Source organism: Bacillota bacterium, assembly GCA_029961055.1.
GTDB lineage: Bacteria > Bacillota > Sulfobacillia > JAIMAT01 > JAIMAT01 > JAIMAT01.
Map to the genome: position 1 here is coordinate 111,755 of JASBVM010000009.1, position 56,881 is coordinate 168,635.

A 56,881-nucleotide genomic window follows, 5' to 3' on the forward strand; every position below is an offset into this window, starting at 1 on the left:
CCGAGTCAGGGTGTTGTACAGCTGCACCCCATCGCCCCCGTCTTGGCCGCGCCTGTCGAGCGCGCCGTGCCCCGACTATAGTCGGGGCCGCGCGCGGGCGTCAACGCGGGCGCGGGGCCGGTCCCGCCGGATCGAGCCCCCGGCCGGCCGTCTCCGGGCCGGGAGGCTCCAGCGCCGCCACCGCGACCGCCGCGAGCCCCCGGCCTTCGCCCGCGAAGCCGAGACCGTTCCCGCTGGCCGCCTTGACGCTCACCCGCTCCGGGTCGACACCCAGCGCTTCGCTCAACGCGCCGACAAAGGCTTCGCGGCGCCCCGCCAGGGACGGGCGGGCCGCGATCAGCGTCAGGTCCACGTTCTCGATCCGCCACCCGGCGGCGGAGAGCCAGGCCGCCACCTGCCGCAGCATGGCCAGGCTGGAGGCGCCCCGCCAGCGCGGGTCGCCGGGGGGAAACCAGCGCCCGATGTCGCCCGCCGCGGCAGCGCCCAGAAGCGCGTCGACCAGCGCATGGCAGGCCGCGTCGCCGTCGGAGTGGCCGGCCAGGCCCGGATGACCGGGGATGGTCACCCCGCAGAGGACCAGCGGGCGCGAGGCGTCCCACGGGTGGGCGTCGTACCCCCAGCCGACCCGCATCTCAGCCGCTGCCGGCGCCGTACCGGCCCGCCCCGTCGTCGGCGTGAAGGCCGGCCTCCGGCCGTCCCGTCGCCCGCTCGTCCTCCGCCGCCTCCGGCGCCCGTGACCTCCCCCGGATCCAGGCCTCCACCAGGAAGCGGTCCACCGGATAGGTCACCTTCAGGTTCCAGGGCTCGCCCGGCACCGTCGTCACAGGCCAGCCCAGCGCCTCCACCAGGGCGGCGTCGTCGCTGGCGTCCGGCCCGCCCTCGGCCGCCGAATCCCGCCCGGGGGCCGCGGCGGCCGCCGCCGGGTTCATCAGAAGGCCGTGCGCGCGCCAGAGGAGCTCCGCCCGAAAACCCTGGGGGGTCTGCGCCAGGAAGAGCGACCCGCGCGGCACCGTCTCCGCCACTCGCTCCGCGACCACGCGCTTGACCGTGTCCGAGACGGGGAGCACCGGGATGGCCGCCCCGCTCCGGAAGGCGGCCGCGGCCACGCGCTGCCAGAGTTCCGGCGAGGCCAGCGGCCTGGCCCCGTCGTGGACCAGCACCACCTCGAGCCCCTCCCCCCGACCCAGGGCCCGCAACCCTGCGCGGACCGAGTCGGAGCGCCGCGCGCCGCCGGGCACCACCGCCGCCGGTCGGAGGCCGAAGGGGCGGATCGCTTCCTCGAGGCAGCGGCGGACCTCGCCCTCGCCCACCACCACCACGTAGCGGCCGACGCCCGCCCGTTCCAGCCCCTGCAGGGTGTAGGCCAGGAGGGGCCGGCCCAGCACCGGGGCGAAGGCCTTGTTCTCGCCGGCGGCGTAGCGGAGGCCCCGGCCGGCGGCCACCACCACGGCGCCGGTCCGCCGCATCTCCTGGGTCGGGGAGCGGGCGGGAGCCATCCGCTCAGGCGCCCGCCTCGGCGGTCGAGTCCATGGTCGCCTTGGGCCGGGCGAAGATCATCCGGCCGGCCGAGGTCTGGAGCACGCTGGTCACCTCGACCGACGTGGTCTCGCCGATGAAGCGCTTGCCGCCGTCCACCACCACCATGGTGCCGTCGTCCAGGTAGCCGATCCCCTGGCCGGCTTCCTTGCCGTCGCGGAGGATGTAGATCTCCAGCAGCTCCCCCGGCAGAACCGCCGGTTTGACCGCGTTGGCCAGGTCGTTGATGTTGAGGACGTCGACGCCGTGGAGCGCCGCCACCTTGTTCAGGTTGTAATCGTTGGTCAGCACCTTGCCCTGAAGCCGCTGGGCCAGCTCGACCAGCTTGGTGTCGACCTCCGAGGCGGTCAGCTCGCCCTGCCAGATCTGGACCGGTACGTTCAGCTCCTTCTGGATCCGGTTGAGGATGTCCAGGCCGCGGCGGCCCCGGTTCCGCTTGAGCACGTCGGACGAGTCCGCGATGTGGCGGAGCTCGTCCAGGACGAACTCCGGGATGACCAGCGGCCCCTCGAGGAAGCCGCTGGCGCAGACGTCGGCGATGCGCCCGTCGATGATGGCGCTGGTGTCCACGATCTTCGGCGGTTCCGCCACCGGCCGGAGGCTCTCCGCCGGCTCGGCGGCGGGAGGCCCGGCGGTCGCGGGCGCCACCCGGCCCGCTCGCTCCTCGTGTCCGTGCCGTCCGAGGCTGCGGAAGGCCTGCTGGATCTCCGCTCCCTTCCGGAGCCCGACCAGGCCGCCCAGGTAGGCGAACAGCAGGCTGACCAGGGTGGGGGCGACCACGCCGACGAAGGGGAGGCGCGAAAGCGGGGGAAGCAAAAGCAAGCCCAGGATGAGTCCGGTAAAGATTCCCACCGCGCCGCTGCCCAGCTCCTGCAGGGTGAGGTTGGCCACCGCCGACTCCATGCGCCGCACCAGCCGCTCCACGCTTCGCCCCAGCCAGGGTCCGAGGAGGAAGCCGACGGTGCCCGCCACCAGGGCGAAGATCAGACCGAGAAAGGTCGGCCAGCTCATGGGCGTGCTCCCCGGCCATGAACCGATGCGGAAGATGTCCGACCCGACGTATCGCCCGGCGTAGAAACCGCCCGTCAGCCCCAGCAGGGCCAGGACGATACGCGCAGCCCATATCAATGCGCTCACCTCCCGGCGGATCGCGTCCCATCCGTCCTGTCACCTATTCTTGCGCAGGAAGGCCCCCCCACAAACACCGCTGCCGGCCACGGGTGCCACGGGCCGGCAGGATGAAAGGATTATGCCAGGAGGCGGTCAAGCTCGGCGTGGGCCGCTTCCTCGTCCACGCCCTCGACCAGCGCCAGCTCCGACTCGAGGATCTGCCGCGCGCTCTCCAGCATCTTCCTCTCGCCCGAGGAGAGCCCGCGGTCGCGCTCGCGCCGCGCGAGGGAGCGAACCACCTCCGCCACCGCGTAAGGGTCGCCGCTCTTGAGCTTCTCGACGTTCGCCCGGAAGCGCCGGTTCCAGTTGGTCGTGACGATCGGAGGTTCGCCCTGCTCCTGAAGGACCTCGAGCACACGCTGAAACTCCTCGCGGGAGAGGACGGCGCGAAGCCCGCACCGCTCGGCCCCGTCGGTGGGGACCATCACCTTGATGCTCCCGCCCCGGACGGAGAGGACGTAGTACTGGCGACGTTCGCCCAGCACCTCCCGTTCCTCGACGGCCTGGATGACCCCGGCGCCATGTATGGGATAGACCACCCAGTCCCCGACTTGAAACACGCCGAGATCACCTCCACCCGACCACGATTGTACCATACCTGTCCGACGGAAATCGTAGATCGCGATGGCGGGGGCGGCAGGGCCAGACAGGCGCGTCCGGCCGCGACATCGGGGAGGCGGAAGCAGCCGCAGAGCGCCCGCCCAGCGGAGAAGGTGCCGGCCCCTGCCTCCGCTTCACCCATCCCGGCCAGGCAAGCGATCTGATCTACGATTTTCGACTACGGCTGGGGCGGGGCGGGTGCGGACGGAGCGGGCGCGGACCGTCTAGGCGTGGTGCACCCAGGCGCCCGAGCCGTCGGGATGGATCTCCCGTTTCCAGATGGGCACGACCGACTTGATCTCTTCGATCAGGAAGCGCGACTCCTCGTAGGCTTCGGCCCGGTGCGGCGACGCCACCGCGATGACGACGCTGGGCTCGCCCACCTTGAGGCGTCCGAGCCGGTGGGCCAGGGCGACCCGGCTCTCCGGCCAGCGCCGCAGCGCCCGCTCCACCAGGCCGGCCAGCTCCTGGCGCGCCATGGGCTCGTACGCCTCGTAGTCGAGCGCCACCACTTCCTGGCCGTCGCTCCGGTCGCGGACGGTGCCGAGGAAGAGGACGACCGCCCCCATCCCGGGCGCCTGTACCCGGGCGGAGCACTGGGCGACGGGCAGCTCCCCGTCACCCAGCGCGTACCACCCCCCGTCGCCCACGGGTTCCAGGGCCAGAGGCTGCGCCGTCCGGAGCCGCTCCGCAGGCGGATCTCCCTCGGAGCCGCCGCTGACCGGCGGGATCAGCGCCACCTCGTCCCCGTCGGCCAAGTGCGCATCGCGCCCGGCATAGCGGCGGTTGACGGCCAGGAGGAGCGACGGGCCGAAGCGGGAGAGCGCCGGGTGCTCTTCCAGGAGCCGGTCGAGGAGCTGGCCGGCGGTGCTTCCTCCGGCCAGCTCCAGCTCCAGCTGGCGGGCGCCCACGGCCTCGGCAGCGCCCGCGAAGAGGCGGACTGAGACGCGCAAAACGCCGTGACCCCCCTCCGCGCCGGCGTCAGGCGGGCGACTCGCTGGAGACCGTCGCGCGCTTCCGCTCGAAGACCAGCTTCCCTTCGGAGTCGGCATCCACCAGCACGGTGTCGCCGTCGGAGAACTTGCCCGCGATGATCTCCTCGGAGAGCGGGTCCTCCACCAGGCGGGTGATGGCGCGGCGGAGCGGCCGGGCGCCGAACTCGGGGTTGTATCCCTCGTCGACCAGGATCTCCTTGGCCCGCTCGCTCACCTCGAGCACGAGGCCCAGCTCCTTGAGACGGCCCTCCACCTGCTTGAGCATCAGGTCGACGATCTCGCGGATGTCCTCCCGCTTGAGCGGGTGGAAGACGATGATGTCGTCGATGCGGTTGAGGAACTCCGGCCGGAAGGTCTTCCTCACCTCGTCGAGGATCCGGTCGCGCATCTGCTTGTAGCCGTACTCCTCGTCCTCGTTGGGCCGGAAGCCCAGCGCCGCCTGGCGCCGGAGGATGTCCTGGCCGACGTTGGACGTGAGGATGACCACCGTGTTGCGGAAGTCGACGTGGCGCCCCTTCGCCTCGGTCAGCCGGCCCTCCTCGAAGACCTGGAGGAGGACGTTGAAGACCTCGGGGTGCGCCTTCTCGATCTCGTCCAGAAGCACCACCGAGTACGGCCGGCGCCGGACCGCCTCCGTCAGCTGGCCACCCTCCTCGTAGCCGACGTAGCCCGGCGGGGCGCCCACCAGCCGGGAGACGGTGTGCCGCTCCTGGTACTCCGACATGTCGATGGCCACCATGGCGTCCTCGTCGCCGAAGAGCGCGTCCGCCAGCGCCTTGGCCAGCTCGGTCTTGCCGACCCCGGTCGGCCCCAGGAAGATGAACGAACCGATGGGCCGGCGCGGGTCCTTCAGGCCGGCGCGCGCCCGGCGGATGGCGCGGGCCACGGCGGAGACCGCCTCGTCCTGGCCGATGACGCGGGCGTGGAGGATCTCCTCCAGGTGGAGGAGCCGCTCCGACTCCTCCAGCGCCAGGCGCTGGACGGGAATCCCTGTCCAGCTGGAGACCACCTGGGAGACGTCGTCCTCGGTCACCAGCAGCCGTTCGGTCACCTGGTTCTGGTGCCAGACCTCGCGCCGCTTCTCGATCTCCTGCTGGAGCTTCTGCTCCTGGTCGCGCAGGTTGGCCGCCTTCTCGAACTCCTGGCTCTGGACGGCCTCCTCCTTCTCCTTCTGGATCTCGTTCAGCCGCTCTTCCATCTCTTTGAGCTCGGGCGGCTCGACGAAGGCGCGCAGCCGGACGCGGGAGGCGGCCTCGTCGATCAGGTCGATCGCCTTGTCCGGCAGGAAGCGGTCGGAGACGTACCGGTCGCTCAGCCGTGCCGCCGCGACGATGGCATCGTCGGTGATCACCACCCGGTGGTGCGCCTCATACCGGTCGCGCAACCCCTTGAGGATGGCGATGGTCTCGTCCACGGAGGGCTCCTCCACCATCACCGGCTGGAAGCGGCGCTCCAGCGCCGCGTCCTTCTCGATGTGCTTCCGGTACTCGTCGATGGTGGTGGCGCCGATGGTCTGCAGCTCACCCCTGGCCAGCGCCGGCTTCAGGATGTTGGAGGCGTCGATGGCGCCCTCCGCCGCGCCGGCGCCGATGATGGTGTGCAGCTCGTCGATGAAGAGGATGACGTTGGAGGCGCGCCGGATCTCGTCCATCACCTTCTTGAGCCGGTCCTCGAACTCGCCGCGGTACTTGGAGCCGGCGACCAGGGCGCCCATGTCCAGGGTGACCACGCGCCGCTCCTTCAGGAGCTCCGGCACGTTGCCCTCGGTGATCCGCTGCGCCAGCCCCTCGACGATGGCCGTCTTGCCCACGCCGGGTTCGCCGATCAGCACCGGGTTGTTCTTGGTCCGGCGGGAGAGGATCTGGATGACGCGCTCGATCTCCTTCTCCCGGCCGATCACCGGGTCCAGCTTCCCTTCCTCCGCCAGCTGGGTCAGATCGCGGCCGAAGTTGTCCAGCACCGGCGTGTTGGAACGGCTGGTCCGCCGGCCCGGTGCCGGCCGGGCCGCCGTCGGCGGCTGGGCCGGGGCGCTCCCGCCGAGGAGGCGGATCACCTCGCGGCGGGTCTTCTCCAGGTCGACCCCCATGTTCTCGAGGACGCGCGCGGCGACGCCCTCCCCCTCCCGGATCAGCCCCAGGAGGAGGTGCTCGGTGCCCACGTAGTTGTGGCCCAGGAGCCGGGCCTCCTCGATGGCCAGCTCCATGACCACCTTCTTGGCGCGCGGCGTGTAGCCGATCTCCCCGCCCACCGGGCCGTTGCCGCGGCCGATGATCTTCTCCACCTCCGCGCGGACCTGGTCCAGGTCGACGCCCATGTTCTGGAGCGCCCGGGCCGCCACTCCGGTCCCCTCGCGGATGAGGCCCAACAGGAGGTGCTCGGTGCCCACGTAGTTGTAACCAAGCCGGCGCGCTTCCTCCTGGGCGAGGAGGATCACCCGTTGGGCGCGCTCCGAGTATCGTCCGAACATCAGCCTTCCCCCCTCGGGGCCTGCCGCGAGGCCAGCCTTTCCCGGATCATCGCGGCTCTCCGGATATCACGCTCGGCGGGCTCCAGCAGCCGTCCCTCCCGGTACTGGACGCTCGCCGCACCGACCGCTACCATCAGCTCGTTGCAGACCTCCGGCCGCACCTGCGGGACCAGCTGCAGGTCGACCCCCAGGCGGAGCGTGGAGAGGAGCGACAGCGCCTCCTCGGAGGAGATGGCGTAGGCGTGGGTGAGCAGGCCGTAGGCCCGACCCACCTGGTCCTGCAGCTGCGTCCTCCGCTCCCGGTAGAGGAGCTCGCGCGCGCCTCGCTCGCGCTCGACCAACTGCTGCACCACCGCCTCCAGGCTTTCGATGATCTCCGACTCCGCCCGTCCCAGCGTGATCTGGTTCGAGATCTGGAAGAGGTTCCCGTAGGCCTTGCTTCCTTCGCCGTGGATACCCCGGACCACCACGCCCACGCGGGCCAGCGTGCTGACCAGCTCACCCGCCTGGTTTGAGTGTACCAGGGCGGGCAAATGCATCATCGCCGAGACCCGCATCCCGGTCCCCGTGCTGGTCGGGCAGGTGGTAAGGTACCCGAGCCGCTCGTCGTATGCAAAGTCGAGCCGCTCCGAGAGCTCGTCGTCCAGCCGGTCGGCCGCCTCCCAGGCCACCCGCAGCTGGAGCCCCGAGGCCAGGGACTGGAGGCGGAGGTGCTCTTCCTCGTTGACCATCAGGCTGAGGCTCTCGGACGGGTCGACGGCCACCGCCGCCGGCAGCTCGGTGGTCGCCAGCTGCGGGCTGATCAGGTGCTTCTCCACCAGGACCAGCCGTTCCAGCGGCTCCAGAGCCTGGAGCTCCACCAGCTCCAGGCGGCCCGAACGGGTGGGTGGGAGCGCGTTCAGTGCCGCGCGCACCTCGTCGATCACGTGCCGCGCCTGCTCCGGCGAGAGCTTCGTCGGGAAGGGGTAGGGGCGCAGATTCCGCGCCAGGCGGACGCGGCTGGAGACGACCACGTCCGCGGCCGGGCCCGAGCCGGTCAGCCAGGCACCGCCCGGGCTCCGCAAGACGCGCTCCAGCGACATCAACCCGCCCCCTTTCCCGCTGCCGTCTCCGCCTCCAGCTTTCGGATCGCGTCACGCAGCTCGGCGGCGCGCTCGTACTCCTCCGCCTGCACCGCCTCCTCCAGCTGGCGGCGCAGCCGGGCGAGCCGCTCCTGGGCGCCGCCCTGCACCGGCTGAGAGCCCGCCTCCGCGCCGGCCTGCCCGTAGCCGGCCCTGGGGCGCCGGCTCCTGGCCACCGGTCGCTTGCCGCGGTGCTGGTCGGCTCCCTGGATCTTCCTCAGGAGCGGCTCCAGCTGTGGCGCGAAAGCGGTATAGCATTCCTCGCACCCCAGGAAGCTGGTGCGCGCGAACTCCTCGTAGGTCGTGCCGCAGGACGGGCAGCGCAGCTCGCTCCCGGATGCCGCGGAGCCCGCCAGCGGGTGGAGCAATCCTCCGAGCAGGTTATGAATCGAAAAAGGCGCCTGCGAGGAGATGCCCGGCTCGCTCGCCTCCGCGCAGGCGCGGCAGAGGTGGAGCTCCGTCTTCACCCCGTTGACGATGCGCGTCACATGCACCGTGGCCGGCCGCTCGCCGCAACGTTGGCAGAGCATGCGACCACCTCCGGATGGTTGATTATAGTGCAGCCCCTTCACCCTCCACACGGCCGAGGACGCCCAGCATGGCCGCCAGGAGCCTCGCCCGGATCTGATCCCGCCAGGGCAGCTCCAGCGCCAGGACCGAGCGGTCCACCGCCACCGCCAGGAGGATCGCCTCCCGTTCGCTCAGCAGGCGCTCGGCCCGCAGGCTCTCGATCAGGCGGAGCGCCTGGTCCTGGGAGATGCGCTCGCCGACGGCAGCCGCCTCCTGCAGGAGCCGCCGGCCCGCCGCCAGCGCCGGAAGCCTGCGGATCCGGATGTACCCGCCGCCGCCCCGCCGGCTCTCCACCAGGAAGCCGCGCTCCGGCCGGAAGCGTGTCTCCAGCACGTAGTTGACCTGCGAGGGCGCGCAGCCGAACCGCTCGCTCAGCTCGATCCTCCGGATCTCCAGCGTCTCCCTCTCCCGGAGGCGCTCGAGGAGGAAGGCTTCGATCAGGTCTGCCAAGGTCCGCACGGCCATTCCTGCCTCCGCTCCCGGCTCGATCTCTGACCTTGTCTGTCTTTGATCATTATAGGAAGCCCGCCCTCTCCGAACAATGCGGGCAGGGGCACCGTCTGCGCCCCTGCCCGCCCCGTCTTCGACGCGCGACCGCTACTCCGCCGCCACCCCGCTCAGCTGCCGGCTCCGCTCGATCACCTGCTGGGCGATGTGGGAGGGCATCTCCTCGTAGCGCACGAACCGCTGCCGGAAGCGGCCCCAGCCCCGCGTCATCGAGCGCAGGTCCACGGCATAGCGGAGCATCTCGGTCTCGGGCACCTCGGCGCGGACCACCTGGTGCTCCCCGTCCCGCTCCATGCCCAGCACCCGGCCGCGCCGCCGATTGAGATCGCCGAGCACGTCCCCCAGGTACTCCTCGGGGACGACCACCGTCACCTCGTCGACGGGCTCCAGCAGGACCGGGTCGGCCTCGTGGAAGGCCTTCTTGAAGGCGAGGGAGGCGGCGATCTTGAAGGCCATCTCCGACGAGTCGACGGGGTGGTAGGAGCCGTCGTCGAGGGTGACGCGGACGTGGGTGACCGGGTAGCCGGCCAGCACCCCCTCCGCCATGGTCTCGCGGACGCCCTTCTCCACCGCGGGGATGTACTGGCGGGGGACCGCGCCGCCGAAGATCTTGTCGACGAAGTCGAACTCGGCCTCGGGAAGCGGGTCGATCTGGAGGAAGACGTGCCCGTACTGCCCGTGGCCGCCCGTCTGTTTCTTGTGCTTCCCCTCGGCGCGGGCGTGCTTCCGGATGGTCTCGCGGAAGGCGACCCTGGGCTCGACCAGCTCCACCTCCACCTGGAACTTCCGCCGGAGCCGGTCGCGGAGCACCTCCAGGTGGACGTCGCCCATGCCGGAGACCAGCACCTGGTGCGTCTCGTGGTTCCGTTCCACCCGGAGCGACGGGTCTTCCTCGAGGAGACGGGCCAGTCCGGCGCTCACCTTGTCCTCGTCGCCGCGGGCCTTGGGTTGGACGGCCATGGTGTAGACCGGCTCGGGGACCGGGAGGGGCGGCACCTGGAGCCGCGCCTCCGGCGTCGTCAGCGTGTCGCCGGTCTGGGTGACCGCCAGCTTGGCCAGCGCCACGATGCTCCCTGCCGTCGCCGACGCCACCGCCTGCTGCTCCTTGCCCTTCAGGACGAAGATCTGCGCCACCCGCTCCGCCGCCTCCCGGTTGACGTTCCAGACCTGGGAGTCGGCCCGCAGGGTGCCCTGGAAGATGCGCAGGACGGAGAGGCGGCCCACGTACGGGTCGGTCTGGGTCTTGATCACCTGGGCGCAGAGGGGCGCCCCGGGATCCCCGCTCAGCTCCGCCGTCGCACCGCCGGGCCCGGAGACGGCCAGCGCCCGGCTGCGCGCCGCCGGCTCCGGCGCCAGGCGGAGGATCTGCTCCAGCGCTTCCTCCACGCCCAGATCGGAGGTGGCGGAGAGGGCGAAGGCCGGCACGAGGTCGCCCGCCCGGACGGCGGCGACGAGACCCCGCTCCAGCTCCTCGGGGCTGAGCTCGCCCGCCTCGAGATAGCGCTCCAGCATCGCCTCGTCCTGCTCGGCGGCCAGCTCGAACAGCTGCTGCCGGTACCCGGCCGCCTGCTCGAGGAGCTCAGGGGGAGCCTCGATCTCCACGCGCCTGCCGCCGGCGCGGCCCCAGGCCTGGCCGCTGAGGACGTCCAGGACGCCGCGGAAGCCCGATTCGGCTCCCACAGGAAGGGTAAGGGGCACCAGGCGGGAGCCCGCCAGGGATCGGAGCGGCTCCAGCGCCCCGTCGAAGTGGGCTCGCTCGCGGTCCATCTTGTTGACCAGGACGAAGCGCGCCAGACCGGCCTCGCCCGCGCGGTCCCAGGCCTGCACGCCGCCCACCTGGGGGCCGGCGGAGGCGTCCACCACCAGGGCGGCGGCGTCGGCGCCGCGGAGGGCCGCCAGCGACTCGGCGGCGAAGTCGAAGTATCCGGGCGCGTCCAGGAGCGTGAGTGGCTGGTCGTGCCAGCGCAGGGTGGCGAAACCGGTGAAGAGCGAGATCTTCCGCTGGACTTCCTCCGGCTCGAAGTCCAGGGTGGCGTTGCCGTCCTCCACGCGCCCCCGCCGGCCCACCGCCCCTGCCAGCGCCAGAACGGACTCCGCCAGGGTGGTCTTGCCGGAACCGGAGTGGCCGACGAGGGCCAGGTTGCAAGGCACCGATCTGGTCATGGCTCAGCCCCCTCTGGATCGGAGGCCGAGCCCCCGGGGATCCGGGACGCCGCCCTCTCGGCTCCGACCCCGACTGCTGCTGAGTCGGTTCGGCCCCGGCACCCTGTTCCCTGCCGCCGGTCCCCTCGCAACTTCTGGCGGGAGGGCTTACGTCTTCTCCGCCAGCGCCCGCTCGGGCCGGTAGCCGGCGATCCCCCAGGTGAAGCTCTGCTTGAAAATCCTCAGCTCCAGCGAGGTGGCGGTGTCCACGATGCCATCGATGGCGGCCAGATCCTCGATCAGGAAGCGCGACAGCTCCTCGTTGGAGGCGAAGTAGGCCTCGACCAGGATGTCGAAGTCGCCCGTGGCGGCGGCCACGTACCGGACCCTGGGCATGGCGCAGAGCGCCTTGACCACGTCCTCGTGGCGGTGGGTCTCGACGTTGATCCCGATCAGGGCCGGGGTGCGGAAACCGATCTGGAAGGGGTCGGAGACCGCGGCGATGTGGATGATCCCTTCCTGGACCAGGCGCTGGAACTTCCGGCGGATGGTCCCCTCGGTGACGCCGATCCGCTTGGCCAGATCGACGAAGGACATGCGGCCGTCCTCCTGCAGGAAGAGAATCATCTCACGCTCGGTCCGGTCCAGCTCCACCATCGCTTTCGGCCTCCTCGGGCGGCCTGCGGCCGGAGGCCGCGCCCCTCCACGCTTGCGGCCACCCCGCGCCCGCCGCCGGTCTACGCTTTTCGCCTCAGTATTCTACCCGTCTTCCGGATTCCGCACGATACCCAGCACGGGCCGCAGCGGCGGCACCGGCTCCTCCGCCACCCGGACGCCGGCAGCCACGTGGCGCACGGCGTCCCGCGCGGCTTCCTCGTCGCGGGCGAGGAAGCGGACGAGCGGCTGCCCCTTCTCCACCCGCTGCCCGACCTTGGCCAGCACCACGGCGCCGACGCCATGGTCGACCGGATCGCCCTCGCGCCTCCGGCCGGCTCCCAGCGACATGACCGCCTCGCCCACGCGGCGGGCGTCCAGCCGCTCCAGCCAGCCGGAGGCGGGAGCCGCCAGCTCGGCCTCGACCGGCGCCAGCGGCAGGCGCTCCGGCTCCTCCACCACGCGCGGATCGCCGCCCTGCGCCTCGACCATGCGCGCCAATCGCTCCAGGCCGGCGCCCCGCGACCAGGTCTGGCGCACCTGGGCCAGCGCCGCCTCCTGGTCCGGCGCCCTGCCGGAGAGCAGGAGCGCCTCCGCCGCCAGCGCCTCGGTGCAGGCGCGCAGGTCCGGTTCGGCCCGCCCGGCCAACGCCTCGACGGCCTCACGCACCTCCAGGGCGTTGCCCACCGTCCGGCCCAGCGGCTGCTCCATCTGGGTCAGCACGCCGTGGACGGTCAGGCCCAGCTCCCGCCCCGTGGCCACCAGGCTCCGCGCCAGGCGGAGCGCCTCTTCCTCCCGGCTCATGAAGGCGCCGGAGCCCACCTTGACATCGATCACCACCGCGTCCGCACCGCCCGCCAGCTTCTTGGAGAGGATGCTGGCGGTGATCAGGGGGATGGAGTCGACGGTGGCGGTCACGTCGCGAAGGGCGTACATGCGGGCGTCGGCGGGCGCCAGCCGGGCGGAGTGGCCGGCGACCACCAGGCCGATGCGGCGGGCCTGCGCCAGCGCCTCCTCCGCCTCGAGGCGGGTGCGGAAGCCCGGGATGGACTCCAGCTTGTCCAGGGTACCGCCGGTGTGGCCGAGGCCGTGGCCGGAGAGCTTGACCACCGGCAGGCCCAGCGCCGCCAGGAGGGGAATGGCCACCAGCGTCACCTTGTCGCCCACGCCGCCGGTGCTGTGCTTGTCCACGTGCGGCCCGGGGAGGGAGCCGAGATCGAGGCGCTCGCCCGTGGCCGCCATCGCCTGCGTCAGCGCCGCGGTCTCCGCCGGACTCATCCCCCGCCAGAGCACCGCCATCATCCAGGCAGCCATCTGGGCGTCGCTCACCTGGCCGGCCATGTACGCCTCGATCCAGGCGCGGATGGCGCCTGCGGGATGCTCCTCGCCCCGCTTCTTCGCCTCGATGAAGTCGACGGGCCGGCTCACCGGGAACCACCCCCGCGGCCGGGGCGGGTGGCCTCCGGGTCGGATCGGGCGTCCCGGAGCCCGGGCGGTGCCAGCCGGAAGGTGCGGGGGAGCAGCTCTTCCAGTCGCAGGAGGAGAGGGGTGCCGTCGGCCCGTTCCAGGATGACGGGCAGGTCCGGGTCGGCGAACTCCGCCAGCGTCTGCCGGCAACCGCCGCAAGGCAGGCATTCCGGGCTGTCGGGGCTGACCACGGCCAGCGCCCGGATCCGCCGGGCGCCTGCGGCCACCGCCGCCGCCACCGCAGCCTGTTCGGCACAGGTGGTCAGCCGGTAGGAGGCGACCTCCACGTTGCATCCGCTGAAGAGGCGCCCCTCCTGATCGAGCAGCGCCGCCCCGACGCGGAAACGCGAGTACGGCGCCCAGGCGTGGAGGGCCACCTGGTGCGCCGCCTTCAGCAGTCGTTCCATCTCCTCGGGAGCCGGTCGCGGAGCAGGCGACGGCCCCCGGTCGGGGGTGCCAGCCTGCGAACCTGCGGACGCCATCTCGCGCTCACCTCCGGCCACCCGCCAGCCGGCGGGCGGCGGGCGCCGGGCCTTATGTTACACCGTCGGACGCCTCAGCTGGGCACGCGGTCGCGGCTGGACGGGCTGGGGGGTGAGGGGGGATCCGACCTGGCCGGGGCGGCCGCCGGCGGCGCCGGCGTCTCGAGGCGGTGGTGGACGCGGTCGACGATGGTCAGCACCGCCAGGGCATACCCGCTGGGGGCGGCCCAGGTGGAGCCGGCGTTGTAGGCGGTCAGCGCCAGGGCCACGTCGCCGCCGTTCTGCCGGATCAGCCGCGCCAGGTAGGCCGTCCCGTAGCGGACGTTGGTGACGGGGTCGAACAGGGCGGAGAGCTGCAGCTCGCCCCCGCCCATCAGGTTCCGGTGGATCCAGCGGGCGGTGGAGGGGAGGATCTGCATCAGCCCGATCTCACCGGCGGCGCCGCGCGCCTCCGGGTTGAAGCCGCTTTCGTGGCGGATCACGGCGTAGATCAGCCAGGGGTCGAGCTGGTGGCGCCGCCCCTCGCGCACGATCGTCTCGGCCACCAGCGAGACCTCTCCCGGGCCCATGGAGGTGCCGCCCGCCCGGATCGCCGCCGCCAGCTGGGAGGCCAGCCCCTCGCCGTCCTCCACCACCGGTCCGCGCCCGTTCGGGCTTTCCCCCGCCGCCGGGCCCGCCGGCTTCGCCGCCTCCCCCGGGGCCGCAGGCGCCCCGGGCGGCGGAGAGCCGAGAAGGGACGGTGCGGGCCGGGGACGTAAGTGGGGATCCTCCTCCCCGCTCACCCCGCCCAAGGTGAGGCCGGCTCCGGCGGCAGGGTCGTTCGCCGCAGCCGGAGCCGCCCTCACCTCCCGGGCTGCAGGAGCCGGTGCGACCGCGCGCGCCAGGGCTGCGCCCCCGGCCGCCGAGAGGCCCACCGTGACGACCACCCATCCAGCCACCAGACGCCGCCGTGCGGACACAAGGATAGCCTCCTTCCTCCACATCTCCGGGACGTTCAGTCCCCTGCGGCACGGGGCGAGTATGTGCAGGAAGATCAAAAGTTACTCGCCCGGAGCGAGGAGGTGGATCGTTGGAGGCCTCTCGGACCTACGCTGAGGGAGTTGCAGCAAGCTCGCGGAGCGGAGGAGTGGCAACATGCAAGGACGGCCCGGATCCGGGCCGTCCTTCTCCTGTCTCTACCTTTTTCGACAGCGCAGGGTCGCCCGATCAGGCGCCGGGGACCTGCTCCTTCGCGGGCAGCCGGTTCCCGCAGTGGTAGCAGAAGCGCCATTCCTCGGCCACCGGCGAACCGCACCAGGGGCAGTAGACACGGCTGTCCGAAACAGCCGCCGCCACTTCCGCCGCCTGTCCGCCACGGCGGCCCCGTGCAGCCCCGCGGGCGCCCGTCCGGCCCCGACCCCGGGTGGCCAGCCGCGCCACGCCGCTTCCCGGGCGACCGATCTCCATGCCCAGCCGGCCGCGGTTCCGCGTCTCGATCTGGCCCTTCTCCCGCCACTTGTTGAGCAGGTAATAGAGCTTGCTGCGCTCGACGCCCAAGCTTTCAGCCAGCTCCTGCACCGGGACGGAGAACTTGCCGCCGCCCTCGTCGCATCGCCGCAAGATTTCCTCCAGCAGCTGCTGTTCGTCCATGGATGCTCCCCCTTGCGTGGAACCTTGCGTTTACCCTGCAAAGATATTCGATCCGGGCGCTCGACGCAAAGGGAATCTTTCGAACGGAAGGGGGGAGGGTCGACCGCTTTCATTGGTCATGACGGCGCTCACGACGGTCACCCGGCCAGGCTCTGATAGAGACGCTCGTAGCTTCCCACCACCTGCTCCACACCGAACCCCTCCATCGCCCTCCGGCGCGCCGCGCGACCGATGGCACGGCGGCGTTCCGGGTCCCGGGCCAGGGCCACGATCACGTCGGCCATCCGCTCTTCCTGCTCCGGAGGGAAGAGGAAGCCGGTCTCGCCGTCCACCACCACCTCCGGCAGCCCACCCCGGTTCGAGGCGATCACCACCGCTTCCGCGGCCATCGCCTCCAGCGCCACCAGTCCGAAGCTCTCGGTCTCGGACGGCAGGAGGAGCACGTCGGCCTCCCCCAGGAGCGCGGTCACGTCGTCCTGACGCCCCAGGAAGCGGACCCGCTCCCCCACCCCCAGCGCGTCCACCGCCGCCTCGGCGCTGGCCAGCTCCGGTCCGTCGCCGACCATCAGCAGCCGCGCCGGCACAGAGGCCGCGACTCGGGCGAAGATGCGGACGACCGCCTGCACCCGCTTGACGGGGCGGAAGTTGGAGACGTGGCAGAGCACGAGCTCGCCCGGCGCGGCCCACTCCTTCACCAGCTGGCGCCGCGGCCGGCGGCGGTAGACCTCGGCGTCGACGAAGTTGGGGATGACCTGGGGTCTGGGCACGCCCAGCTGGCGGACCGTCTCGTCCGCCAGCCAGCGGGAGACGGCGGTGACCGCGTCGCTCTCCCGGATGCTGTGCGCGGTCACCTCCCGGAAGGAAGGGTCCCGTCCGATCAGGCTGATGTCGGTTCCGTGGAGCGTGGTCACCACCGGCGTCCGCAGGGGCCGCAGGATCTCCCGCGCCAGCTCCGCGGCCGCCGCGTGGGGGATCGCGTAGTGGACGTGGAAGAGGTCGATCCGTTGCCGGCGGGCCACGTCCACCAGCTTGTTGGTCAGCGCCAGCTCGTACGGCGGGTAGTCGAAGAGCGGGTAGCGGGGGACCTCGACGCGGTGGAAGCGGATCAGGCGCTCCACCTCCGTCCCGGGGCGACGAAGCCGGAAGGGCAGCTCGTAGCTGATGAAGTGGACCTCGTGACCTCGCCGCGCCAGCGCCAACCCCAGCTCGCTGGCCACCACGCCGCTCCCGCCGTACGCCGGGTAGCCGACCATGGCGATCCGCATCGCTCACGCCGCCTCCATGGCCCGCCGGAGGAGCGGCGCCAGGCGCGGGCGGAGCTCCTCGGGCGCGTACCAGACGATCGCCTGGCGCGGCACGGTGAGGGCGGCCACCGTGGGCGAGAGCTCCTCCAGGGGGACGGGACGTCCCCTCTCGTCCTCCACCCAGATGGGTGGCGAGCCCGCGCCGGCCCCCTGGTACGGCGCGTACCCGGGCCGGCCGGTGCGGTCCAGGTGCAGGTAGAACTCGGGGTCGCAGCCGGCCGCGCGCACCTCGTCGGCGGCAAGGCGATGGGCCTCCGCCACCGCTTCCTCGTCCACCTCCCGGAAGGTCCGGCGGTAGACGGGTTTGAAGAGCCGCCGCTCCAGGAGCCGCCGGCTGAGGTCGGCCAGGATCGGGTCGGGTCCCTCCCGCCAGCGCTTCAGCGCCACCCAGAGCTCCACGTCGTCCAGCTCGAGGTACTCCTCCACCCCCGCCGTGCCGAGAAGGATCGGAGCCAGCGGTGCCTCACGGGGGAGGAGACCCTGCCGGCAGAGAAGGCGGGCGCGGCGGACGACCGCCTGGAAGAGCCGCTCGGCGCCGCGCGTGGTCTTGTGGTGGTAGACCTGCTGGTACATGTAGTAGCGGGCGAAGAATACTCCTCCACGGTCCAGACGCCCTTGTGGAGGACGACCGGATGCTCCTCGTGCACGCCCCCCAGCACGTGGATCAGCTGGCCCACGTCGAAACGACCGGCGCTGGCGCCGGTGTAGAGCGAGTCCCGGACGAGGTAGTCCATGCGGTCCACGTCCAGCTGGCTGGAGATCAGGTGGTGGAGGAGGGGCTCCCGCCTTCCCTCCAGCACCGCCGCGATCCGCTCCGGCAGCTCCCGGTCCAGCGCCTCCAGCCGGCGGTGGATCTCCGTCTCGCCGAGGAGGATCCGCCGTCCCCAGCTCTCGTGGCCGAGGCCGCCGGTCGACTCGGCCTCCAGGGCATGGGAGAGCGGCCCGTGGCCCAGGTCGTGGAGGAGCGCCGCCAGCGAGCCCAGCAGCCGCTGTTCCGGCGTGAGGCCCACCCCCAGCCGGCCCAGCTGGTCGGCCACCTCCCCGAAGAGGAACATGGCCCCCAGCGCGTGTCCGAAGCGCGAGTGCTCCGCCCCGTGAAACGTCAGGAAGCTCATCCCCAGCTGGGCGATCCGGCGGAGGCGCTGCAACTCCGGCGCGTCGACCACCGGCACGATCTCCGCCGGGACGCGGATCAGGCCGTGGACCGGATCCCGCAGCACCTTGTCCCCCCGCATCGCCGTCCCCCCCAGACGACGGACGGCCGGGGCGCCCGCGCGCCCCGGCCGCCGGCTCACCTCGCCGCCCTCGCCCTCAGGCCCGGGCGGGACCCTCGAACCCCCGGACCCTCTCAGGGCAGTGCCTGCCGGATCACGCCCCACCAGTCCGGCGTCTCATAGCCGAACTTCCAGATGGCAGCACCCGCCAACCCGTATTGTCGCACCAGGCCCAGCTTGGCCGCCAGGCCGGCGTTGTCGGTGAACCAGACCTCGTGCCGGACGCCGCTGCTATCGGTGTAGAAGAACTGCGTCTCGCCCAGGTCGGGATGCGGAATGGGCTGGACGCCGTACTTCGCGATCAGGTTGCGCGCGCCTTCAATGTACCAGGCCCTGGTGGGCTGGCCCGGCGCCCAGTCGTCGGCATAGGCCGGGATGCCGAGAAGGATCTTCTGCGCCGGTGCCTGCTGGACGGCCCAGGCGAGCCCCTGCTGCATCCACGGAAGCGAGCCGACGGGTCCGGGAGCGCTGCCGGGGTAATGCTGGTCGTAGGTCATGATGATCAGGTAGTCGGCTACCTTGCCCAGCGCAGCATAGTCGAAGTCGTGACCCCAGCTGTTGGCGCTGGCTGCGTCGCGCCAGGGCAGATCGATCGTCAGGAGCAGGTTCTGGGCGTGCAGCCGCTGGGCCAGCGTCGTCGCGAACTGGGTGAAGAGATCCCGGTCGGCGTTCTGCAGGTACTCGAAGTCGATGTTGACGCCGCTGTAGCCGCGGCTGGCGACGGTCAGGATGTTCTGGATCAGCCGCTGCTGTGCGGCCGGGTCGGCCAACACCCGGTGGATGCCGGGACCGCCGAACAGGCTCACCCGGAAGAACAACGGCTTCTGGTGGTCGCGCGCCCACTGGAAGAGCGCCGGGCTGTCGCTGCCCACGAGCGTGCCGGCTCCACCCGCCGAAGTATCCACCGTGTATCCCATGGTGATCACCCAGTTGATCCGGTCGGCACCCGCGTCGAGCGAGTCCAGATCGCCGGAGGACGCCCAGCCGGTCAGGATCGTTCCCGGTGTGGGCGCCGGTTTGGGCGGCGGCTGGACGCCCAGGAGCTGGAAGCGTACGTCCATGAAGCGGACCAGCATCGTGACCGTCTCCGCCCGGGTGGTGGCGTCGAAGGGCGCGTAGAGCGCCAGCTGGCCCGGCGCCGAGGGCCTGCCGGTGATGATGTTCTTCTTCACCGCGGCGCTGGCCTCGTTCGCCCAGGCGGGGATGGCGTCGTGATCCTGAAACTCCCAGAAGTACCGCGGCTCCGGCGTGACGCCCAGCTTCTCGAGGGCCCGGCCGAAGATGACGCCCATCTCGGCGCGGTTGAGCGCCCGGTTCGGCAGGAAGTACCCGCCCGGATAGCCCTTGAGGACGCCCGCCTGGACCGCCGCGGCGACCAGTCCCCGATCCTCGGCGGGAATGCTGCTCCAGTCGACGAAGGGCGCCTTCTGCGGCGTCACCGGTTGGAGTTCCAGGGCCCGTGCCATCCAGACGGCGAAGGCCTCGCGCGTGGTCGCCGCGTCCGGACGGAACTTGCCGTCCTCCGGGACGGTGAGCACGCCGGCCGACTGGGCGGCCAGGATGTAAGCCTCGGCCCAGTGCCCCCCGATGTCGGTGAAGCTCTGGGGCGACTGGGCCGAGGCGAAACCTGCCGGCGCGCCGGCCGCGAGCAGGACGGCCAGGAGCAGAACCGCCAGGGTCCGGAAGAGACCCGGTCGGTAGAGACGAACGGTCAAACGGACGACCTCCCCGGGGCCTCAGGCTCCGAAGGAGGTCCCCCTTCCTCCGGACGCCTGGTGCGGAATGTGACAGTAAGGGAGAGTTGCCTCCACGGGCGAGGCTACCATGGCTGGAAGAGCCGCCTCAATCGGAGCGCGCGAAGCGTAACCAACTTGTAATCCCTTTCGCGATCTGTCAGGAAGGTTGCGGAAGGTTTCTGAACCGTTGCCTGGGATGGACGTTCTTCGCACCGGCGGGGGACGGCTACGTGGCCATGCCACTTCTTACCCGTTTCTCAGGTTCCCCTTGGCCGGCCGTGAGAGCCGCCGGGTACCTTTGCCCCCGAGGCTGGACCCGTGGGAGGAAAGGGTCCGGCGGGAGGCGTGAGGCGATGGCACGAGTGGGACGGACGCTGGCCGTACTGGGGGCCGTGGGCGCCTTCGTCGCCGGGGGGGCCGCCGCGCTGCGAGACGCCCCGGGGGTGGTCCAGGCCGCTCCCGGCACCGCTTCCTCGGGCATGTCGACGGCGCAGCTGAAGGCGCTCCAGGAGAGCCTGAGCCGGCAGGTGGCGGCCCAGGAGCAGACGCTCTCCTCGCTCAACGACCGGGAGCGGCAGCTGGAGCAGGCGCTGGCCGCGGCCCAGCAGCAGCTCCGGCAGGAGCAGGCGCTCCTCGCCCGGGCGCGCCAGGCCCGGCTCCAGGCCCAGCAGGCCGCGCAGGCGGCGCCGCGCGTGGACACGACGACCGGCGCCTCTTCCAGCCGCGGCGACGAGGGAGAGCGCGAGCACGACGGCATCTCCTCCTTCTTCGGGTCCGGGGAGGAAGAGGGCTCCGAGGGGTGGGGAGAATGAGCCGCCGGGCGCGGCACGCGGCGCAGCCCGGCCCGGTGACGCGGCTCGAGCTGCGCCGGAGGCGGATGGCCCGCTGGACGGCCGGATGGCTGGCGGGCGCGCTGGCGCTCTTCGGCGGAACGGTGGCCTGGGCGGCGGGCCATCCGCCGCGCCCGGCCCATCCCACCGCCGCCAGCCGCCGGGCGTCCCAGGCGGACCTTCCTCCCGAGCTCCGCCAGCTCCTCCAGCGCTCGCAGGAGCTGGACCAGCGGCTCCGCACGGCCGAGGTGCAGCTGACCGCGCTGGACCGCCGGGCCCGCGCCGCCGCGGGGCAGGCGGCCGCGCTGCCCCCGCCCCCTCCGGCGCCGAGCCTTCCGTCCATGCCGCAGGTGCAGACGACCACGGGCGCCAGTTGACCGGGCCGAGGAAGCGATCCTCATGGGCGAGTGGCACGGCCGCGCCATGGCGACCGAGATCGAGATCCGCACCGTCGAGCCGCCGGGGGCCCCTGCGGGGGTGGAACGCCTGGACGAGGCGGCGCGCCGGGCGCTGGCCCGGTTCGCCGAGGTGGAACGGGTCTGCACCCGCTTCCAGCCCGACTCGCCGCTGATGCGGTTCAACCGGGGCGGCGACGGCTGGCAGGAGGTCGACCCGCTCCTCTACCGGGTGGTCGCCCTGGCGGCGCGGGCCCGGCGACGGACCGGCGGCCGCTTCGACCCGCGCGTGCTGGAGGCGCTGGTCAGGATCGGCTACGACCGGACGCTGCCGGTCGGGCGGGGAACCCTTCGCCTCCCCGCTCCCCAGGGCCGGGCACGGCCGCTGCGAGACTCCGGCTGGCTCCAGCGCCGGCCGCGACGGCGCGCGCTCCGGCTGCGGGGGGCGCCGCTCGACCTGGGCGGGATCGGCAAGGGCTACGCGGTCCGGTTGGCCGCGCGGGAGATGGCGCCCGTCTCGGGCAACTTCCTGGTCAACGCCGGGGGCGATCTCGTCTGCCGGGGCCCCGGACCGGAAGGGGACGGGTGGCGCGTGGGGGTGGAGGATCCGCGCGGGGGCGCGGCCCCGGTGGCGGTGCTGGCGGTCCGGGACCGGGCGGTCTGCACCTCCTCCGTCCGCCGCCGGCGCTGGCTGGCCGGTGACCGGCCGGTCCACCACCTGATCGACCCGCGGACCGGCGAGCCGGCCGCCTCCGGGCTCCTGGCGGTGACGGTGGTGGGCGCGGATCCGGCCTGGTGCGAGGTCTGGTCCAAGGCGCTCTTCGTGGAGGGGGCGACGGGGGTGCGGGAGCTGGCGGAGCGCGAGCGACTGGCCGCCCTCTGGGTGACGGAGGAAGAGGAGCTGGGCTGGAGCAGCCGGATGGCGCCCTTCCTCATCTGGAGGGCCGCGGCATGAGCGCGGGACGGCAGGGCGCGGTGGAGGCCGAGCGGAACGAGGGCGGCCTCTCGATCCCGGGGTTCTTCCTCGCGCTGGGCGCGGGCTGGCTGGCCGGCTACCTGCTCGGGACGCTGGCCGCGCCCTTTTTCGGCAGCCGGACCTTTCCCTGGGTGGTGGCGCGGGCAGCCGGGATGAGCGCCTATGTGCTGCTGGAGCTGGCCGTCCTCGCCGGCCTCGCGCTCTCCCACCCGTGGCGCTGGGGCCGGCGGCGCCCGTCGCCCGACTTCCTGTACCGGACGCACTCGGTCCTCTCGCTGGCAGCGCTGGCGCTGGTGGCCACCCACGCCGTCGCCCTGGCGCTGGACCCCTTCGTCCAGGTGGGCTGGCGCGGTGCGCTCCTGCCCGGGGGCGCGGTCTACCGGACGGGTCCGGTGGCGGCCGGCGTCCTGGGCGCCTACCTGGCGCTCCTGGGCGCGGTGAGCGCCGGGCTCGGCCCGGCCATGGCCCGCCGCTGGGGCCCACACCTGGGACGGCGGCTCTGGCTCCCGCTCCACCGCGTGGTGCTCCTGGCCTGGGTGCTGGCCTGGTTCCACGGCGTCCTGGCAGGAAGCGACACCCCCGCGCTCCGCGCCTTCTACGCGGTCAGCGGCGGGCTGGTCGTCCTCCTGGCCGCCACCCGCTACCTGGCCCGCCGGCCGCAGGCGGCGGCCAGCTCGCCCCAGACGGCCAGCTGGACGGCGGAGGGGACCGTGCTCCGGGCGGATGGGTTGGGCAGGCAGGCGACGGGCAGGGGACCCCGGGAGAGCTCCAGCTGACCCGCGTCGGCCGACCAGTCCAGGGGAGCCGAGCGGGGAAGGCCCAGCACCGCGCGGGCCACGTCCTTGCCGAGGCAGGCCAGGCGTCGCGGCCGCCAGCGCTCCGCCTCCGCGCGGAGGCGGCGGCCGCCCTCGACCATCTCCGGCCAGCCCAGGTCGGCCGACCCGGGCGTCACCCGGTCGACCAGGTTGACGATGCCGATGCCGTAGCGGGGGAGCTCCCGGTCCTGTTCGGGCGCCAGCTCCACCGGCGTCCAGCCCGAGCGGGCCAGCATGCGCCAGAAACGGTTGCCCGGGCCGGCGAAGTGGTGGCCGGTCAGGCCGCTCCGCCGGCCCGGGTTGTAGCCCACCACGAGCAGGTCCAAGCCGGGGGCCAGGACCGGCGGCACCCGCCAGCCGGCGGGGCCGGCGCTCACGCGTCCGCCCCCAGCCGGCGGAGAAGCGCCGTGCCGAGCCACCCCGCGCAGGTGGCGAAGGCGGCTCCCGTCGCCGCGGAGCCGTCCTCCTGGCGGACCGTCTCGCAGGCCAGGCCGCCGTCCAGTCGCGCCTCGGCCAGCTCGCGCAGGCGGCTCTCCACCTCCCAGCCGGCCAGGAGGTCGCTCACCGCCGCCAGCAGCCAGGGGTGGTCGGCGTGGGGCGAGCGCGCCCAGGGGAAGCGGCCCCGCGGCCCGTAGGGGTTGGCCGGGGAGTGGATCCAGCGGGCCGTCGCCTGCTGGATCGGGTCGCCGGAGTCCACCGCCCCGTAATACGGGAGAAGCATCAGGCTTCCCGCCGGTTCGTCGCCCGCCAGCACCCGCCCCCGGCCGTCGAAGGCGTACGCCCACATGGGCCCGAAGGGGCCCTCCGTCACCGCCAGGCGGCGGAGCTCGGCCAGGACCGCCTCCGCCTCCTGGCGCCGGAGGAAGGCGCCGGCGCGGTCTCCCTCCAGCTCCCGCACCCGGGCCAGCGCCCGCCAGGCGGCCGCCACCAGCGCCATGTCGTAGGTGAGATAGGGCGGGTCGGCCGGGTCGTCGCTGGGGTTGAGGAAGGTGCGGTAGAGCGGTCTCCCCCGCTCCCGCGCTCGCAGGAGCCGCGCCTCCACGGCGGCGAGCCGCTCGCGCACCTCCGGCTCCCTCCAGATGCCCTCGTCGCCCGTCGCCTCCTCATAGAGGCGGGTGGCGACCGGGAAGGCGGCCAGCTGGTCCAGCTCGAAGCCCGGGTAGAGGAGGCTCCCGTCCAGGTAGAGGCTGTGCTCGCCGGCGTTCCGGCCGTACCGCCCCCATGCCTGCAGGAGCGCCTCCCGCGCCCGCGACGGGTCCGCCAGGGTGAGGCCCGGCAGGCTCCAGAGCAGCGCGTCGCGGTTCCAGTGGGCGCCCGCCACGTAGTAGCGGGGCGAGCGCGAGGTGACCCAGACGCGCGCCTCGTCGTCCACGGTCCGCCCGGTGGCGAAGTGGAGGTTGAAGAGAAGGTTCCGGACGGCGCGCCAGGCGAGCGGGTCCCGCCGCCAGCGGCCGCCGCTCGCCCGGTCGGCCCGGGCCCGGGCCGCCTCCTCCGCGCTCCGCCAGAGCGCCGGGAAGCCGTGCCGCGCCAGGTCCACCGCGGCGGTGGCGGCGCCGTCGGCCTCGCGGCCGGCGCCCACGTAGGCGACCAACCGGGCTTCCTCCCCGGCGCCGAAGCGGGCGGCGAGGAGCAGCCCGACCCCCGCCCCGCCGCCCTCGCCCACGGTCTCGGCCGTCGTCGCCGGCTCCGCCCGCACCGCCAGGGCCGCCAGCGGCCCGTGGCCCCGCGCCTCCGCCACCCAGCTCCCCGTCCAGCGGTCGAAGAAGGTTGCGACAGGGGCGCCGCTGGGCCGTCGGCGGAGCGCCGCGTAGGCGGGGGAGGCGAGGCACCAGCGGAGCCCCAGCTCCACCGGCCGCCGCTCCCCGCCCGCCGGCTCCGCCTGGAGCGCCAGGGCGAAGCCGCGCCCTTCCTCCGGGGCGGCGATCTCCCAGCGGAAGCGGTAGCCCTCCGCCTCCGCCAGCAGGCGGATCGCCCAGAGGGGGCCGTCCGGCCAGGGTTCGGGCCGCCACTCCGGCTCGAGAGTCCTTCCCTCCATCCGGAGCTCCGGCGCCACCAGCGGGCGCTCGCCGGCTCCGCGCCACTCCAGCAGGCCGGCCAACCGGCCGTGGAGGAGGTTGGCGGAGAGGACGGCCCCGTCCGCGACGCGCACCTCGGGCAGCGCCACGAAGTCGTTCCCCGTCACCAGCGGCGGGTCGGAACGCTCCACCGTCTCCGGCACCGTCCGGATCACCGTCAACCGGGCAGCACTCCCCCCGTCGGCTCGTCGATGCCCGCCAGGCGGCGGAGCCGCCGCCGCATCCACTCCACCTCCGCCGCCACCTGCTCGGCCACCCGCTGGTGGTCGGCCGCCTCCTCGCGGCTGAAGCGGAGCGGCCGCCCGAACCAGACCCAGGCCCGGGAAGGAAGCGGCTGGTTGGTCCCCTCCACCGCCATCGGGACCACCGGCGCGCCGGTGTGCTCCACCAGGAAGCCCACCCCGCCCCGCGGCCGGAGCGGCACGCCGCTCCGGCTCCGCGTGCCCTCGTAGTGGACGCCCAGCACCCCGCCGTCCCGCAGCACGCGGAGCGCCCGGCGCATGGCGTTCAGGTCGCCGCGGCCGCGGTCGACGGGGATGGCGAAGGCGTTGATCGCCTGGGCGACCAGGGGGTAGCGGAGGAGCTCCTGCTTGGCGAAGAAGTGGACCGGGCGCGGGCAGATCACCGCGATCAGGACGGGATCCGCCGCACTGATGTGGTTGCCGGCCAGGATGACCGGTCCCTCGGGCGGCACGTTCTCCCGCCCGTAGACGCGGCTCCGGTAGCGGAGCCAGAGCGCCGCCCCCACCAGCGGCTTCAGAACACGGTAGGCGGTCTCGGCCGCCATGGAACCCCACCTCACAGCCGGCGCGGTTCGGGCCGGAGGATCTGCCGCGCCGTACCCCGCCTGCCGGCCACCCGCACCGGATCCAGTTCGAACCGGTGCGCCCGGCCGTTCAGCCAGTCGCGCAGCCCGTCGTCGAAGTGGGCGCTTCCCGGGTGGCCCGAGGCGCCGCCGCAGAGCCTCCCCTCGAGCCACCCCCCCGACCCCAGATCCGCCACCATGCTCCATACCGAGCCGGCCACCACGTGGAAGGGGCGCGCCGGATCGGCCACCGCCGCCTCCACCGTGGTCTCCGAGCCCGGGACGGGGAAGGGGCCCCGCCCGGCCCTGCCTCCCGGAGCGGGCGAACTCTCCGCCACCGCCGGGCGGAGGACGTGGAGCGCCCCCCAGCTCCAGCGCCGCGGCTCGGGTCCCAGCCGGCGCTCGGCCCAGGCGACCGCCCGGTGAAAGGCGCCCGGCGCCGCCGCCCGACCCGCCTCGCCGGCCACCCAGGCAGCCGCCCCCGCCGGGGCCGCGGCGGCCCGCAGCCAGTGCGCCCGCAGCCGTTCCGGAAGCGGCCGGCCCGCCATGGCCAGCGCCGCCTCCCGGAGGAAGAGGTGCCAGACGAGGGGGCCGGCCTCCTCCGCTTCCTCCCGGGCGCCCGCCGCGATCCACGCTTCCAGCAGCGCCAGCGCCGTCTCTTCCCCCGCATCCTGGACGGCTCCGCGCAGAACCGGAGCCAGCCGGTCCCAGAGCAGAGCGGGCAGCGGATCGGCCCGTTCCGCCAGGATCTCCGCCATCTCGCCCGCACCCAGGTCGTCCCGCGCCCGAAGCCGCTCCGCCAGCCTCCGGTAGCGGGCGGTCCCGCGAACCCAGCCGGGCGCGCCTCCCTCCCAGCCTTCCTGCTCCGCCAGCACCCGCTGCCCGGCCGCGGCCAGCCAGCCGGCCGCCGGATCCTCCACCGCCGGGGGCCGGCCGTCGGCCTCCCGGGGGTCCAGCAACCGGTAGAGGATGTGGCCGGCGGCGTCGGCCGCCACCAGATGGAAGCGCCCCGGGGGCGCCGCCGAGAGCGCCTCCGCCACCTCCCGCGCGCTCCCCGCGCGCAGGCAGCGGAGCAGGGGACCGACCCGGTCACCCGGCGCCCGCCCTCGCCAGGCGAGCCGGAGGGGTTCGAGCCCCCGGCGCAGGCGGGCGTTGATCTCCACCGCGGGCCAGGCCTCACCGGCTTCGCCGGGGACGGCGCGTGCCCGCGCCGCGGGGTCGTCGCGCCGCAGCCGGTGCCCGCTCTCGGGTTCGGCCGGGACGAGGAACCAGGCCACCGACGGGCTCCGGCCCATCCAGAGGCCGGGCAGGCCGGGCACGGCCACGCCGGCCACGTTGATGCGGCCGTCCAGGCTGAGCAGATGGATCGGGTGGAGCAGAGGCGGCAGCCGGAGGGGCAGTTCCAGGCTGCCGGCCAGGAGCGGCCTGCCGCTCTGCGCCCTCCGCCCGGCGACGGCCCAGGCGGCGCCGCCGCGCGTGCCGGGCCAGCCGGCGCCGGAGCGGAGAACCAGGTCGGCCAGGTCCAGCGCCTCCTCCCAGGCGCCGTCCTCCTGTTCCAGCCGGAGCGCCAGCTCCACCAGCTCCGCGTAGAGCTGGCCGCCCTCCAGCCACCAGGCCAGGAGCCGCTCCACCGCCAGGGAGTCCTCGACGCTCCAGGGGCGGGGGAACGCGGGCCCCAGGAGTCGCCAGCCGCCGCCGATCCCGGCCTGGAGGGCGGCGTTGACCCCGTCGGCGTACGCCTCCAGAGCCAGCCTGGCCTCTCCATCCAGGAGCTCGGCCGATTCCTCCGCCGCCTCGAGGAGCCCCAGATTGCGCATCAGCCGGTCGAGCGGCTCCGACGCCGGCCCCTCGACCTCGGCCAGGCGGCCGCGGGCCCAGCGGCGAAGGTGGTCCAGCTGCCAGAGGCGATCCTGGGCGGTGCAGTAGCCCTGGGCGAAGAAGAGATCCCAGTCGGTCCGGGCCGTGACGTGCGCCCAGCCCCGGTCGTCCCGGGCGATCTCCGCCTCGGCGTCGAGGCCGGCGACGGTGCGGTTGAGGCCCACCCGCCGGAGCCAGCGTTCGGTGACGGCCAGCAGCAGGCCGGCCGCCCCCGCGGCCATCCAGCCTGCCAGCCCCCTCGATTCGGCCATTCCCCTCTCCCCGCCTGTCGCTCAGGCGCTCGCCGGCCGCCGGAAGGCCGGCAGGTCGCGCAGAACGGGCTTGCGCTCGGGATGGTGGAAGGCTCGCACCCGCCGGACCGTGCCCGTCCAGGCCCGCATCACCAGCGTCTCCGTCTCCGCGCCGTTCCGGGCGAAGCGGACGCCGCGCAGCAGGCTCCCCGGGGTGATGCCCGTGGCGCTGAAAATGACGTCGTCGCCGCGGACCAGCTCGTGCATGGTCAACACCTGCCCCGGATCCCGGATGCCCATCGCCTGGCAGCGGGCCGCTTCCTGGTCGTCCTGCGGGAGGAGCCGGGCCTGGAGCTCGCCGCCCAGGCAACGAAGCGCGGCCGCTGCCAGCACCCCCTCGGGCGCGCCGCCGATGCCCAGCAGGAGGTCGACGCCGCTCTCGGGCAGCGCCGTGGCCAGCGCGGCCAGGACGTCGCCGTCGGAGATGAATCGGATGCGCGCGCCCACCTCGCGCACCTGCCGGACGATCTGCTCGTGGCGCGGCCGGTCGAGCAGGATGACCGTCACCTGGGAGACCTCCTTGCCCAGCGCCTTGGCGACGCGCCGGACGTTCTCGGCGGGCGGTGCGTCGATGTCCACCTTGCCGGCGGCCTCCGGCCCGACGGCGATCTTCTGCATGTACATGTCCGGCGCATGGAGGAGCGTTCCCCTGGGCGCCACCGCCACCACGGCGATGGCGTCCGGGAGGCCCCGGGCCACCAGGTTGGTCCCCTCCACCGGGTCGACGGCCACGTCCACCCTCGGTCCCCGCCCGGTGCCCAACCGTTCGCCGATGTAGAGCATGGGCGCCTCGTCCATCTCGCCCTCGCCGATGACCACGGTGCCGTCGATGTCCACGTTGTCGAAGAGCGCCCGCATCGTCTCCACCGCAGCCCCGTCGATGGCCTCTTTGTCGCCGCGCCCCATCCAGGGCGCAGCCGCCAGGGCCGCACCCTCCGTCACGCGGACGAACTCGAGCGCCAGCTCTCGCTCCAAAGGCAAAGGGAGATCGCCGTCCTCTCTCGAATTCCGCATTTCGTCCCTTCCGCCGGCCCGCATCGCCCGGCTGCGCCGGGCGTCCGGGGCGTTCGCAAGGCCGGCTGGTCCGACTGGGGGGTTCTCGCTTGCCCGGCCCCGCACGAACGCCCGCTCTCCAGCCTACCGCCTCCACGCCTGCGCGGGGCACGCCGTTGGCGGGGCTTCTCGTCGGGGTGGCCGCCATCTCGTCGGCGGCCATTCTGACCCGGGCCTCGCTCTCCGACCCGCTCCTGATCGCGCTCTGGCGGCTGCTTCTGGCGGCCCTGCTCCTGCTGCCGGTCAGCCTCCTCCGCCACGCGGGCGCCGCCTTCCGGCTGGGCGGACAGGCGCTTCCCACGCTGGCCTCGGGTCTGGCGCTGGCCGTTCATTTCGCCGCCTGGAACCAGTCGCTCCTGCTCACCAGCGTGGCCAGCTCGGTCACCCTGGTCACCGTCCACCCCGTCTTCATCCTCCTCTGGGACCGCTGGCGGCTGGGGCGCTCCGCGCCCGCCGCCGCCTGGTGGGGATCGGCGCTGGCCGTGATCGGAAGCGGCGTGGTGGGGGGAGCCGACTGGCAGCTCTCGCCCCGGGCGCTGCAGGGCGACCTGCTGGCGCTGCTGGGCGCCGTGGCCATGGCGGCCTACCTGCTCCTGGGCCGAAGAGTGCGGCGGCAGGCGGAGGCGCTCCCCTACTCGGTGGTCGTCTACCTGACCGCCTCCGCGGTGCTGGCGGGCTTCCTTCTCCTGGCCGGCCGCCCCCTCCTCCCGGCCGGGAGCCGGGAGTGGGCGCTGATGGGCGGGCTGGCGGTAGGGCCCACCGTCTTCGGCCACACCGTCTTCAGCTGGGCGCTGGGTTACCTCCCCGCCCAGCTGGTCTCCGTCAGCATCCTGGGCGAGCCGGTGGGGGCGGGCCTTCTGGCCTGGCTCCTCCTGGGCGAGCGACCCTCGGCGGGGGCGATCCTGGGCGACCTCCTGATCCTGGGCGGGATCGCCCTCAGCCTCCAGCCGCCCGCCGGCGGCTGGAGGGCCGGGCCGAGGGAGGTCGCCGGCAAGGGGTCAGGGGCAGCCGTCGACGCCCGGCCGGGCACGCAGCCCGAGCAGGGTCAGGGCTGAGGCGACCAGCCCCGCCTCCGGCTCCGGCGCCATCTCGGCCAGGCGCAGCCAGCGGAGCTCGGCCTCGTCGCGGCGGCCCAGGCAGGCGAGCAGCCACGCCTCCAGCGCAAGGCCGGGAGCGTCCTGGCGGCCGCCCAGCGGTTCCTCGCCCTGGCGCGCCAGCAGGCGGAGGAAGGATCTCCCCCGCGCGTCGACCACGTCGAAGGGGAAGCCCGCGGCCAGGAGCGGAGCGCGCGCGTCCGCCGGGGCTTCCCCGGCGGCAACCTCCTCGAACGCGGGCTGGACCTTCCTCCAGACGTCCACCAGGCGCGCCGCCAGGGGAGGGATGGCAAACCAGCGATCCATGGCGTTCAGCCCGCCGTAGACGGCGGCCCAGGCGGCCGCGCGCCCGGCCCGCTCCGCCCCTCCCCCCGCCTCCCGGTCGGGCGGCTCTTCCGCCGCCTCCATCTCCTCGACCAGGGCCAGGAGGCCGTCCACCGCCTGGCGGACGGGGCGCGCCAGCCGTCCCGGCACCGCCGCCGCCCCCTCCGCGGCCAGGTGTCGCGCCAGCGTCCACAGCCAGAGCCCCACCGCCCCGCCGGCGCGCACCCACTCCCGGCGGCCGCCCGGCAGGTCGGCCGCCCGCCGCACGGCCCGGGGACCGTAGCCCAAGGGGAGCCAGGCCGCCTCTCCCCGCTCCGCGCCGGCGCGCCGGATCAGCTCCGCCGCCCAGCGGTGAAAGGCGCGCACCCGTTCCACCTCGCCCGCCCGGTCCAGGGCGTAGGCCGCCCACGCCCCGGCCGCCAGCGGCGCCCAGCCCGGGGTGGCCAGGAAGGCGCCGTTGGCCCGCTGGCGCCGGCGGAGCGCCAGGAGCAGCTCCTCCTCCCGCCCGGGAAGGCGGGGAGGCCCCTCACCCATCACCGTCACCTGCCCCCGGGGGCGTCCGGGACGTCCGGGACGCCGCGGAGCTCTTCGTAAAGCGCCTCGCCCGCCTCCGCCAGCGCCGCCCGCGCCTCCTCCGGGTGCGGGAAGCCCTCGGTGAAGGCGGCCACGGCCCAGACCCCCTCGGGCAGGTAGAGGAGGCCCGCATCGTGGAGCCGTCCTGTCACCCAGCCGGTCTTGTGCGCCCAGCGCCAGAGCGGGGCCTGGCCCACCCCGGGCCGCTCCGGCTCGGGCAGCCGGGCCGCCAGGTCGAGGTCGAGCTGCTGCGCCTCCAGGATGGCCACCATCCGGCGGCAGGCGTCGTACGAGACCACCTGGCCCAGGCCGATCAGCCGCAGGAGCCGCGCGGTCTCACCCGCCGTCATCTGGTTGCGCGCGCCCGCGGGCACCGGGACCACCTGGAGCTTCTGCCGGACGGCGATCCCCGGCAGCCCCAGCGCCTCCATCCGCGCCGTGATCGCATCGGCGCCAAGCCGGTCGATGAGCAGGTTGGTGGCGGTGTTGTCGCTGACGATGATCATCAGCGTCACCAGGTCCATCAGCGGATAGCGTCGCCCGGGGAGCAGGTGCTGGAGGACGCCCGACCCGGTCACCGTCTCGCTCTGCCGGACCACCAGCTCCTCCTCCAGGTCCACGCGGCCCTCCGCCGCCTGGGCGAAGGCCTCCACCATCACCGCCAGCTTGATGACGCTGGCCGGGTAGAAGGGGCGGTCCGCCTCGCGGGCGTAGACGCGACCGGCGTGGAGCCCCTCCACCACCAGCGCCATCGTTCCGGGGAGCCGCTCCAGCAGCGGATCGAGCCGCGCCGCCAGCCGCTCCCCCAGCCGGGCCGCATCGTCTCCGCTCATCGCTCCTCCTCCCTCCCCCCGGGCATCAGGAAGCCGAACCCGTCGACCGTCACACGGCGCGCGCCGGTGCCCCAGCCTTCCGCCTCGCCCCGCTCCAGCCGGCGCCGCGCCTCCTCGAAGGCCGCCCGCAGCTCCGCCAGCATCGCCGGCGGCTGCGGCGCCGGGTCGTGGCCGCCGTAGAGCGCACGCACCCCGTCCAGCGCAGCGAGCCGGTCCAGGCTCCGCGCGTAGGCGGCGGGGTCCGCCTCCGCCTCCTGGAGCCAGAGGAGCCCGCCGCGGTAGGCCAGGTCGCCGGGGAAGAGCCAGCCGTCCGGCTCGAGCAGGAGCGTCAGGCCGCCGGGGGTGTGGCCGGGCGTGTGCAGGAGGAGCGCACGCCGGCCGCCGAGGTCGAAGCTCCGGCCTTCCTCGGCCGGGCGGGTGGGGAGCGGTCCGAGGTGCCCGGGCGCGAGGGCGTACTCGGCCGGGAGCAGGCCCCGCCGGATCTCCCCCGCCACCGCCTGGCGGAGGTCGTCGTCCGGCTCCCCCCGGGCGAGCAGCGCCCCGTCGGCCGGATGGGCCCAGACCCCCTCCGCCAGGGCGGCGAGCCTGCGGGCGCCCCCGGCATGGTCCCAGTGCCAGTGGCTCAAGACGACGCTGAGCGGCTTGGCGGTCAGGAGACGGACCACCGCCTCCAGCGGGCCGACGCCCATGCCGCTGTCGAAGAGGAGCGCCCGCCTCTCGCCCTCCACCAGGAAGGCGTTCACCCAGTCGACGCCCCACTCCCCCGTCCGCCCGACGGGCTCGGCGATTCGCCAGAGCCCCGGCGCCAGCGGCTCCACCCGGCCCCAGGAAGTGAGCCAGCGCGCCGCCCGCTCCGACTCTCCCTGCACCAGCCTCCACCCCCCGTCGCCGCCGGTCCGCCCGGCCGCGCGGACGTCCGGCGTCAGTGCCGGTTCTGCTCGAGGAGCCGCAAGGCCGCGTCCAGCTGGGGATCGTGACCGGGCTCCCCCATCTGGGCCGGGTTCCAGTTCGCAGGCGCCTGCACCTCGACGTTCGGCTGGATCCCGCCCACCGTCCTGCCGGTGCGCGGATCGACGTGCTTGTTGATGTCGCGGCCGGCCGCGGTCAGGTAGCGCTCCACCGTCAGCTTGATGCCGGTCCCGTCCGGGAAGGGGTAGACCTGCTGCACCAGGCCCTTGCCGAAGGTCCGCTCGCCGACCAGCGTCCCCACGCCCAGATCCTGCAGCGCACCGGCCAGGATCTCCGAGGCGCTGGCGCTGGCCCCGTTGACCAGCACCGCCAGGGGGACCCCCAGGCCTTTCCCGTCGCCCGGTACGCTGGCCGTGTCGCGGTGTCCCGCCCGGTCGACGGTGTGGACGATGGGGCTTCCTCCGGGCAGGAAGAGGCCGGCGATCTGCTCGACCGCGTCCAGCGAGCCGCCGGGGTTGTACCGCAGGTCCAGGACCAGCGCGCGCATGCCCCTCTTCCTCAAGCCATCCAGCGCCTTCTGGACCAGGGGAGGCGTCTTGTCGGTGAACTGCGTGATCTGCAGGTAGCCCACCGAGTGCGGCAGCATGGACGACTCGACCGTGGGCACCACCACGTTGGTCCGGGTCATCCGGAAGGTGAGGCGCTGGAACTGGTTGCCTTCGCCGGTGGGTCGCTCGACGCCCAGCACGACCGGCGTGCCCGGGGCGCCCCGGATCATCTGGGCCACGGCGTCGACGTCGACCCCCACCACGTTGTGGCCGTCCACCTCGACGATCCGGTCGCCGGGACGGAGCCCGCGCGGATCGCCGGGCCCGGCCCCCTCGTAGGAGGCGGTCGCGCTGGGCGTGCCCGGGAAGGGGGTCTGGACGACGACGTAGCGGCCCTCCGACGTCACCTGGACGCCGATGCCGCCGTACTCGCCGCTGGTGTCGCTGGTGAAGCTGGTGTAGGCGTTCCGGTCGAAGTAGACCGAATACGGGTCGTGGAGTGCGGAGAGCGCCCCACTGGTGGCGCCGGCCAGTACCTTCTCCATGTCCGGGCGGTCCACGTAGCGCGTCCGGATCAGGGTGAGCGTCTGGACGAAGTCCTGGAAGGCGGGGCTTCCCTGCAACTGGCGAAGCGTGGCCGCGTCCTCTCCGGTGGTGGGCAGGCCGTGGAGCGCGGCGGCGATCTGGTGGTCGGCGATGGCGTACGAGACTCCGGAGCTGACCAGCGCGATCAGCACGGCTCCCACCACGGCGGCACGCCAGGAAGGGCCGGGCCGCCGAGGCTTGATGGGGGGCTGCTCCCCGCCCATGGGCTCGGACATCGGTTCACCGCCTTTCGGAGACCAACATTATAGGATCAGGGCCGGAAAGAGACGAGGACGGTCCCGATCCCCCCGGATCGGGACCGTCCCGCCCGCTCGCCCCCGCGCGCCTACTGGATCGGGCGTCCCACGTAGCCCTCGGGGTTGACCGGCGTGCCGTTGACGCGGACCTCGAAGTGGAGGTGGGGTCCGGTCGAAAGGCCGGTGGAGCCGACCCTGCCGATCTCCTGCCAGGCGGAGACCCGCTGGTTGACGCTGACCTCGATGCTGGACATGTGGCCGTAGAGGGTGGAGATCCCGTTGCCGTGGATCAGGATGACGGTGTTGCCGTAGCCCGACATCCAGCCCGCGTAGAAGACGACCCCCGCCGCCGCCGCGTGGATCGGCGTCCCGTAGGGCGCCGCCAGGTCCATGCCGGTGTGCATCCTCCACTGCTGGAGGATGGGATGGTAGCGGGAGCCGAAGGGCGAGGTGACCGTGAAGGAGCTGAGCGGCCACTGCAGGATCCCGGATCCCGCCAGGCGGAGCGCTTCCTCGTACTTGCGCTGGAGCCGCTGGAGCTCGCCCTGGACGGCCTGGCTGGCCCGCTCCTGCGCGTCCAGCTCCGCGCGCAGCTCGTTGGCGCTCTGCTGGTACTCCTGGGTCACCTGCGCCTGCTGGGAGGTCTTCTGGTCGAGGCTCTGCTTGGCCGCCGCCACCTGGCGCGTGAGGGCGGCGATCTGGGCGACCTGTCGCTGCTGGAGCTGCGTCTGCCGCTCCACCTCCGCCCGCTGCGCCTGGACCTGGTGGAGGAGCGCCACGTCCGCCGCCACCACCTGTTCCAGCGTCTGCAGGCGGGTGACGAAGTCTGCAAAGCTGCGGGACGAGAGCAGGACGTCCAGGTACGAGACGGTACCCATCTCGTAGGTGGCCCGCAGCCGGTCGCCCAGGCGCGTCCGCTGCTCTTCGAGCCGGGCCTGGGCGGCCTGCAGCGCCGCCTGCAGCTGGGTGAGCCGCGCCTGCGCCTGGGCCAGCTGGTTCTGCCGCCGCGCCAGCTCCTGCCGCGCCGCCGCCAGCTGTCGCTGGAGGACCGTCAGCTTCGCCTGGGCCGCCTGGGCCCGGCTTTGCGCCACCGAGAGCTGCTGCCGCGTCAGAGCCGCCTGGGAGCGCATCTGGCTCAGGCGCTGGTTGGTCCGGTGGATCTCCTGCAGGATGCTGGCCGGGTCAACGGCGGAGCTGGCTCGCGCCTCGGCCTGTCGAGCGAGCGCCGCCGGTGACAGCAGGAGCGCTGCCGCGGCCAGACCTGCCACAAGCGCCCGGAACCGGGCTCCTCTCCTCACAACCTCCCTCCTCCCCCGCCGGGCTCCCCCTCTCCGCTCCGCGCTGGCGCGCCGGCTGCCTCAGATGCGCAGGTAGCGGCGGAGGGAGAGGCCGGAGCCCAGCATGCCGATGAGCAGGCCCGCCAGGACGATGCCTGCCGCCAGCTGCCGCATCAGCACCGGCGCCGAGAGAAGCGGCAGGAAGGGCAGGCTCTGGGTCACCCGCTGATGGATCCACGAGTAGCCGGCCCAGCCGACGCCCAGGGCGACCAGGGCGCCCACCAGGCCCAGGACCGCCCCCTCGACGATGAAGGGCCAGCGGATCAGCGAGTCGGTGGCACCCACCAGCTTCATGATCGCGATCTCGTGCCGCCGGGCATGGACGGTCACCCGGATGGTGTTGGCGATGAGGAAGACGGTGGCCGCGCCGAGGAGGGCCGCCAGCACGATCCCCGCCGTCCGCAGCCAGTTGGCCAGCGCGTCCAGGCGGTGGAGCGTCTCCGCCGGGTAGCTGACGTTCTCCACCACGTCGAGAGCCTTCAGCCGGCCGGCCACCGCGTCCACCTTGCCGGGGTCGGGGACGTTGACGTCCAGCTCGTCCCGGAGCGGGTTCATCTCCTGGACCGAGTCCAGCAGCGACGCCTGGTCGCCGAACTGGGCGCGCAGCCGGTCCAGCGCCTGTTCCCGGGTGACGAAGGTGACGCCGGAGACGCCCGGGATCTGCCGGACCCGGTCCAAGAGCGGAGGGACCTCCGTCCGCTGGAAGGTCGGCTTCAGGTAGGCGACCACCTGCACCTGCGACTCCAGCACCTGGGTCATATGGCCCAGGTTGAGCGCCGCCACGACGAAGAGGAGGAGGATCAGCAGCGTGACCGCCGCCGTCCCGGCCGACGCGAGGCTCATGGTCGAGTTGCGGCGCAGCGAGACGCCGCCTTCGCGCATCACGTACGCCCACGTCCTAGCCTTCAAGGGAGTACCTCCCCGCCGTCTCGTCCCTTACGATCGTGCCGTTCGCGAGCTGGATGACCCTCTTGTTCATGGCGTTGACGATGCTCTCGGCGTGGGTGGCCATCAGGACGGTGGTGCCCGACTGGTTGATCTCCTGGAGGAGCTCCATCAGCTCCCATGCCGTCGCCGGGTCCAGGTTGCCGGTGGGCTCGTCGGCGATCAGAAGCGCCGGGCTGTTGACCATGGCGCGCGCCAGCGCCACGCGCTGCTGCTCGCCGCCCGAGAGCTGGCGCGGGTAGTCGCGGGCCCGGTGGCGGAGCCCCACCATGTCCAGCACCGCCGGCACCTTCCTCTGGATCTCGCGGTGGGAGGCTTCGGTCACCACCAGCGCGAAGGCCACGTTGTCGAAGACCGAGCGGTCCGGCAGGAGGCGGAAGTCCTGGAAGACCACGCCGATACGGCGCCGCAGGAAGGGAACCAGGGATCGCTTCATGGTGCGCAGCCGCTGGCCGGCCACCACCACCTCGCCGGTGGTCGGCACTTCCTCGCGGTAGAGGAGCTTGATCATGGTCGACTTGCCCGCTCCGCTCGGGCCGACCAGGAAGACGAATTCGCCTTTTTCGACCTGCAGATTGATGTCGTGCAAGGCCACCACTTTGTTGGGGTAAACCTTGCTGACACCGGACATTTCAATCAAGGGCCACACCTCGGTGATGGGGCGGTGGGGCTGCTGCCGCGCACGCGGTACAATTTGACAGCAAATCGCCCACGGCTAGCGTTTTTCGACGCGGACAGGTCAACTCCTGTCCATCCAGAATCACCAGCATTGGCCAATCCGGTGTGAGAGGGGCTCCGGAAAGCTTTGGTCCCTGCCGGCGGCACGGGAACGGAACGGGGAGTGTCGGGCGCCGCCGGCCGGCCACCGGCCGACAAGGGAGGAGATGGACGATCAAGGGAGAGCCCGAACCGGGGCTGCAATCGGCACGGACGGACCCGCCTCCGCCCGGGGGGTCGCGGCGCCTGCTCCTGGCCGCCATGGCACTCGACCTCGGAGGTGCGGAGACCCACGTGGTCAGCCTCGCCCGGGCGCTCCGTCGGAGGGGGTGGGAGGTCGAGGTCACCTCGAGCGGCGGGCGCCTGGTCTCCCGGCTGGAGGAAGCCGGGATTCCGCACCACTTCCTGCCGCTCGGGAGCCGGCTCCCGTGGGAGCTGGAGAGGAGCGTCGCCGGTCTCCGCGCCCTGGTCCGGCGGCGTGCCATCGGCCTGGTCCACGCCCACGCCCGCATCCCGGCCTGGGTGGCCGACCACGCCCTGGCGGGCAGCGGCGTGCCGCTGGTGACCACCTACCATGGCCTCTACAACGCGGGCTGGTTCTGGCGCCGCATGACGCGCTGGGGCGAGCGGGCGATCGCGGTCAGCCAGGACGTCCGCGATCACCTGATCCGGCGGCTGGGCGCCGACCCTGACCGGGTGACGGTGATTCCGAACGGGATCGACCTGGAGGAGTACGCGGCGGCGCCGCGGGAGGGGCCGCCCGACCTGGACCTGCCCCCGGAGGCGCCGGTCGTCCTCCACGTCAGCCGGCTGAGCGAGTTCGTGGAAACCTCGCTCGCCCTGGCGGCGTCCGCCCCGGAACTGGCCGACCGGGTCAGGGACGTCCGGATCCTGATCGCCGGCGCCGGACGCCAGCTGGAGCGTCTCCGCCAGGAAGCCGACGCGGCCAACCGCCGCGCAGGCCGGACGGTGGTCTACACCCTGGGCGCCCGCTCCGACGTGCCGGCGCTCCTGGGGCGCGCCTGGGTGGCCGTGGGCGTCGGTCGCTCCGCCCTTGAGGCGATGGCCGCGGGGCGCCCCGTGATCATCTCGGGCAACGGCGGCTACGGCGGTATCCTGACCGAAGAGCGGCTGGCCCGGTTCGAGGCGCACAACTTCACGGCCCGCGGCTTCGGCCGGCCCATCGAGGCCGAGGCCCTGCTGCCGGACTTGGTCCGCCTGCTCGGAGACGAGCCTCTTCGCCGGCGGCTGGGTGCGCTGGGCCGGGAGACGGTCCGCCAGCGGTATTCGATCGAAGAGACGGCCAGGGCGGTGGAGGCGGTCTACCGGGAGGTCGAGGCCACTTCCTCCCGGGAAGGCCGGCAGCGCGGCCGAGGAGGCGTGGGAGGCCGGTGAGGCGGGTCCTGCTGGCAGGCTATTACGGATTCGGCAATACGGGCGACGAAGCCCTCCTCACCGCCATGGTCGACTCGCTCCGCGCGGAGGTGGGCGACCTGGAGGTGGAGGTCCTCTCCGCCCAGCCTGAAGGGACCCGGCGCGCCCTCGACGTGGAGGCGGTCAACCGCTGGAGCCTGCGCGAGGTGGGGCGGGCGCTGCGGCGGGCCGACCTCTTCATCTCGGGCGGCGGCAGCCTCCTCCAGGACGCGACCAGCTTCCGCTCGCTCCTTTATTACGCGGGCCTGGTCCTCTGGGCGCACGCGCTGGGCCGGCCGGTGATGATCTACGCCAACGGCCTCGGGCCGCTGCGCAGCCGGCTCTCCCGGCGTGTGGCCCGCTCGGCGCTGCTGGCGGCCACGCGCATCACCGTCCGGGACAGCCGCTCCTTCCACCTGCTTCAGGAGCTGGCGCCGGAGGCCGTGGGCAGGGCGGAGCTCACCTCCGACCCGGCGCTCGCCCTGGAGCCCTCCGACCGTCTCTCGCTCCTCAGGCTGCGCCGGGAGCTGGGGCTGGACGGCCGCCCGCTGGCGCTGATCAGCGTCCGGCCCTGGCGCCCCTCCCCCCGCTCCGAGGCAGCGGTCGCCCGGGTCGCCGACCACCTGGCGGAGCGCGGTCTCCAGGTGGTCTTCGTTCCCATGCAGCTCCCCGGCGACCTGGAGGTGGGCCGCTCCATCGCCGCCCGCTGCCGCCGCCCCGTGCGGGTGGTCGAACGTCTTCTCCGCCCGCGGGAGTTCGCCGGTCTGGTGGGCGAGGCCGAACTCCTGGTGGCCATGCGCCTGCATGCGCTGATCCTGGCCTTCGCCCGCTGCGTCCCCGCCGTCGGTCTGGCCTATGACCCGAAGGTGGAGGGCTTCCTTCACGACGTCCAGCTCCCCACCTTCGGTCCCTGGGAGGCGCTGGAGGCCGCCCCCCTGGTGGAGGCGGTCGACCGGCTTCTCGACCACCGTGCGGAGACCGTGGCCGCCCTCCACCAGCGGGTCGCCCGCGCCCTGCCGCTGGCCCGCCGGAACGCGGTCATCGCCGCCGAGATCCTCGACGGCTTCCGCCGCTCCGCCGCCGGCGTCCGTTAGTCCCACTCCCCCCGGCAGAGCCTCCCCCCGCGCCACCGTCCCGGCCCTGCCGGGGACCGGGCCGGCAGGGCCCGGTTCGTCTTTCGGGACCGCTATCGTACCCTTTGTGGGGAAGGAGGCTGACCATGCGCGAAGGCGAGGGTCGGGCTCCCGGCTCCTCCTCCGGCGGGCACCAGGGGACCGGCGGCGGGAGATCGGGCGCGGGGGCTCGGAACTCCGGATCGAGGCGCCGCACCGCCTGGGCGATCTTCTGGATCGCCGTGGCGGCGGTGGCCGCGCTGGGAGTGGGCATGCTGCTCTACGCCCTGGTCGGTCCGTTGCCGGGCATCTCGCCGGATCGCCTCATGGGCTCCTCGGCGACCCTGATCTACGACCGCTATGGAAACGAGGTGGGGGCGCTCCCCGGAACCGCCAACCGGAAGCCGGTCCCCCTCAGCCAGATCGCGCCCAGCATGCAACAGGCCGTCGTGGCCATCGAGGACCGGAACTTCTGGACGGAACCGGCCATCGACCCCCTGGCCATCGCCCGGGCGCTATGGGCGGACATCCGCGCCGGCCGCATCGTCCAGGGCGGCTCCACCATCACCCAGCAGCTGGCGAAGAACGCCGTGGTCGGGAGCCAGCGCTCCGTGACGCGCAAGGTGCGCGAGGCGCTCTACGCCATCCGCATCTCGCGCCTCTACAGCAAGAAGCAGATCCTCGAATTTTATCTGAACCAGATCTACTTCGGCCATGGGGCGTACGGCGTCGAGGCCGCCGCGCGGACCTACTTCGACCGGCCGGCCTCCCGGCTGACGCTGGCGCAGTCGGCCTTCCTGGCCGGCCTGGTCAACGCCCCCTCGGCGCTCGACCCGCTGGTCTCGGACCCCCGGGCACGCGCGGAGCACCAGAAGGCCGCGCTGGAACGCCGGGACGTGGTCCTGCAGGCCATGGTCCGCACCGGCGCCATCACCGAGGCGGAGGCGAGGGCCGCCTCGCGCCAGGGTTACGCCGAGATGGGCCTCAGCCGGGGAAAGAGCGCCACCGTCCGCTACCCCTGGTTCCTGGCCTACGTCGACCGGGAGCTGACCCGCCTCGCCCAGAACTCCGATCTTCCGGTCAGCCCGACGCTCCTCCATACCGGCGGGTACCGCATCTACACCACGCTGGATCCGAAGGTGCAGCAGGCCGTGGAGGCCCAGTACAGCCCCGGGTACAACACCGGTGTCGTCGGGCAGCTGCAGAGGGACGGGAACCTGGACTCGGCCACGGTGGTCCTCGACCCGAAGAACGGCGCCGTCCGCGGGATCTACGGCTCCTACCAGAACAACCCGCTGGGTCAGGAGTTCGCGGCCGCCTGGTCCGGAAGAATGGCGCCGGGATCGGCGATCAAGCCGATCACCGTCTACGGTCCGGCGCTGGACGTGGGCAGGCTGACCGTCGTCTCCCAGGTCTCCGACGCCTCGGACGTGACCGTGGACGGGCAGCCCGTCCGCAACTACCCAGGGGAGCCTTACCTGCCCATGGTGCCGGTCAGCCGGGCGGTGGGCCAGTCGTTCAATGTCTCGGCGGTCTGGACGCTCCAGCAGATCGGCGCCACCACCGCCACCCGGTACGCCCAGGCGTTCGGGCTGCCCCTGACCCAGGCCGACCTGAACAATGTCCGTCGCCTGGCGCTGGGAGGTCTGGACAAGGGCGCCAGCGTGCTGCAGATGGCGGCTGCGTACACGGCCTTCCCCAACGGCGGCATCCGCTCCGAGCCGTATGCGATCGAGCGGATCGTCGACGCGGCCGGCGACGCGGTCTACCAGCACCAGGGCGTCCAGAAACAGGTGATCCAGCCCTCCACCGCCTACCTGATGACCTACCTGCTCCGATTCCCGCTGACCTCGGGCGGCACGGCGGCAGGGGCGGCCGCCGCCACCGGCGTGGGCCCCGACTGGCCGGCCGCGGGCAAGACGGGGACCGCCAGCCGCAACGTCAGTGTGGCGACCACCGCCACGGCCCACGTCTGGTTCTGCGGCTACACGCCGGACCTGGTCGGCTGCTCGTGGATCGGATGGCTGGATCCCGAGAAGGCGGGGCCTTGGCCCCGTGAGCTCACCAGCGACAGCGCGGCCCGGCTCCTCCTGGGCGCGTTCCGCCAGGTCGGCCGCCCGAGCCACGGCTTCACCGTCCCCTCCAACGTGGTGCTGGTCAACGGCGTCCCCTTCGTCAAGGGGACCGTGCCGGCCAGCTTCCTGCTCGGCCAGCAGAACGTGATCCAGGGAACGGTGGCCTCCGTCTCCGCGCTCTCGCTGACGCTGGACACCTCCCTGGGACCGGTCGACATCCCGCTCGCCCCGGGCGCGGTGGCGGTCGGTCCAGGCGGGGCGGGCGACGTCCCCGGGGTCGTCCAGGTCGGTGACAGCGTCACCGTCTGGCTCTCCAACGGCCAGGCCGTGCTGGTGGTCGATCCCCGCGGCCAGAGCGGGCTCACCCTGGGGGGCACGCTGGACGCCCTCGGCAGCTCGCAGGTGACGCTGACGCTCTCGGGCGGAAGCCGCGTGACCCTGCCACTGGCGGCCGACGCGGCGATCACCGCCCAGGGCCAGCCGGTGGACCCGAGCCAGGTGCTCCCGGGAAGCCAGGCGACCCTCCGCCTGGACGGCTCCGGGCGTGTCACCGCCATCGCGCTGGCCCAGGCGCCGCCCTCCGGCACCCCGGGCGTCATCGTCTCCGTGGGAGCCGGCATGATCGTCTTCAACCCGGCTTCGGGCGGCGGGCCCGAGGTGCTGCCGCTGGACCCCAACGTGCGGGTGACGGTGGACGGGCGGCCGGCCGACCCGAGCGCACTCAAGCCGGGCATGGGCGCGCTGGTCGTCACCGATCCTCAGAGCGGGACGGCGGTCTCGGTCGCCGCCTCCAGCCAGGGGTCGCCCGCCGACCAGGGCGGCGGGGGATCCAACCCCGGCTCTACCGGCAGCACCGTCAACGGATGGCTGGTGGGGGCCGGCGGTGGCAGCCTCACCGTCTGGACGGGCGGCTCGCTCCGCCAAGCCACCCTGGCCCCTGACGCCCGGGTGGGCACGGGTGGGGGGCAGGCTTCCCCGGGCCAACTGGATCGCTACACCGGGGACCAGGTCGTCCTGGCCGTGGACGCTCAGGGCCAGATCCAGGAAGTGACCGTCACGGTGCCCCCCGGCCAGGTCTCGGGCGCCGTCGTCGCCCTCCGCGGCGGGTTCCTCGTCCTGCAGACGGGCGGCGGCAGGGCCCGGGTCCCGCTGGGCCCCTCGCCGGTGGTGATCGTGGGTGGGCAGGTGGCGGAGGCGAGCGCCCTCCAGCCGGGCCAGGCGGTGGTGGTCAACCCGGGCGCGGCCGACGGTTCGGCGCTGGTGATCGCCCGCTAGGTCGCGCCGGGTTGCGCGAGACGGGGGTCGGAGCCTTCCCGGGCGGCCGCCCCCTCACAGGGGGCGGCCGCGCGGTGGGGCGGGGGGCGCCTCCTCGGGATCGGGGTCGAGCGCCAGGGTGCGCAGCGCCTGCCGGTACTCCTCGGGGCGGTTGACGTTGATCAGGAGGCGCTCCGGCGGGCCGCAGGGGGATATCTCTTCCTCGGCCAGGCGGCGGGCCGGGAGCGCCGCCAGGAAGCCGGCCAGGCTCCGCACCCCGGCGCGGAGAGCCTCTTCCACCTTCGTTGCGAGATCCCGGCGGTAGGCGGCGAAGAGCGGGTGGGCGCGGCCGCCGGCCACGGGAAGGGCCGCGGGCCAGCCGCGATCCACCTCGGCCAGGAGAAGCCGCGCCAGGCAGGGGGAGGCGAAGGGCATGTCGCAGGCGACCAGGAGGGCCGCTTCCTGGCGTGCGGCGGCCAGCCCGGCCCGGAGCGCCGCCAGGGGGCCCTGGCCTTCCCAGCCGGGCGGGTCGGCGACGACGCGATAGCCCATCTGCCGGTAGGGCTCCGGCCGGCTGGTCACGACGAGCAGCTCGGCGGTGACCGGCTCCAGGCGCCGCGCGATCCGCCGGATGAGGGGCTCGCCGCCGAAGGGGAGGAGCGCCTTCTCTCTCCCCATGCGGCGGCTCTGGCCCCCGGCCAGCAGGAGGAGCGTCGCCCTGCCGGCGGCGCGGTGCTCGACGGCGGGGGGACGGGCCATGGCCCCGAGCGAGGGCGGCGCCTTGCCTCAGGCCGGCGAGCCGCGCCGGGCGAGCTGCTTGCGGGTGACCGCGCGCCGCGCCGCCTCCGCGATGGCGTCCGCCGTCAGGCCATACTTCCGGAGGAGCTCCTCGGGCCTGCCCGACTCGGCGAAGGTGTCGCGGATGGCGACGAACTCCACCGGCACCGGCTCCATCTCGGCCACGGCCACGGCGACGCTGGAGCCGAGGCCGCCGAAGATCTGGTGCTCCTCCGCCACCACGAGGGCGCCCGTCTCGCGCGCCGCCGCACGGAGCGCCTCGCGGTCGAGCGGTTTGACCGAGGCCATGTCCAGGACCCGGGCGGAGATCCCCTCCCGGGAGAGCGCCTCGGCTGCCTCCAGCGCGGCCGCCACCATCAGGCCATCGGCCACCAGGGTGATGTCGCGCCCCTCGCGCAGGAGCTGGGCGCGGCCGATCCGGAACGGGAAGGGCCGCTCGTAGACGACCGGCGCCTTGGGGCGCCCGACCCGGATGAAGACCGGACCGGGGTGGCGGGCCGCGGCACGGACCGCCTGGCGGGTCTCCTCGGCGTCGGCCGGGACCAGGACGGTGAAGCCGGGGAGCGCCTGCGCCAGCGCGACGTCCTCGATGGACATCTGGGAGACGCCGTCCTCGCCGATGGAGATGCCCCCGTGGCTGCCCACGATCTTGACGTTGGCGCCGCTGTAGGCCACCGCCAGGCGCATCGGGTCGAAGGCCTTGGACATGACGAAAGTGGCGAAACTGGAGACGAAGGGGACCTTGCCCGAGAGCGCCAGGCCGGCGGCCACGCCGACCATGTTCGCCTCCTGGATGCCCATGTCGAAGAAGCGCTCGGGGAAGGCCTCGGCGAACCTCTTCGTGTACGTCGACTTGGCCAGGTCGGCGTCCAGCACCACCAGCTCGGGCATCTCGTGCCCCAGCTCCACCAGCGTCTCGCCGTACGCCTCGCGCGTGGCCGGACCGAGAGCCAGCGCCATCAGGCCTCACCCCCCAGCTCGGCCAGGGCCCGCGCCGCTTCCTCGCGGGTGGGCGCGCGACCGTGGAACTCGTTGTTCCCTTCCATGAAGGAGACGCCCTTCCCCTTGACCGTGTGCGCGATCAGGACCGCGGGCCTTCCGGCCCGGCGGGGCGGGAGCTTCAGCCCGCCGGGAGGAAGGGCGCCGTCGCCTCCCGCCTCCGCCTCCCGGTCGCGCCGGGAGGCCCACAGGAGCGCGGGGACGATCTCGGCCATCTCATGGCCGTCGATCTCCGCCACGTCCCAGCCGAACTGGCGCCACTTCTCCGCCAGCGGCTCCAGGGGCAGGATCTCGTCGACGGGGCCGTCCAGCTGCAGGCGGTTGTAGTCGACGATGGCCACCAGGTTCTCCAGCTGCCAGCGGGGTGCTGACAGCGCGGCCTCCCAGACCTGCCCCTCCTGCAGCTCGCCGTCGCCCAGGAGGACGAAGACGCGGCTCTCCCGGCCGTCGAGACGGGCGCCCAGGGCCATGCCCGCGCCGATGGAGAGTCCCTGGCCGAGCGAACCGGTGGAAGCCTCGACGGCGGGCAGGTCGCGGTGCGAGGGGTGGCCCTGCAGCCGGCTGTCGATGCGGCGGAGCGTCTTCAGCTCCTCGCGCGGGAAGTAGCCCGACTCCGCCAGCGCCGCGTAGAGGACGGGGACAGCGTGTCCCTTGGAGAGCACGAAGCGATCCCGCTCCGGCCAGCCGGGGTTGGCCGGATCATGGCGAAGGATCCCGAAGTAGAGCGCCGCCACCAGGTCCGCGGCCGACAGGGAACCGCCGGGGTGGCCGGAGCCCGCCTCCTCCAGCATGCGGATCACATCAAGGCGCAGGGTCCGCGCCTGGCGGCGCAGAAAGTCGACGTCCAAGGTGTTCTGGAGCAGGCTCAAGGCCAACACCTCCGAGGATTGGGGCGGTCCGAGCGCCGCCTCGGGGGTTATTCTACCGCCGTCGGACCCGCGCCTGCGGGGAGCCCCCGCGGACCGGGCGGAGGGAGAGAGGCGAAGATGGCAGGCATCGTGGTACACGGGGGCGCCGGACACGTAGAGGACCCTGACGGGCTCCAGCGAGCCGGCGTGGAGAAGGCCGCCCGCGCCGGCTGGGAGGTGCTCTCCGCGGGGGGCTCCGCCCTGGAGGCGGTACTGGCCGCCGTGCGGACGCTGGAGGACGACCCCCACTTCAACGCCGGTACCGGCGCGGTCCTCAACCTGGCCGGCGAGGCGGAGATGGACGCCGCCGTCGCCACCGGCGAGGGCGGCTTCGGCGCGGTGGCGGCGCTCACCCGTGTCCGCCATCCCGTCGACGTGGCCCGGGCCGTCATGGACGAGACCGACCACCTCCTGCTGGCCGGCCAGGGTGCGCTGGAGTTCGCCCGCGCCCGCGGCTTCGAGCCGTACAACCCGGTGACCGTGGAGCGGCTGGAGCGCTGGCAGCGCGACAGGCAGCTGCTGGAGTCGGGCCGCTCCACGTTCTGGCCGAAGCTCGCCCGGAGGGCCGGTCACGAGGCTCGCTACTCCACGGTGGGCGCCGTCGCGGTCGACGCCGAAGGACGCGTCGCCGCGGCCACCTCCACCGGCGGCATCTCGCTCAAGCTGCCGGGGCGGGTCGGCGACACGCCGGTGATGGGCGCCGGCACCTTCGCCAGCCCGCTGGGCGCCGCCTCGGCCACCGGCCACGGCGAGGGCATCCTCCGCCTGGGGCTGACCCGGCTGGCCGTGGAGCGGATGGAACGGGAGGACGCCATGGAGGCCGTCCGCGCCGCCATCGACCTGGCCGGCCGGGCGGGCGTGGAGGCGGGCCTGATCGGCGTGGACGCCCGCGGCGGCCTCGGCTTCGCCTTCAACACCGCCGGCATGGCGCGCGCCTGGGCCGGCGAGCGCGGCATCGAGGCGTGGAGCTGAACGGATCGCGAACTGCAACGGACCGGTTATGGACCGGCTGAGGGAGGGATATCCATGGCGGTTCTGGACGAGGAAGAGGTCCGCCGGCGCCTCGGCGCGCTGCCCTTCTGGCGGTGGGCGGACGGTGCCATCCATCGTTCCTACCGCTTCCGCGACTTCGTCGAGGCCATGGGCTTCGTCCAGCAGGTGGCGCTCCTGGCGGAGAAAGCCGACCACCACCCGGACGTTCTCGTCCGCTACAACGAGGTGACGCTCACCCTCGCCACCCACAGCGAGGGCGGCGTCACCGAGAAGGACCTGGAGATGGCCGAGCGGATCGAGCGTCGCCTGAGCCCGGCGGAGTAGCCGGCCGGCGGCCGCCGGCGGCTTCCAGCAGGCCCAGGAGTCTCTCCCGCCGGAGGAGGAGCGCCTCCAGACGGCCGGCCAGGTCCGTGCGCCGCAGGCGGACGGCAGCGCCGGCCTCCCCGCCCGGGCCGCCATCCGCCCCGCCACCGCCGGCCAGCCACGCGCCCGCCGGCAGCCGCTCCAGCGCCGCTTCCAGCCGCTCGTCCCAGGCGCGGAGCGCCGCCAGGAGCGCCTCGATCCCGGTACCGGAGGTCTCCCCGCCCGCCGGCGCCAGCCCGGCCGGCTCCTGCGCGCCTCCCTCCCGTCCCAGGACCCGGAAGAGCTCGCTCTCCTCGGCCAGCAGTGCCCTTGCGGCCGGACCCGCCTCCACCTCCGGCCGGGAGCCCGCCATCCGTGCGAACTCCCCGCGCTGCCGCCTCCAGGCTGCCAGGAAGCGCTCCCGCGCCCGCTCCCCGCCCAGGCGCGCCGCCACGCGCTCCGCCAGCGCGGTGGTGCTCCGCCCCTCCGCCTCCGGCAGGAGGACCACCTGGCCGCCATACGCCTCCACCAGCGGCCGCTCGGGCAGGGCCCGCCGGGCGTAGTCGCCGCCCTTGGCGTAGACCTCCGGCCGGAGCGCCGCGATCAGCCGCGCGGGGCTGGCTTCCTCGAAGAGGACCACGTAGTCGACGGAGGCCAGGGCGGCCAGCACCTCCGCCCGCTCCTGCTGGGGGACGAAGGGCCGCAGCGGGCCCTTCAGGCGGCGGACGCTGGCGTCGCTGTTCAGGCCCACCGCCAGCAGGTCGCCCAGCGCCCGCGCCCCCGCCAGGTAGCGGACATGGCCGCTGTGGAGCAGGTCGAAGCAGCCGTTGGTGAAGACGAGGCGCTTTCCCTGGCGCCGCGCCTCCGCCACCAGCTCGAGAAGGCTCTCCGCATCGACGATCCGGCCGATCAGGCGCCACCCCCCGGTCCCGCGCCCCGGTTGCGGAGCGCGGAGGGAGTCGCGAGCAGCGTCGCCGCCTCCTCCGCCACCTGGGCTTCCTCCAGGTCGGCGAGGCAGCGGTTCCGGCCCAGCGGGCAGTCGACGCTCCAGCACGGCCAGCAGGAAGGGCGCGTGGCCAGCGCCCGGCCGCGTTCGCCCAGCGGGCCCAGCCGGTCGGGATCGGTCGGGCCGTAGAGCCCGACCACCCGAGCGCCCACGGCGCTGGCCAGGTAGAGCACCCCGGTGTCGGGCGCGATCACCAGGTCCGACTCGGCCGCCAGCGCGGCCGTCTCCCGCAGCGAGGTCCGGCCGGCCAGCGGCAGGACGCGGACCCTCCCCGCCTCCTCCACCCCGCCCCCGCCCTCCCGGACGGGCGTGGCCGGCGCCTCCGGCGGCTGCCCGAGAAGCCGCAGCACCTCGCGCTGGACCGCTTCCTCCGCCGGCCCGCCGGTCAACAGGATGCGCGCGTCCAGCCGCTCCATCAGGAGGCGGGCCAGTCCGGCCCAGCGCTCCACCGGCCAGCGCTTGGAAGGCCAGTTGGCGCCCAGCTGGAGAAGGACGACCGGGCCGCCCGGCCGGAGCCGCTCCGCCAGGGTGCGCCGGGCCGCCGCCCGCTCCTCCCGGTCGAGGCGGATCGACAGGCGCCGCTCCCCGGGCGCGCCACCGGGATCCTCCGGCAGCGTCTGCCAGCCCGGCCGCAGGCGGCCCTCCAGCGCCTCCACCGCCACCTCCGCCGTCCCCGCCAGCAGGTCGACGATGGGCCGGTCCTCGCGGAAGGGGACGCGGTGGGTCAGGAGCCAGCCGCCGCGGCCGGTGGAGAAGCCGGCCCGGACCGGCGCGCCGGAGGCCCAGCCCAGGAAGTGGGCCTTCAGGTTTCCGTGCAGGTCGAGCACGGCGTCGTAGCGCTCGGCGCGCAGGCGGCGCACGAGCCGGAGCAGGCCGGCCGGCCCGCGGTGGGCGCCGCCGGGCTCGTAGGTGAGCACCCGGTCGACGCCGGGCAGGCGCTCGGCGACAGGCGCCGTCCAGCGCTGGACCAGCAGGTCGATCCGGGCGCCCGGCAGCCGCCTGCGCAGGAGGCGGAGCGCCGGGCCGGTGAAGACCACATCCCCGATGTAGAAGAGGCGCAGGACCAGGATCTTCATGCCTCTCCCCGCCCCGCCCAGGCCCCCGCCCGCCGCAGGCCGGGCGCAGGCTCCTCCCGGTCCTCGCCCGGCGCCTCCGGTCCCTCCACCGCGGCGCGCAGGGCGCCGGCCGCGCCGGTGATCAACCAGAAGAGCATGATCACCCGCGGGCTGTACCAGCTGGTGTCCACGAAGCCGTGGACCATGTTGCCCACGACGGCCGTCATGGCGCCCACCGCGGCGGCCGCCATCCAGGCGTCGCGCCGGCTCCAGAACCGCCAGGCGTTCCATGCCACCTGGAAGGTGCGCAGGCCCAGGGCCAGGTAGGCGATCAGCCCGACCAGGCCCAGCTCCGCGGCGATCTCCAGGTACTGGTTGTGGCTGGAGAGGGCGACGATGCCGGTGATCATCCAGTGCGGGTAGACCCACTGGAACGTCCGCAGCCCCAGCCCCGCGCCAAAGAGCCAGTAGGCCTTGATCATCTGCAGGACGCCCGTCCAGATGTAGATCCGGAAAGAGTTGGAACTGTCGGCCAGGGTGAAGGAGGAGAAAAAGCGGTCGCGCAGCGGCGTCACCGCCAGCAGGGCGAGGACGCCCGCAGCGGTACCGTAGAGGAGCCAACGGGGCTGGAGCAGCAGGAGCAGGATCACCACCGCCACGGCGAACGAGAGCCACCCGCCGCGGGAGAAGCTGAGCACCAGCCCCACCAGCATCAGCACCGTTCCGCCCGCCAGCCACCACCAGTCCCGCCCTCGCATCCGCTCCCGCATCCGGCCGGAGACCAGCAGGGCGAGGGCCGTGGTGAGCAGGAGCACCATGTACTGGGCGTAGACGTTGGGGTTCTCCAGCGCCGCGTAGACCCGGGCGCGGATCCCCGGGGAAGTCTCCACGTCGATCCAGGCCTGCGGCACCCCGCGCAGCGTGAAGTACTGGTAGACGCCGTCCAGGCCGGCCAGGGCCCCGGAGGCCAGCGCCGCCAGCCAGAAGGCCCGCACCGCGCGCACGTCGCCCAGGAGCCGCGAGGCGAGGACGTAGGCGGTGAGGTAGACGGCGTACTGGCCCAGGGTGTAGATGCTGCCGGCCGGGTGCACCGAGGTGACCGCTCCGACGACCGCCACCCAGGCGAAGAGGAGGACCACCGTGTCCAGCGGTGCGCCGCGCAGCCTCACCCGGCCGCGGGCCGCCTCCATGCCGAGCAGGAGCAGGTCGAGAAGGAGGAGGGCGGCGTCCAGCGGTTCCGGCACCCACGGGAGGAGCGCCACGATCACGGCCAGGAGGCCGGCCGGCGCGTTGCCCCCCAGCCTGGCCAGCGCGTCCAGCAGCCAACCGCCGGTGCGGCTGGATTCCACCTGCGCGTCCAGGGCGCCCAGCGGCCCGCGCAACCGGGCCGCCAGCCAGGCTTCCCATCCGGTCAGGAGCCGCCCGCTCCGGCTGCGACGCCAAGCCGGGCGCCCGTCCAGATCCAGCGTCAGCCCGCGAAGAAGCGCGCTCCGGGGCCGGGTCTCGGCCGTTCGCGCGACGGTTCCCGCCACTAGGAAGCACTTCCTTCGATCACTTGACCGGTCGCACCTCGACGACGACGCCGGTGGTCGCCCAGTCCCGCGTCTCCATGCTGAGGCTGGAGCCGATGCGGACCTCCTGCCCGGCCAGCAGGATCCGGTTGGGGCTGACCGAGCCGGGTCCGCGCAGGACCAGGGTGACGTCGCTGTACAGCGGCGACGGCGCCACGATCAGGCGGCCGTCGGGCAGCGCCACCTGCTGCGGCGTGGGCGCCACGCTCTTGCTCACGATGGTGCCCAGCGGCTCCACGCCCTTGGCGTCGTAGACGGTCTGCCCCTGCCGGATGGCGTTGACCGAAGGCGGCCGCAGGTTGCTGACCAGGACGGTCACCTCCACCGTCTGCGCGGAGACCGGCCGCGCCTGCCCCACGCCCTTCTGCCAGACGAGCGCAGCCGCGCCGAGGACGATGACGGCGACCACCAGAACGTCGAACCAGTTGAACCTGCGCCTTGCTTCCGTTCCCGTCTCTGTTCACTCCTCGGACGCCGGGTCGACCCATGATTCCCGTATCACAGAAGCAGCGTCAAGACGAAAAGAAGGCCAGCGGATCCTCCAGGCGCAGGGGGTCGCGGGTGAGGTAGGCCTCGGCGTAGCGGGCGCCGATCATCCGCCCGTACTGGACCGCGCGCCCCTCCATGGCCTCGAGGAAGCCCCCGTGGCCGAAGAACCTCCTGTCGATCTCCAACCCGGTCTCGCCGACCTGGGAGGCGTGCGCCTCCAGCGCCGCCACCTTCTCCTCCCAGACCTCCGTCACGTCGACGCAGAAGCTGGGGCGCTCGACCAGCTCGTTGATGGGGTAGAAGAGGAGGGTGCGGACCACGTGGTGGGCTTCCTCCAGGTCGAGGCGGCGGAGCCCGGCGTAGAGGACCGCCCGCTGGACGAGCAGACCCGCCGCGGCGTGGTCCGGGTGCCGGTCGACCGGGTAGGGCGCCAGCACCAGCGCCGGCCGGGCCTGCCGGATCCAGACGGCGAGGCGTCGTGCCGCCGCCGGGTCGTCCTGGATGCGGGTGTCGGGCAGGCCCAGGTTGAGCCGGAAGCGGGCCCCCAGCCGGCGGGCCGCCTCGGTCGCCTCCCGGGCCCGGATCTCCGCGTTCCCGCGGCTTCCCATCTCGCCGCGGCTCAGGTCGATGAGGCCGATGGAGTGGCCGCGCCGCCGCTCCAGGGCCAGGAGCCCGGCGGTGCCCAGCTCGATGTCGTCCGGGTGCGGCCCGATGGCCAGGATCTCCACCGGCTCCGCCCGGGTGGTCGCAGGCCCCTCGCCACCGGCCGTCGGTCCACTCGGATGCGTCGCTCCGCGCCCCCTTCCTCGCCGCGCGCTGCACCGTCGCTCAGCATAGCGCAGCCGGCGGGGAGGCGGAGCGATCAGGGGAGCTCCAGCACGTGCGCGTCCGGCACCTCCCGGCGGGCCGCGTCCACCACGTGCGGGTGGCAGGTGAAGAGGAGCACCTGGTGGCCGCGGGCGAACTCGCCCAGGGCGCGCAGGGCGGCCCTCAGCCGGGCGGGGTCGAAGTCGGCCAGCGCGTCGTCGATGACCACGGGGAGGCTGCCGCCGTTGCGCCGGACTTCCTCGATGTAAGCCAGGCGCATGGCCAGGTAGAGCTGCTCCTGGGTGCCCCGGCTGAGCTGCCAGGGTTCCAGAGGCGCCGCCCCCGCCCCGCGCGGGACGAGGCGCGGACGCTGCTCCCCCAGGCCGACTGTCACGCGCTCGTAGCGCCCGCCGGTGAAGTGGACGAAGAGGCGCGAGGCGCTCTGCACGACGGCCGGTTGGCGCTCCTGCTCGAACCTCTCGCGGGCCGCCCGCAGGATCTCCAGCGCCAGGGTGAGCCGCCGCCACTCGGCTGCCCGCGCCTCCAAGCGGGCGCGGAGGCGGGCCGCCTCGTCGCCCAGCTCGGCCACGCGCCGGCTCCTCTCCAGCTGCTCGATCCGGACCCGCAACTCGCCCAGCCGCTGGTGCGCCCGGGCGATGCGCTCGCGGACCTCCGCCGCCTCGGCCTCGGCTTTCCCCTGCTCCTGCTCCAGCGCCTCCGGATCGGTGGCGGCCAGGCGGCGGTCCAGTTCCGCCAGGGGATCGGCGGGCTCGGGCCAGAGCTCCAGCGCGGCCGCCCGGAGGCGGCTCTCCAGATCCTGGAGCTCCGCTCCCTGCCTCCGCCAGCGCTCCGCCTGGGCGGCCGCCTCGGGCAGCTCCGCGACCTCCCCCACGCCCGCCTTCTCGAGAAGGCTCCGCAGGAGACCCTCCGCCTCGGCCGACTCCACCGCCAGCTCCTTCTCGCGATCGCGCAGCCGGCGCAGGCTCTCGGCCGCCTGCCGCCGCCGCTCCTGCTGCCGGCGGGCCGCCTCGAGCCGCTCCCGGAGCCGGTCCGGGTCCGCCTCCACGCCGAGCCGCCCGGCCTGCTCTCCCAGCCGCGCGGCGAAGGCGTCCGACTGCGACCGGAGCTCCGCCAGCTCCCGCTCGAGTCGTTCCCGGCCTGCCAGCAGCTGCGGGAGCCGGCGCGCCTCCGCCAGCCAGCCGGCCAGCTCTTCCGGCGCCAGCCCGGTGGGGAGACCGTGGCGCCGGCACCAGGCGACCAGGCGCCCGCGTGCCTCCGCCTCCTCCCGTTCCGCCGCCTCCCTCGCCTGCGCCAGCCGCCGGCGCTCGCTCTCCCAGAGGAGCCGTGCCCGCTCCACCTCCTCGCGGACCGCGGCCGTGCCGCCCCGGGCGGGCGCGAGGGCCAGGGCGAGGGCGCCGCCGACGGCCAGGAGTCCAAGCCAGCCCGCCCAGGCGGGCCCGTGGAGGAGCGCCGCGCCCAGCGCCAGGAAGCCGGCCAGCCCGAGGCCCACAACGACCGCGCCCCGGCGCCGGCCGCGGGCGCCGGCGCCCCCGGCCTCCCCGGGATCCGGTGCGGAGACCGCCGCCTCGGCGCCGCCGAGCTCCTGCTCCTCCCACCGGCTCCGGGCCAGCAGCGCGTGCTTCCGGGCCTCCATCGCCCTGGCGGCCAGCTCCTGGCCCTCCGCCTCGGGCAGGCCGGTCTCGCCCCAGCGCTCCACGAGCGCCGGAAGCGCGTCCGGGTCGAGGCGCAGGCGGCGGGCCGCCGCCTCCAGCTCCGCCTCCGCGTCGTGCAGGCGCTGCTCCTTCTCGGCGAGAGCGGCCGCCCGCCGTTGCTGGTCGGGGAGCTCCCGGAGCAGCGCCTCCACCTGGGCGGCCGCCTCCAGGAGCGCGACGGGCAGGGGCTCGTCCAGGATCGCCTCCTCGCCGGAGACCTCCCGGCGCAGCTGCCGCCTCTGCTCCTCCAGGCGGCGGAGCCGCTCCTCCAGCTCCTCCGACCGCTCGGTCGCCTCCGCCGGAAAGGTCGCCCAGCGGCGCCCCGCCTCCACCTCGCCGCGCAGGACGCGCCATCTCTGCCAGTCCGGCCGGAGCTCCCGCAGGCGCCGGAGGCGCCGCGCCTGCCGCTCCGCCTCCGCCTGTAGGGGCTCGAGCCGCGCGACCTCTTCCTCGGCCCGGCGCTGCTCGGCGCGCAGCGGCTCCAGCTCCCCCAGCGCGTGCCGCGCCGACTCCAGCTCGCGCTCCTTGTCGACCAGCAGCTGGAGCAGCTGGTTGAGCTCGGGTCCCTTCCGCGCCCTGGGTTTCCAGAGTTCGCCTCGCCGCCGCTCCAGCTCGTCCTCCACGGCGGGCACCTCGGCCGCCCCGAAGCCCGCGCTGTAGATGCGCTTCCCCACCTCGCCCTGGTCGAGCCGGCGGAGGGCCTCCAGCTCCGCCAGGGAGAAGGCGAAGACGGTGGTGTAGTCGCTCCGCGCCACCTGGCCGAGCAGGCGCTCCAGCTCCGCCTCCGCCGCCTCCCCCTCCCAGCTGCTCCCGTCCCGCTCCAGCCAGAGCCGCCCGGCGCGCCGCCTCCCCTCATGGAAGAGACGGCGCAGCCGGATCGGGCCGGCGGCGCTCTCCAGCTCCACCTCGCCGCCCCACTCTTCCCCGGGCTGCGGGCGATAGGGGTCGACCGCCTGGCTGCTCCGGGAGGCGGCAGGAAGGTCGTAGAGCATATCCACCCAGAAGGCGAGAAGCGTGCTCTTCCCGGCCTCGTTGGGGCCCAGGAGGAGCGTCAGCCCCGGGCCCAGGTGGTCCAGGCGGACGTCGCGCAGCGCGGCGAAGCGCTGGACGCTCAGTCTCCGGAGCCGGAAGCCCCAACCGCTCCAGCCGCTCCGGCCACCCGACCCGTCCGGTGCCGCGCCCTCCCGCTCCGTCACCGGGAACCACCCCCGCGCTGCTGCCGTTCGTCGTCCATCAGGTCCAGCGCCAGCGCCAGCGCCTCCAGGAGCTCCGACCGCAGCTCCGTCTCCTCCGGCGGGACCAGGCGGCCCTCCACCCCGCGCTGGCCGTACAGCTCCTGCAAGGCTCCGCGGAAGCGGTCCAGGACGGCGCCGCCGGCCAGCGCCTCCCGCACCTGGCGCGCCATCTCCCCCTCCAGGGAAGGCTCCTCGGCCAGCGCCTCCACCGGCCGCGGCGGGCGCGTCTCCCGCTCCAGCCGTCCCACCCAGACCGGTGGGCGCCGCCCCTCCACCCGCTGGCGGAGGACCGCCAGGAGCTCCTCCATGACGCGGGGCCGTCGCAGCGTCGCGTCCAGCGGCCCGCGGCCGGTCAGCCGGAGGAGCGCGATCAGGCCGCGCCCCTCCCGGGCCAGCTCGGCCGCCGCCTCCTCGACCGCCTCGGCCAGCGCCTCCTGCAGCGACTCCTCGTCCTCCATCCCGTCGATGGGGACCTCCAGCCGGCGCCACTCGACGCCGTGGGTGGGAACGAAGCGGAGGCGGCTCTCGCGGCCGTCCACCTCCACCAGGTAGCAGCCCCTCGGGCCGACCTCGCGCGGGTTCCGCCCCTGGGTGTTTCCGGGGTAGACCACCGCCGGCGACGAGACGCGCAGCTCCAGCCGGGTGTGGACGTGGCCCAGCGCCCAGTAGTCGAAGCCCCCCTGCAGGAGCTCCTCCAGGCTGGCGGGAGCGTAGGCGTCGTGGCCGGGCTGACCGCCCACGTTGGCGTGGAGGACCGCCACCGCGTAGGGCGTCTCCGCGTCCCGGCGGAAGAGGCGGGCCAGGTTGTCGCGCACCTCCCGCCGCGGGTAGCCGATCCCCCAGACCCGAGCCAGCTCCCGGCCCCCGCGCGTCACCGGGAAGGAGGCCGGGCGGCCGGACGGGAAGAAGTGGACCTCCCCCGGCCAGGCCAGCCGCGGCCGCCAGCCGCCGTCGTGGTCGTGGTTGCCGGAGGCGATGAAGCTGGGGATGCCGTGCCGCGCCAGCTCCGCCAGCCCGTCGCGCAGCCGGTTGGCCGCCAGCAGGCTCCGGTCCGCCTCGTCCCAGACGTCGCCCGCCAGCACCAGGAAGCTGGCCTCCTCCTCGATGCAGAGGCGGACGATCCGGTCCAGGGCGCCGAGCGACGCCTCCCGCACCGCCCGCGCCATCTCCGGCGCCACTTCCTCGAGACCGGTCAGGCCGCTGTCCAGGTGGAGGTCGGCGGCATGCACGAACTTGAAACGGGACATGCTCCGTCTTTCTCCCCGCCGGGGACGATCCCTCCGCAGCCGCGGCGTGACGGACCTTCCCCCCGGGGTGGAATTGCAGCTATTTTCACTTTGTGCAACAATCGGGCTGACTCCAGACGGAGCGGGGTCGCACACAGCCCCGGAACGCGAGGAAGAGGGGACCATCCATGCCGAGACCGCGCACGCGTCGACCCGGTTCCACGCCCCGGGAGAGCCCGCACGTCCAGGTTCTGGACCGGGCCCTGACGCTTTTGGAGACGCTCTCGCAGGAGGAGAACGGGCTCGGGCTGGTGGAGGCGGCCAACCGCGCCCAGCTCCACCCGAGCACCACGTACCGGCTGCTGAGCACGCTGGTCAGCCACGGCTTCGTCACCCACGACGAGGAGACCGGCCGCTACCGGATCGGCCTCAAGGCGTTCGAGGTGGGGAGCGCCTTCCGCCTGCCCAGCGAGCTGAGGAAGCTGGCGCCCGGCCTGCTCCGCGCGCTCATGTCGCTGACGGGCGAGACGGCCAACCTGGCCATCCTCGAGCGCGGCGAGGTGACCTACATCGACCAGGTCGAATCGCCGGGTCTGCTGGGGATGCACGCGGGCATCGGTCGCCGCGTCCCCGCCCACTGCACCGGCGCCGGCAAGGCGATCCTGAGCCGTCTCACCGAGGAAGAGGTGGACGCCATCATCGCCGAGCACGGCCTGCCCGCCTACACCCCGCACACCATCACCCAGCGGGCTGCGCTGATGGAGGAGCTGGCGAAGATCCGGGAGCAGGGCTACGCCCTGGACAACGAGGAGATCGAGGTGGGTGTCCGCTGCGTGGCCGCGCCCGTCCTGGACGACAAGGGGCGGCCGGTGGCGGCGCTCAGCGTCACCGGACCGGTCACGCGCTTCCATGACGAGCGGCTGCCCACCCTGGCCAACGCCATCCGGGCCGCCGCCGCCGACCTCTCGGCCAAGCTGGGCTACCGCTCGGCCT

The 56,881-nt window shown here is 73.8% G+C and carries 50 protein-coding genes and 2 pseudogenes (2 of these 52 cut by a window edge); 10 read left to right on the forward strand and 42 right to left on the reverse strand.

Annotated features, from left to right (window positions below; all coding sequences use genetic code 11):
• The 20 genes and pseudogenes from cysS to QJR14_03800 form a co-directional block, all read right to left on the reverse strand.
• Nucleotides 1–27, reverse strand: partial view of a cysteine--tRNA ligase gene (gene cysS / locus QJR14_03705; GenBank protein ID MDI3316712.1) — the 5' end (the start) only. 1,542 nt of this gene lie to the left of the window's left edge; the window shows 27 of its 1,569 coding nt (coding positions 1–27); the start codon lies at nt 25–27; its stop codon lies beyond the left edge, outside the window.
• A 73-nt stretch (nt 28–100) separates the two neighbouring features.
• Nucleotides 101–631 carry a 2-C-methyl-D-erythritol 2,4-cyclodiphosphate synthase gene (ispF, locus tag QJR14_03710; protein MDI3316713.1) on the reverse strand — a complete coding sequence of 177 codons (531 nt, stop codon included), beginning with the start codon at nt 629–631 and terminating at the stop codon, nt 101–103.
• 1 nt (nt 632) lies between these two features.
• Entirely contained in the window at nt 633–1,466 is an 834-nt protein-coding gene (locus QJR14_03715; GenBank protein MDI3316714.1) for a 2-C-methyl-D-erythritol 4-phosphate cytidylyltransferase, read from the reverse strand.
• 34 nt (nt 1,467–1,500) lie between these two features.
• Nucleotides 1,501–2,673, reverse strand: a complete 1,173-nt coding sequence (locus QJR14_03720; GenBank protein ID MDI3316715.1) for a TRAM domain-containing protein — start codon at nt 2,671–2,673, stop codon at nt 1,501–1,503.
• Between the two features lie 110 nt (nt 2,674–2,783).
• Nucleotides 2,784–3,266: a CarD family transcriptional regulator gene (locus QJR14_03725; protein MDI3316716.1), complete on the reverse strand. Its 483-nt coding sequence runs from the start codon at nt 3,264–3,266 to the stop codon at nt 2,784–2,786.
• A gap of 264 nt (nt 3,267–3,530) precedes the next feature.
• The gene (locus tag QJR14_03730) at nt 3,531–4,259 is read right to left on the reverse strand and encodes a molybdenum cofactor biosynthesis protein MoaE (protein MDI3316717.1); all 729 of its coding nucleotides are present in this window, start codon (nt 4,257–4,259) and stop codon (nt 3,531–3,533) included.
• Between the two features lie 28 nt (nt 4,260–4,287).
• Complete coding sequence (locus tag QJR14_03735; protein ID MDI3316718.1) at nt 4,288–6,768, reverse strand: ATP-dependent Clp protease ATP-binding subunit; 2,481 nt, start codon at nt 6,766–6,768, stop codon at nt 4,288–4,290.
• The gene (locus QJR14_03740; protein MDI3316719.1) at nt 6,768–7,850 is read right to left on the reverse strand and encodes a protein arginine kinase; all 1,083 of its coding nucleotides are present in this window, start codon (nt 7,848–7,850) and stop codon (nt 6,768–6,770) included. The genes QJR14_03735 and QJR14_03740 overlap by 1 nt, the downstream gene beginning before the upstream one ends.
• Nucleotides 7,850–8,419, reverse strand: coding sequence for a UvrB/UvrC motif-containing protein (locus QJR14_03745; protein MDI3316720.1), 570 nt, complete (start codon nt 8,417–8,419; stop codon nt 7,850–7,852). The genes QJR14_03740 and QJR14_03745 overlap by 1 nt, the downstream gene beginning before the upstream one ends.
• A 22-nt stretch (nt 8,420–8,441) precedes the next feature.
• Nucleotides 8,442–8,918, reverse strand: a complete 477-nt coding sequence (locus tag QJR14_03750; protein ID MDI3316721.1) for a CtsR family transcriptional regulator — start codon at nt 8,916–8,918, stop codon at nt 8,442–8,444.
• A 138-nt stretch (nt 8,919–9,056) separates the two neighbouring features.
• Nucleotides 9,057–11,129 carry an elongation factor G gene (gene fusA, locus QJR14_03755; GenBank protein MDI3316722.1) on the reverse strand — a complete coding sequence of 691 codons (2,073 nt, stop codon included), beginning with the start codon at nt 11,127–11,129 and terminating at the stop codon, nt 9,057–9,059.
• 147 nt (nt 11,130–11,276) lie between these two features.
• Nucleotides 11,277–11,765, reverse strand: a complete 489-nt coding sequence (locus QJR14_03760) for an Lrp/AsnC family transcriptional regulator (GenBank protein MDI3316723.1) — start codon at nt 11,763–11,765, stop codon at nt 11,277–11,279.
• A 102-nt stretch (nt 11,766–11,867) separates the two neighbouring features.
• Nucleotides 11,868–13,190 (reverse strand): thymidine phosphorylase, encoded by a 1,323-nt coding sequence (locus tag QJR14_03765; protein MDI3316724.1) that lies wholly within the window; start codon nt 13,188–13,190, stop codon nt 11,868–11,870.
• On the reverse strand, nt 13,187–13,636 hold the full coding sequence (locus tag QJR14_03770; GenBank protein ID MDI3316725.1) for a cytidine deaminase: 450 nt from the start codon (nt 13,634–13,636) through the stop codon (nt 13,187–13,189). Before QJR14_03770 ends, QJR14_03765 begins: the two co-directional genes overlap by 4 nt.
• 149 nt (nt 13,637–13,785) lie before the next feature.
• Nucleotides 13,786–14,343, reverse strand: a complete 558-nt coding sequence (locus QJR14_03775) for a lytic transglycosylase domain-containing protein (protein MDI3316726.1) — start codon at nt 14,341–14,343, stop codon at nt 13,786–13,788.
• Nucleotides 14,344–14,917: 574 nt separating this feature from the next.
• A complete protein-coding gene (locus QJR14_03780; GenBank protein MDI3316727.1) occupies nt 14,918–15,340 on the reverse strand; it encodes a zinc ribbon domain-containing protein in 423 nt (140 codons plus the stop codon).
• Nucleotides 15,341–15,477: 137 nt separating this feature from the next.
• Complete coding sequence (gene bshA / locus QJR14_03785) at nt 15,478–16,605, reverse strand: N-acetyl-alpha-D-glucosaminyl L-malate synthase BshA (protein ID MDI3316728.1); 1,128 nt, start codon at nt 16,603–16,605, stop codon at nt 15,478–15,480.
• A gap of 3 nt (nt 16,606–16,608) precedes the next feature.
• Nucleotides 16,609–17,217 (reverse strand): hypothetical protein, encoded by a 609-nt coding sequence (locus QJR14_03790; protein ID MDI3316729.1) that lies wholly within the window; start codon nt 17,215–17,217, stop codon nt 16,609–16,611.
• A gap of 155 nt (nt 17,218–17,372) precedes the next feature.
• Nucleotides 17,373–17,759, reverse strand: a pseudogene (locus QJR14_03795) (HD domain-containing protein).
• Nucleotides 17,760–17,992: 233 nt separating this feature from the next.
• Nucleotides 17,993–19,633, reverse strand: a complete 1,641-nt coding sequence (locus QJR14_03800; GenBank protein MDI3316730.1) for an S-layer homology domain-containing protein — start codon at nt 19,631–19,633, stop codon at nt 17,993–17,995.
• A gap of 374 nt (nt 19,634–20,007) precedes the next feature.
• On the opposite strand from QJR14_03800, the gene QJR14_03805 reads away from it, so the two are divergent.
• From QJR14_03805 to QJR14_03815, 3 genes are read left to right on the forward strand one after another with little or no spacing between them, the layout of a single operon-like run.
• Entirely contained in the window at nt 20,008–20,466 is a 459-nt protein-coding gene (locus QJR14_03805; GenBank protein MDI3316731.1) for a hypothetical protein, read from the forward strand.
• The gene (locus QJR14_03810; protein ID MDI3316732.1) at nt 20,463–20,861 is read left to right on the forward strand and encodes a hypothetical protein; all 399 of its coding nucleotides are present in this window, start codon (nt 20,463–20,465) and stop codon (nt 20,859–20,861) included. Before QJR14_03805 ends, QJR14_03810 begins: the two co-directional genes overlap by 4 nt.
• Before the next feature lie 22 nt (nt 20,862–20,883).
• Complete coding sequence (locus QJR14_03815; GenBank protein MDI3316733.1) at nt 20,884–21,834, forward strand: FAD:protein FMN transferase; 951 nt, start codon at nt 20,884–20,886, stop codon at nt 21,832–21,834.
• Between the two features lie 661 nt (nt 21,835–22,495).
• Here the strand turns inward: QJR14_03815 and QJR14_03820 are convergent.
• From QJR14_03820 to glpX, 5 genes are read right to left on the reverse strand one after another with little or no spacing between them, the layout of a single operon-like run.
• Entirely contained in the window at nt 22,496–23,047 is a 552-nt protein-coding gene (locus QJR14_03820) for a mismatch-specific DNA-glycosylase (GenBank protein ID MDI3316734.1), read from the reverse strand.
• The gene (locus tag QJR14_03825) at nt 23,044–24,900 is read right to left on the reverse strand and encodes a glycoside hydrolase family 125 protein (GenBank protein ID MDI3316735.1); all 1,857 of its coding nucleotides are present in this window, start codon (nt 24,898–24,900) and stop codon (nt 23,044–23,046) included. Before QJR14_03825 ends, QJR14_03820 begins: the two co-directional genes overlap by 4 nt.
• A 2-nt stretch (nt 24,901–24,902) precedes the next feature.
• A complete protein-coding gene (locus QJR14_03830) occupies nt 24,903–25,532 on the reverse strand; it encodes a lysophospholipid acyltransferase family protein (GenBank protein MDI3316736.1) in 630 nt (209 codons plus the stop codon).
• A gap of 11 nt (nt 25,533–25,543) precedes the next feature.
• Nucleotides 25,544–27,679 carry a penicillin acylase family protein gene (locus QJR14_03835; protein MDI3316737.1) on the reverse strand — a complete coding sequence of 712 codons (2,136 nt, stop codon included), beginning with the start codon at nt 27,677–27,679 and terminating at the stop codon, nt 25,544–25,546.
• A gap of 21 nt (nt 27,680–27,700) precedes the next feature.
• On the reverse strand, nt 27,701–28,693 hold the full coding sequence (gene glpX / locus QJR14_03840; protein ID MDI3316738.1) for a class II fructose-bisphosphatase: 993 nt from the start codon (nt 28,691–28,693) through the stop codon (nt 27,701–27,703).
• A 194-nt stretch (nt 28,694–28,887) separates the two neighbouring features.
• On the opposite strand from glpX, the gene QJR14_03845 reads away from it, so the two are divergent.
• Nucleotides 28,888–29,826: a DMT family transporter gene (locus tag QJR14_03845; protein ID MDI3316739.1), complete on the forward strand. Its 939-nt coding sequence runs from the start codon at nt 28,888–28,890 to the stop codon at nt 29,824–29,826.
• Here the strand turns inward: QJR14_03845 and QJR14_03850 are convergent.
• The 7 genes from QJR14_03850 to ftsE form a co-directional block, all read right to left on the reverse strand.
• Complete coding sequence (locus tag QJR14_03850) at nt 29,770–30,723, reverse strand: hypothetical protein (protein MDI3316740.1); 954 nt, start codon at nt 30,721–30,723, stop codon at nt 29,770–29,772. The two genes, QJR14_03845 and QJR14_03850, sit on opposite strands and share 57 nt — an antisense overlap.
• A gap of 5 nt (nt 30,724–30,728) precedes the next feature.
• On the reverse strand, nt 30,729–31,595 hold the full coding sequence (locus tag QJR14_03855) for a class A beta-lactamase-related serine hydrolase (protein MDI3316741.1): 867 nt from the start codon (nt 31,593–31,595) through the stop codon (nt 30,729–30,731).
• Complete coding sequence (locus tag QJR14_03860) at nt 31,592–32,464, reverse strand: MBL fold metallo-hydrolase (GenBank protein MDI3316742.1); 873 nt, start codon at nt 32,462–32,464, stop codon at nt 31,592–31,594. The genes QJR14_03855 and QJR14_03860 overlap by 4 nt, the downstream gene beginning before the upstream one ends.
• Nucleotides 32,465–32,517: 53 nt before the next feature.
• The gene (locus QJR14_03865; GenBank protein ID MDI3316743.1) at nt 32,518–33,873 is read right to left on the reverse strand and encodes a S41 family peptidase; all 1,356 of its coding nucleotides are present in this window, start codon (nt 33,871–33,873) and stop codon (nt 32,518–32,520) included.
• 110 nt (nt 33,874–33,983) lie between these two features.
• Nucleotides 33,984–35,192 (reverse strand): peptidoglycan DD-metalloendopeptidase family protein, encoded by a 1,209-nt coding sequence (locus QJR14_03870; GenBank protein MDI3316744.1) that lies wholly within the window; start codon nt 35,190–35,192, stop codon nt 33,984–33,986.
• A gap of 60 nt (nt 35,193–35,252) precedes the next feature.
• Nucleotides 35,253–36,140, reverse strand: coding sequence for a permease-like cell division protein FtsX (ftsX, locus tag QJR14_03875; GenBank protein ID MDI3316745.1), 888 nt, complete (start codon nt 36,138–36,140; stop codon nt 35,253–35,255).
• The gene (ftsE, locus tag QJR14_03880; GenBank protein ID MDI3316746.1) at nt 36,130–36,816 is read right to left on the reverse strand and encodes a cell division ATP-binding protein FtsE; all 687 of its coding nucleotides are present in this window, start codon (nt 36,814–36,816) and stop codon (nt 36,130–36,132) included. The genes ftsX and ftsE overlap by 11 nt, the downstream gene beginning before the upstream one ends.
• Nucleotides 36,817–37,154: 338 nt before the next feature.
• Here ftsE and QJR14_03885 point away from each other — a divergent pair, with 338 nt between their 5' ends.
• The 3 genes from QJR14_03885 (at nt 37,155) to QJR14_03895 (ending at nt 42,768) form a co-directional block, all read left to right on the forward strand.
• Complete coding sequence (locus QJR14_03885) at nt 37,155–38,288, forward strand: glycosyltransferase (protein ID MDI3316747.1); 1,134 nt, start codon at nt 37,155–37,157, stop codon at nt 38,286–38,288.
• Complete coding sequence (csaB, locus tag QJR14_03890) at nt 38,285–39,400, forward strand: polysaccharide pyruvyl transferase CsaB (GenBank protein ID MDI3316748.1); 1,116 nt, start codon at nt 38,285–38,287, stop codon at nt 39,398–39,400. The genes QJR14_03885 and csaB overlap by 4 nt, the downstream gene beginning before the upstream one ends.
• Nucleotides 39,401–39,525: 125 nt before the next feature.
• Nucleotides 39,526–42,768 carry a transglycosylase domain-containing protein gene (locus tag QJR14_03895; GenBank protein ID MDI3316749.1) on the forward strand — a complete coding sequence of 1,081 codons (3,243 nt, stop codon included), beginning with the start codon at nt 39,526–39,528 and terminating at the stop codon, nt 42,766–42,768.
• A 54-nt stretch (nt 42,769–42,822) separates the two neighbouring features.
• Here QJR14_03895 and QJR14_03900 read toward each other — a convergent pair whose 3' ends face one another.
• The 3 genes from QJR14_03900 to QJR14_03910 are packed head-to-tail and all read right to left on the reverse strand — an operon-like array spanning nt 42,823 to nt 45,419.
• The gene (locus tag QJR14_03900) at nt 42,823–43,506 is read right to left on the reverse strand and encodes a molybdenum cofactor guanylyltransferase (GenBank protein MDI3316750.1); all 684 of its coding nucleotides are present in this window, start codon (nt 43,504–43,506) and stop codon (nt 42,823–42,825) included.
• A gap of 27 nt (nt 43,507–43,533) precedes the next feature.
• Nucleotides 43,534–44,505, reverse strand: coding sequence for a transketolase C-terminal domain-containing protein (locus QJR14_03905; protein ID MDI3316751.1), 972 nt, complete (start codon nt 44,503–44,505; stop codon nt 43,534–43,536).
• On the reverse strand, nt 44,505–45,419 hold the full coding sequence (locus QJR14_03910) for a transketolase (GenBank protein ID MDI3316752.1): 915 nt from the start codon (nt 45,417–45,419) through the stop codon (nt 44,505–44,507). Before QJR14_03910 ends, QJR14_03905 begins: the two co-directional genes overlap by 1 nt.
• A gap of 111 nt (nt 45,420–45,530) precedes the next feature.
• Between QJR14_03910 and QJR14_03915 the strand changes: the two genes are divergently transcribed.
• Together QJR14_03915 and QJR14_03920 are read left to right on the forward strand one after the other, a co-directional pair.
• A complete protein-coding gene (locus QJR14_03915; protein ID MDI3316753.1) occupies nt 45,531–46,424 on the forward strand; it encodes an isoaspartyl peptidase/L-asparaginase in 894 nt (297 codons plus the stop codon).
• Between the two features lie 54 nt (nt 46,425–46,478).
• Complete coding sequence (locus QJR14_03920) at nt 46,479–46,769, forward strand: 4a-hydroxytetrahydrobiopterin dehydratase (protein MDI3316754.1); 291 nt, start codon at nt 46,479–46,481, stop codon at nt 46,767–46,769.
• Here the strand turns inward: QJR14_03920 and rfaE2 are convergent.
• From rfaE2 to QJR14_03955, 7 genes and pseudogenes are all read right to left on the reverse strand, one after another.
• Nucleotides 46,708–47,658, reverse strand: a complete 951-nt coding sequence (gene rfaE2 / locus QJR14_03925) for a D-glycero-beta-D-manno-heptose 1-phosphate adenylyltransferase (GenBank protein MDI3316755.1) — start codon at nt 47,656–47,658, stop codon at nt 46,708–46,710. The two genes, QJR14_03920 and rfaE2, sit on opposite strands and share 62 nt — an antisense overlap.
• A 38-nt stretch (nt 47,659–47,696) precedes the next feature.
• Nucleotides 47,697–48,869 carry a glycosyltransferase family 9 protein gene (locus QJR14_03930; protein MDI3316756.1) on the reverse strand — a complete coding sequence of 391 codons (1,173 nt, stop codon included), beginning with the start codon at nt 48,867–48,869 and terminating at the stop codon, nt 47,697–47,699.
• Nucleotides 48,866–50,380: an O-antigen ligase family protein gene (locus tag QJR14_03935; GenBank protein MDI3316757.1), complete on the reverse strand. Its 1,515-nt coding sequence runs from the start codon at nt 50,378–50,380 to the stop codon at nt 48,866–48,868. The genes QJR14_03930 and QJR14_03935 overlap by 4 nt, the downstream gene beginning before the upstream one ends.
• A 19-nt stretch (nt 50,381–50,399) precedes the next feature.
• A pseudogene (locus QJR14_03940) lies at nt 50,400–50,840 on the reverse strand (DUF4330 domain-containing protein).
• Between the two features lie 91 nt (nt 50,841–50,931).
• Nucleotides 50,932–51,636, reverse strand: coding sequence for a bacillithiol biosynthesis deacetylase BshB1 (gene bshB1, locus QJR14_03945; GenBank protein ID MDI3316758.1), 705 nt, complete (start codon nt 51,634–51,636; stop codon nt 50,932–50,934).
• A gap of 134 nt (nt 51,637–51,770) precedes the next feature.
• The gene (locus tag QJR14_03950) at nt 51,771–54,623 is read right to left on the reverse strand and encodes an AAA family ATPase (protein MDI3316759.1); all 2,853 of its coding nucleotides are present in this window, start codon (nt 54,621–54,623) and stop codon (nt 51,771–51,773) included.
• Nucleotides 54,620–55,909, reverse strand: a complete 1,290-nt coding sequence (locus QJR14_03955) for a DNA repair exonuclease (protein MDI3316760.1) — start codon at nt 55,907–55,909, stop codon at nt 54,620–54,622. Before QJR14_03955 ends, QJR14_03950 begins: the two co-directional genes overlap by 4 nt.
• Before the next feature lie 167 nt (nt 55,910–56,076).
• Between QJR14_03955 and QJR14_03960 the strand changes: the two genes are divergently transcribed.
• A protein-coding gene (locus QJR14_03960; GenBank protein MDI3316761.1) for an IclR family transcriptional regulator crosses the window boundary here: on the forward strand, nt 56,077–56,881 show its 5' portion. 2 nt of this gene lie beyond the right edge of the window; only the first 805 of its 807 coding nucleotides appear in the window; the start codon lies at nt 56,077–56,079; its stop codon straddles the right edge of the window (only 1 of its three bases is visible, at nt 56,881).

Excerpts from the sequence above, each read along its gene's own strand:
- ispF (MDI3316713.1), bottom strand. The coding sequence starts at position 631 with ATGCGGGTCGGCTGGGGGTACGACGCCCACCCGTGGGACGCCTCGCGC.
- QJR14_03715 (MDI3316714.1), bottom strand. The coding sequence starts at position 1,466 with ATGCGGCGGACCGGCGCCGTGGTGGTGGCCGCCGGCCGGGGCCTCCGC.
- QJR14_03735 (MDI3316718.1), bottom strand. The coding sequence starts at position 6,768 with ATGTTCGGACGATACTCGGAGCGCGCCCAACGGGTGATCCTCCTCGCC.
- QJR14_03740 (MDI3316719.1), bottom strand. The coding sequence starts at position 7,850 with ATGTCGCTGGAGCGCGTCTTGCGGAGCCCGGGCGGTGCCTGGCTGACC.
- QJR14_03745 (MDI3316720.1), bottom strand. The coding sequence starts at position 8,419 with ATGCTCTGCCAACGTTGCGGCGAGCGGCCGGCCACGGTGCATGTGACG.
- fusA (MDI3316722.1), bottom strand. The coding sequence starts at position 11,129 with ATGACCAGATCGGTGCCTTGCAACCTGGCCCTCGTCGGCCACTCCGGT.
- QJR14_03760 (MDI3316723.1), bottom strand. The coding sequence starts at position 11,765 with ATGGTGGAGCTGGACCGGACCGAGCGTGAGATGATTCTCTTCCTGCAG.
- QJR14_03770 (MDI3316725.1), bottom strand. The coding sequence starts at position 13,636 with ATGGAACGACTGCTGAAGGCGGCGCACCAGGTGGCCCTCCACGCCTGG.
- QJR14_03780 (MDI3316727.1), bottom strand. The coding sequence starts at position 15,340 with ATGGACGAACAGCAGCTGCTGGAGGAAATCTTGCGGCGATGCGACGAG.
- bshA (MDI3316728.1), bottom strand. The coding sequence starts at position 16,605 with ATGCGGATCGCCATGGTCGGCTACCCGGCGTACGGCGGGAGCGGCGTG.
- QJR14_03790 (MDI3316729.1), bottom strand. The coding sequence starts at position 17,217 with ATGTACCAGCAGGTCTACCACCACAAGACCACGCGCGGCGCCGAGCGG.
- QJR14_03805 (MDI3316731.1), top strand. The coding sequence starts at position 20,008 with ATGGCACGAGTGGGACGGACGCTGGCCGTACTGGGGGCCGTGGGCGCC.
- QJR14_03810 (MDI3316732.1), top strand. The coding sequence starts at position 20,463 with ATGAGCCGCCGGGCGCGGCACGCGGCGCAGCCCGGCCCGGTGACGCGG.
- QJR14_03815 (MDI3316733.1), top strand. The coding sequence starts at position 20,884 with ATGGGCGAGTGGCACGGCCGCGCCATGGCGACCGAGATCGAGATCCGC.
- QJR14_03830 (MDI3316736.1), bottom strand. The coding sequence starts at position 25,532 with ATGGCGGCCGAGACCGCCTACCGTGTTCTGAAGCCGCTGGTGGGGGCG.
- QJR14_03835 (MDI3316737.1), bottom strand. The coding sequence starts at position 27,679 with ATGGCCGAATCGAGGGGGCTGGCAGGCTGGATGGCCGCGGGGGCGGCC.
- QJR14_03850 (MDI3316740.1), bottom strand. The coding sequence starts at position 30,723 with ATGGGTGAGGGGCCTCCCCGCCTTCCCGGGCGGGAGGAGGAGCTGCTC.
- QJR14_03855 (MDI3316741.1), bottom strand. The coding sequence starts at position 31,595 with ATGAGCGGAGACGATGCGGCCCGGCTGGGGGAGCGGCTGGCGGCGCGG.
- QJR14_03865 (MDI3316743.1), bottom strand. The coding sequence starts at position 33,873 with ATGTCCGAGCCCATGGGCGGGGAGCAGCCCCCCATCAAGCCTCGGCGG.
- QJR14_03885 (MDI3316747.1), top strand. The coding sequence starts at position 37,155 with ATGGCACTCGACCTCGGAGGTGCGGAGACCCACGTGGTCAGCCTCGCC.
- QJR14_03895 (MDI3316749.1), top strand. The coding sequence starts at position 39,526 with ATGCGCGAAGGCGAGGGTCGGGCTCCCGGCTCCTCCTCCGGCGGGCAC.
- QJR14_03900 (MDI3316750.1), bottom strand. The coding sequence starts at position 43,506 with ATGGCCCGTCCCCCCGCCGTCGAGCACCGCGCCGCCGGCAGGGCGACG.
- QJR14_03905 (MDI3316751.1), bottom strand. The coding sequence starts at position 44,505 with ATGGCGCTGGCTCTCGGTCCGGCCACGCGCGAGGCGTACGGCGAGACG.
- QJR14_03915 (MDI3316753.1), top strand. The coding sequence starts at position 45,531 with ATGGCAGGCATCGTGGTACACGGGGGCGCCGGACACGTAGAGGACCCT.
- QJR14_03920 (MDI3316754.1), top strand. The coding sequence starts at position 46,479 with ATGGCGGTTCTGGACGAGGAAGAGGTCCGCCGGCGCCTCGGCGCGCTG.
- QJR14_03930 (MDI3316756.1), bottom strand. The coding sequence starts at position 48,869 with ATGAAGATCCTGGTCCTGCGCCTCTTCTACATCGGGGATGTGGTCTTC.
- QJR14_03955 (MDI3316760.1), bottom strand. The coding sequence starts at position 55,909 with ATGTCCCGTTTCAAGTTCGTGCATGCCGCCGACCTCCACCTGGACAGC.